The sequence below is a fragment of the Streptomyces sp. NPDC002838 genome, assembly GCF_040295365.1.
Lineage (GTDB): Bacteria > Actinomycetota > Actinomycetes > Streptomycetales > Streptomycetaceae > Streptomyces.
This window is the reverse complement of sequence record NZ_JBEOVF010000010.1, coordinates 1-52273: the sequence shown is the minus strand read 5'-3', so window position 1 is coordinate 52273 and position 52273 is coordinate 1. Positions and strand designations below refer to the sequence as shown.

General features: G+C 70.7%; 72 protein-coding genes, 1 pseudogene and 1 riboswitch (1 of these 74 cut by a window edge). Of the genes and pseudogenes, 33 read left to right on the top strand and 40 right to left on the bottom strand.

Annotated features, from left to right (window positions below; translation table 11 throughout):
- Positions 1-199, bottom strand: the 5' end (the start) of a protein-coding gene (locus tag ABT063_RS15740; RefSeq protein ID WP_351057890.1) for a sensor histidine kinase. The gene continues 971 nt to the left of window position 1, outside the view; 199 of the gene's 1170 nt are visible here — the first part of the coding sequence; it begins with the start codon at positions 197-199; the stop codon falls past the left edge of the window.
- Positions 200-308: 109 nt separating this feature from the next.
- Here ABT063_RS15740 and ABT063_RS15735 point away from each other — a divergent pair, with 109 nt between their 5' ends.
- The 3 genes from ABT063_RS15735 (at position 309) to ABT063_RS15725 (ending at position 2447) form a co-directional block, all read left to right on the top strand.
- The gene (locus ABT063_RS15735; protein ID WP_351057889.1) at positions 309-1247 is read left to right on the top strand and encodes an ABC transporter ATP-binding protein; all 939 of its coding nucleotides are present in this window, start codon (positions 309-311) and stop codon (positions 1245-1247) included.
- Positions 1244-1969: an ABC transporter permease gene (locus ABT063_RS15730; protein WP_351057888.1), complete on the top strand. Its 726-nt coding sequence runs from the start codon at positions 1244-1246 to the stop codon at positions 1967-1969. Before ABT063_RS15735 ends, ABT063_RS15730 begins: the two co-directional genes overlap by 4 nt.
- A gap of 64 nt (positions 1970-2033) precedes the next feature.
- Positions 2034-2447, top strand: a complete 414-nt coding sequence (locus ABT063_RS15725; protein WP_351057887.1) for a hypothetical protein — start codon at positions 2034-2036, stop codon at positions 2445-2447.
- Positions 2448-2451: 4 nt separating this feature from the next.
- Here the strand turns inward: ABT063_RS15725 and mug are convergent, their stop codons facing one another.
- The 3 genes from mug to ABT063_RS15710 form a co-directional block, all read right to left on the bottom strand.
- On the bottom strand, positions 2452-2997 hold the full coding sequence (mug, locus tag ABT063_RS15720) for a G/U mismatch-specific DNA glycosylase (RefSeq protein WP_351058057.1): 546 nt from the start codon (positions 2995-2997) through the stop codon (positions 2452-2454).
- Positions 2994-4436, bottom strand: a complete 1443-nt coding sequence (gene purB, locus ABT063_RS15715; RefSeq protein ID WP_351057886.1) for an adenylosuccinate lyase — start codon at positions 4434-4436, stop codon at positions 2994-2996. The genes mug and purB overlap by 4 nt, the downstream gene beginning before the upstream one ends.
- Positions 4437-4569: 133 nt before the next feature.
- Entirely contained in the window at positions 4570-4782 is a 213-nt protein-coding gene (locus ABT063_RS15710) for a hypothetical protein (RefSeq protein ID WP_351057885.1), read from the bottom strand.
- Between the two features lie 214 nt (positions 4783-4996).
- Here ABT063_RS15710 and ABT063_RS15705 point away from each other — a divergent pair, with 214 nt between their 5' ends.
- From ABT063_RS15705 to ABT063_RS15645, 13 genes are all read left to right on the top strand, one after another.
- Positions 4997-5398, top strand: a complete 402-nt coding sequence (locus ABT063_RS15705; protein WP_351057884.1) for a hypothetical protein — start codon at positions 4997-4999, stop codon at positions 5396-5398.
- Positions 5398-6174: a DUF6907 domain-containing protein gene (locus ABT063_RS15700; RefSeq protein WP_351057883.1), complete on the top strand. Its 777-nt coding sequence runs from the start codon at positions 5398-5400 to the stop codon at positions 6172-6174. The genes ABT063_RS15705 and ABT063_RS15700 overlap by 1 nt, the downstream gene beginning before the upstream one ends.
- Positions 6171-6800: a hypothetical protein gene (locus ABT063_RS15695; RefSeq protein ID WP_351057881.1), complete on the top strand. Its 630-nt coding sequence runs from the start codon at positions 6171-6173 to the stop codon at positions 6798-6800. The genes ABT063_RS15700 and ABT063_RS15695 overlap by 4 nt, the downstream gene beginning before the upstream one ends.
- Positions 6797-7165: a DUF6907 domain-containing protein gene (locus ABT063_RS15690; protein ID WP_351057880.1), complete on the top strand. Its 369-nt coding sequence runs from the start codon at positions 6797-6799 to the stop codon at positions 7163-7165. Before ABT063_RS15695 ends, ABT063_RS15690 begins: the two co-directional genes overlap by 4 nt.
- Positions 7162-7359: a hypothetical protein gene (locus ABT063_RS15685; RefSeq protein WP_351057879.1), complete on the top strand. Its 198-nt coding sequence runs from the start codon at positions 7162-7164 to the stop codon at positions 7357-7359. The genes ABT063_RS15690 and ABT063_RS15685 overlap by 4 nt, the downstream gene beginning before the upstream one ends.
- Positions 7356-7622: a hypothetical protein gene (locus ABT063_RS15680; RefSeq protein ID WP_351057878.1), complete on the top strand. Its 267-nt coding sequence runs from the start codon at positions 7356-7358 to the stop codon at positions 7620-7622. Before ABT063_RS15685 ends, ABT063_RS15680 begins: the two co-directional genes overlap by 4 nt.
- On the top strand, positions 7619-8764 hold the full coding sequence (locus ABT063_RS15675; protein ID WP_351057876.1) for a hypothetical protein: 1146 nt from the start codon (positions 7619-7621) through the stop codon (positions 8762-8764). The genes ABT063_RS15680 and ABT063_RS15675 overlap by 4 nt, the downstream gene beginning before the upstream one ends.
- Complete coding sequence (locus ABT063_RS15670; protein ID WP_351057874.1) at positions 8764-8937, top strand: hypothetical protein; 174 nt, start codon at positions 8764-8766, stop codon at positions 8935-8937. Before ABT063_RS15675 ends, ABT063_RS15670 begins: the two co-directional genes overlap by 1 nt.
- On the top strand, positions 8934-9341 hold the full coding sequence (locus ABT063_RS15665; RefSeq protein WP_351057873.1) for a hypothetical protein: 408 nt from the start codon (positions 8934-8936) through the stop codon (positions 9339-9341). Before ABT063_RS15670 ends, ABT063_RS15665 begins: the two co-directional genes overlap by 4 nt.
- A gap of 98 nt (positions 9342-9439) precedes the next feature.
- Positions 9440-9628 carry a DUF6257 family protein gene (locus ABT063_RS15660; RefSeq protein WP_351057872.1) on the top strand — a complete coding sequence of 63 codons (189 nt, stop codon included), beginning with the start codon at positions 9440-9442 and terminating at the stop codon, positions 9626-9628.
- An 85-nt stretch (positions 9629-9713) separates the two neighbouring features.
- Positions 9714-11804: a cell division protein FtsK gene (locus ABT063_RS15655; RefSeq protein WP_351057870.1), complete on the top strand. Its 2091-nt coding sequence runs from the start codon at positions 9714-9716 to the stop codon at positions 11802-11804.
- A gap of 465 nt (positions 11805-12269) precedes the next feature.
- Positions 12270-12605, top strand: coding sequence for a hypothetical protein (locus tag ABT063_RS15650; RefSeq protein ID WP_351057869.1), 336 nt, complete (start codon positions 12270-12272; stop codon positions 12603-12605).
- 55 nt (positions 12606-12660) lie between these two features.
- Positions 12661-13020: a hypothetical protein gene (locus ABT063_RS15645; protein WP_351057868.1), complete on the top strand. Its 360-nt coding sequence runs from the start codon at positions 12661-12663 to the stop codon at positions 13018-13020.
- Between the two features lie 30 nt (positions 13021-13050).
- On the opposite strand, the gene ABT063_RS15640 is transcribed toward ABT063_RS15645, so the two are convergent.
- The 4 genes from ABT063_RS15640 to ABT063_RS15625 all read right to left on the bottom strand — a co-directional run bounded on the left by ABT063_RS15640 (position 13051) and on the right by ABT063_RS15625 (position 15521).
- Positions 13051-13266, bottom strand: a complete 216-nt coding sequence (locus tag ABT063_RS15640; protein ID WP_351057867.1) for a hypothetical protein — start codon at positions 13264-13266, stop codon at positions 13051-13053.
- Between the two features lie 31 nt (positions 13267-13297).
- Positions 13298-13582 (bottom strand): hypothetical protein, encoded by a 285-nt coding sequence (locus ABT063_RS15635; protein ID WP_351057865.1) that lies wholly within the window; start codon positions 13580-13582, stop codon positions 13298-13300.
- Between the two features lie 179 nt (positions 13583-13761).
- Positions 13762-14310: a GNAT family N-acetyltransferase gene (locus tag ABT063_RS15630; RefSeq protein WP_351057864.1), complete on the bottom strand. Its 549-nt coding sequence runs from the start codon at positions 14308-14310 to the stop codon at positions 13762-13764.
- Entirely contained in the window at positions 14310-15521 is a 1212-nt protein-coding gene (locus ABT063_RS15625) for an NsdA family TPR-like regulatory protein (protein ID WP_502990818.1), read from the bottom strand. Before ABT063_RS15625 ends, ABT063_RS15630 begins: the two co-directional genes overlap by 1 nt.
- Positions 15522-15756: 235 nt before the next feature.
- Here ABT063_RS15625 and ABT063_RS15620 point away from each other — a divergent pair, with 235 nt between their 5' ends.
- The 4 genes from ABT063_RS15620 to ABT063_RS15605 are packed head-to-tail and all read left to right on the top strand — an operon-like array spanning position 15757 to position 16908.
- Positions 15757-16131: a DUF6415 family natural product biosynthesis protein gene (locus ABT063_RS15620; RefSeq protein ID WP_351058056.1), complete on the top strand. Its 375-nt coding sequence runs from the start codon at positions 15757-15759 to the stop codon at positions 16129-16131.
- The gene (locus ABT063_RS15615; protein ID WP_351057862.1) at positions 16128-16352 is read left to right on the top strand and encodes a hypothetical protein; all 225 of its coding nucleotides are present in this window, start codon (positions 16128-16130) and stop codon (positions 16350-16352) included. The genes ABT063_RS15620 and ABT063_RS15615 overlap by 4 nt, the downstream gene beginning before the upstream one ends.
- 8 nt (positions 16353-16360) lie before the next feature.
- Positions 16361-16735, top strand: coding sequence for a hypothetical protein (locus tag ABT063_RS15610; RefSeq protein WP_351057861.1), 375 nt, complete (start codon positions 16361-16363; stop codon positions 16733-16735).
- Between the two features lie 5 nt (positions 16736-16740).
- Positions 16741-16908, top strand: a complete 168-nt coding sequence (locus ABT063_RS15605; RefSeq protein WP_351057859.1) for a hypothetical protein — start codon at positions 16741-16743, stop codon at positions 16906-16908.
- Between the two features lie 191 nt (positions 16909-17099).
- Here ABT063_RS15605 and ABT063_RS15600 read toward each other — a convergent pair whose 3' ends face one another.
- From ABT063_RS15600 to ABT063_RS15545, 12 genes are all read right to left on the bottom strand, one after another.
- The gene (locus tag ABT063_RS15600; RefSeq protein ID WP_351057858.1) at positions 17100-17873 is read right to left on the bottom strand and encodes an NUDIX domain-containing protein; all 774 of its coding nucleotides are present in this window, start codon (positions 17871-17873) and stop codon (positions 17100-17102) included.
- 364 nt (positions 17874-18237) lie between these two features.
- Positions 18238-18825, bottom strand: a complete 588-nt coding sequence (locus tag ABT063_RS15595) for a hypothetical protein (RefSeq protein WP_351057857.1) — start codon at positions 18823-18825, stop codon at positions 18238-18240.
- A gap of 1103 nt (positions 18826-19928) precedes the next feature.
- Positions 19929-20129 (bottom strand): hypothetical protein, encoded by a 201-nt coding sequence (locus ABT063_RS15590; protein WP_351057855.1) that lies wholly within the window; start codon positions 20127-20129, stop codon positions 19929-19931.
- Positions 20126-20350, bottom strand: coding sequence for a hypothetical protein (locus tag ABT063_RS15585; RefSeq protein ID WP_351057854.1), 225 nt, complete (start codon positions 20348-20350; stop codon positions 20126-20128). Before ABT063_RS15585 ends, ABT063_RS15590 begins: the two co-directional genes overlap by 4 nt.
- On the bottom strand, positions 20347-20886 hold the full coding sequence (locus ABT063_RS15580) for a hypothetical protein (RefSeq protein WP_351057853.1): 540 nt from the start codon (positions 20884-20886) through the stop codon (positions 20347-20349). Before ABT063_RS15580 ends, ABT063_RS15585 begins: the two co-directional genes overlap by 4 nt.
- Positions 20887-20910: 24 nt before the next feature.
- Complete coding sequence (locus ABT063_RS15575) at positions 20911-21138, bottom strand: hypothetical protein (RefSeq protein WP_351057852.1); 228 nt, start codon at positions 21136-21138, stop codon at positions 20911-20913.
- A gap of 237 nt (positions 21139-21375) precedes the next feature.
- Positions 21376-22428, bottom strand: coding sequence for an AAA family ATPase (locus ABT063_RS15570; protein WP_351057851.1), 1053 nt, complete (start codon positions 22426-22428; stop codon positions 21376-21378).
- Positions 22429-22631: 203 nt separating this feature from the next.
- Positions 22632-23063 carry a DUF2742 domain-containing protein gene (locus ABT063_RS15565; RefSeq protein ID WP_351057850.1) on the bottom strand — a complete coding sequence of 144 codons (432 nt, stop codon included), beginning with the start codon at positions 23061-23063 and terminating at the stop codon, positions 22632-22634.
- Positions 23060-23206, bottom strand: coding sequence for a hypothetical protein (locus ABT063_RS15560; RefSeq protein ID WP_351057849.1), 147 nt, complete (start codon positions 23204-23206; stop codon positions 23060-23062). Before ABT063_RS15560 ends, ABT063_RS15565 begins: the two co-directional genes overlap by 4 nt.
- Positions 23203-23460 (bottom strand): hypothetical protein, encoded by a 258-nt coding sequence (locus ABT063_RS15555; protein ID WP_351057848.1) that lies wholly within the window; start codon positions 23458-23460, stop codon positions 23203-23205. Before ABT063_RS15555 ends, ABT063_RS15560 begins: the two co-directional genes overlap by 4 nt.
- A gap of 62 nt (positions 23461-23522) precedes the next feature.
- A complete protein-coding gene (locus tag ABT063_RS15550) occupies positions 23523-23738 on the bottom strand; it encodes a helix-turn-helix transcriptional regulator (protein WP_351057847.1) in 216 nt (71 codons plus the stop codon).
- Positions 23738-23965 carry a helix-turn-helix domain-containing protein gene (locus ABT063_RS15545; RefSeq protein WP_351057845.1) on the bottom strand — a complete coding sequence of 76 codons (228 nt, stop codon included), beginning with the start codon at positions 23963-23965 and terminating at the stop codon, positions 23738-23740. Before ABT063_RS15545 ends, ABT063_RS15550 begins: the two co-directional genes overlap by 1 nt.
- A 108-nt stretch (positions 23966-24073) precedes the next feature.
- Between ABT063_RS15545 and ABT063_RS15540 the strand changes: the two genes are divergently transcribed.
- Together ABT063_RS15540 and ABT063_RS15535 are read left to right on the top strand one after the other, a co-directional pair.
- Positions 24074-24730 (top strand): hypothetical protein, encoded by a 657-nt coding sequence (locus tag ABT063_RS15540; RefSeq protein WP_351057844.1) that lies wholly within the window; start codon positions 24074-24076, stop codon positions 24728-24730.
- A gap of 14 nt (positions 24731-24744) precedes the next feature.
- Positions 24745-25932: a site-specific integrase gene (locus ABT063_RS15535; protein WP_351057843.1), complete on the top strand. Its 1188-nt coding sequence runs from the start codon at positions 24745-24747 to the stop codon at positions 25930-25932.
- Between the two features lie 136 nt (positions 25933-26068).
- Here ABT063_RS15535 and ABT063_RS15530 read toward each other — a convergent pair whose 3' ends face one another.
- From ABT063_RS15530 to ABT063_RS15495, 8 genes are all read right to left on the bottom strand, one after another.
- Complete coding sequence (locus ABT063_RS15530) at positions 26069-26425, bottom strand: DUF4326 domain-containing protein (RefSeq protein ID WP_351057842.1); 357 nt, start codon at positions 26423-26425, stop codon at positions 26069-26071.
- A complete protein-coding gene (locus ABT063_RS15525; RefSeq protein ID WP_351057841.1) occupies positions 26422-27213 on the bottom strand; it encodes an SGNH/GDSL hydrolase family protein in 792 nt (263 codons plus the stop codon). Before ABT063_RS15525 ends, ABT063_RS15530 begins: the two co-directional genes overlap by 4 nt.
- 67 nt (positions 27214-27280) lie before the next feature.
- Positions 27281-28294, bottom strand: a complete 1014-nt coding sequence (locus tag ABT063_RS15520; RefSeq protein WP_351057839.1) for a hemolysin family protein — start codon at positions 28292-28294, stop codon at positions 27281-27283.
- Positions 28291-29625, bottom strand: a complete 1335-nt coding sequence (locus tag ABT063_RS15515) for a hemolysin family protein (protein WP_351057838.1) — start codon at positions 29623-29625, stop codon at positions 28291-28293. The genes ABT063_RS15520 and ABT063_RS15515 overlap by 4 nt, the downstream gene beginning before the upstream one ends.
- A 155-nt stretch (positions 29626-29780) precedes the next feature.
- Positions 29781-30206 carry a GNAT family N-acetyltransferase gene (locus ABT063_RS15510; protein WP_351057837.1) on the bottom strand — a complete coding sequence of 142 codons (426 nt, stop codon included), beginning with the start codon at positions 30204-30206 and terminating at the stop codon, positions 29781-29783.
- Between the two features lie 56 nt (positions 30207-30262).
- The gene (locus tag ABT063_RS15505; RefSeq protein WP_351057835.1) at positions 30263-31153 is read right to left on the bottom strand and encodes an LLM class F420-dependent oxidoreductase; all 891 of its coding nucleotides are present in this window, start codon (positions 31151-31153) and stop codon (positions 30263-30265) included.
- 46 nt (positions 31154-31199) lie between these two features.
- On the bottom strand, positions 31200-33764 hold the full coding sequence (locus ABT063_RS15500) for an ABC transporter permease (protein WP_351057833.1): 2565 nt from the start codon (positions 33762-33764) through the stop codon (positions 31200-31202).
- A 4-nt stretch (positions 33765-33768) separates the two neighbouring features.
- Entirely contained in the window at positions 33769-34614 is an 846-nt protein-coding gene (locus ABT063_RS15495) for an ABC transporter ATP-binding protein (RefSeq protein WP_351057832.1), read from the bottom strand.
- A gap of 196 nt (positions 34615-34810) precedes the next feature.
- On the opposite strand from ABT063_RS15495, the gene ABT063_RS15490 reads away from it, so the two are divergent.
- Positions 34811-35029, top strand: coding sequence for a toxin-antitoxin system HicB family antitoxin (locus ABT063_RS15490; RefSeq protein ID WP_351057831.1), 219 nt, complete (start codon positions 34811-34813; stop codon positions 35027-35029).
- Positions 35030-35033: 4 nt separating this feature from the next.
- Positions 35034-35408 carry a fic family toxin-antitoxin system, toxin component gene (locus ABT063_RS15485; RefSeq protein ID WP_351057830.1) on the top strand — a complete coding sequence of 125 codons (375 nt, stop codon included), beginning with the start codon at positions 35034-35036 and terminating at the stop codon, positions 35406-35408.
- Positions 35409-35425: 17 nt separating this feature from the next.
- Here ABT063_RS15485 and ABT063_RS15480 read toward each other — a convergent pair whose 3' ends face one another.
- From ABT063_RS15480 to bioB, 4 genes are all read right to left on the bottom strand, one after another.
- Positions 35426-36115: a class I SAM-dependent methyltransferase gene (locus tag ABT063_RS15480; protein ID WP_351057829.1), complete on the bottom strand. Its 690-nt coding sequence runs from the start codon at positions 36113-36115 to the stop codon at positions 35426-35428.
- A gap of 135 nt (positions 36116-36250) precedes the next feature.
- Entirely contained in the window at positions 36251-36967 is a 717-nt protein-coding gene (gene bioD / locus ABT063_RS15475) for a dethiobiotin synthase (protein WP_351057827.1), read from the bottom strand.
- Position 36968: 1 nt separating this feature from the next.
- The gene (locus ABT063_RS15470) at positions 36969-38267 is read right to left on the bottom strand and encodes an adenosylmethionine--8-amino-7-oxononanoate transaminase (protein ID WP_351057825.1); all 1299 of its coding nucleotides are present in this window, start codon (positions 38265-38267) and stop codon (positions 36969-36971) included.
- Positions 38260-39387, bottom strand: coding sequence for a biotin synthase BioB (bioB, locus tag ABT063_RS15465; protein ID WP_351057824.1), 1128 nt, complete (start codon positions 39385-39387; stop codon positions 38260-38262). The genes ABT063_RS15470 and bioB overlap by 8 nt, the downstream gene beginning before the upstream one ends.
- Before the next feature lie 193 nt (positions 39388-39580).
- Between bioB and ABT063_RS15460 the strand changes: the two genes are divergently transcribed.
- Positions 39581-40708 carry an 8-amino-7-oxononanoate synthase gene (locus ABT063_RS15460; RefSeq protein WP_351057823.1) on the top strand — a complete coding sequence of 376 codons (1128 nt, stop codon included), beginning with the start codon at positions 39581-39583 and terminating at the stop codon, positions 40706-40708.
- A 41-nt stretch (positions 40709-40749) separates the two neighbouring features.
- Here ABT063_RS15460 and ABT063_RS15455 read toward each other — a convergent pair whose 3' ends face one another.
- Both ABT063_RS15455 and ABT063_RS15450 read right to left on the bottom strand, forming a co-directional pair.
- The gene (locus ABT063_RS15455) at positions 40750-40980 is read right to left on the bottom strand and encodes a DUF397 domain-containing protein (RefSeq protein WP_351057822.1); all 231 of its coding nucleotides are present in this window, start codon (positions 40978-40980) and stop codon (positions 40750-40752) included.
- Between the two features lie 13 nt (positions 40981-40993).
- Positions 40994-41854, bottom strand: coding sequence for a helix-turn-helix domain-containing protein (locus ABT063_RS15450; RefSeq protein ID WP_351057821.1), 861 nt, complete (start codon positions 41852-41854; stop codon positions 40994-40996).
- 281 nt (positions 41855-42135) lie between these two features.
- Between ABT063_RS15450 and ABT063_RS15445 the strand changes: the two genes are divergently transcribed.
- On the top strand, positions 42136-42594 hold the full coding sequence (locus tag ABT063_RS15445; protein ID WP_351057820.1) for an ATP-binding protein: 459 nt from the start codon (positions 42136-42138) through the stop codon (positions 42592-42594).
- Between the two features lie 3 nt (positions 42595-42597).
- On the opposite strand, the gene ABT063_RS15440 is transcribed toward ABT063_RS15445, so the two are convergent.
- On the bottom strand, positions 42598-43512 hold the full coding sequence (locus tag ABT063_RS15440) for a LysR family transcriptional regulator (RefSeq protein ID WP_351057819.1): 915 nt from the start codon (positions 43510-43512) through the stop codon (positions 42598-42600).
- 104 nt (positions 43513-43616) lie between these two features.
- Here ABT063_RS15440 and ABT063_RS15435 point away from each other — a divergent pair, with 104 nt between their 5' ends.
- Positions 43617-44237, top strand: coding sequence for a LysE family translocator (locus tag ABT063_RS15435; protein ID WP_351057818.1), 621 nt, complete (start codon positions 43617-43619; stop codon positions 44235-44237).
- Here ABT063_RS15435 and ABT063_RS15430 read toward each other — a convergent pair.
- The 4 genes from ABT063_RS15430 to ABT063_RS15415 all read right to left on the bottom strand — a co-directional run bounded on the left by ABT063_RS15430 (position 44173) and on the right by ABT063_RS15415 (position 46849).
- Positions 44173-44778 carry a DUF6328 family protein gene (locus ABT063_RS15430; RefSeq protein WP_351057817.1) on the bottom strand — a complete coding sequence of 202 codons (606 nt, stop codon included), beginning with the start codon at positions 44776-44778 and terminating at the stop codon, positions 44173-44175. The genes ABT063_RS15435 and ABT063_RS15430 overlap by 65 nt on opposite strands.
- A gap of 91 nt (positions 44779-44869) precedes the next feature.
- Positions 44870-45343: a C40 family peptidase gene (locus ABT063_RS15425; RefSeq protein ID WP_351057816.1), complete on the bottom strand. Its 474-nt coding sequence runs from the start codon at positions 45341-45343 to the stop codon at positions 44870-44872.
- Positions 45344-45346: 3 nt separating this feature from the next.
- Positions 45347-45481, bottom strand: a riboswitch (cyclic di-AMP (ydaO/yuaA leader).
- Between the two features lie 416 nt (positions 45482-45897).
- Positions 45898-46206 (bottom strand): hypothetical protein, encoded by a 309-nt coding sequence (locus tag ABT063_RS15420; protein WP_351057814.1) that lies wholly within the window; start codon positions 46204-46206, stop codon positions 45898-45900.
- 7 nt (positions 46207-46213) lie between these two features.
- On the bottom strand, positions 46214-46849 hold the full coding sequence (locus ABT063_RS15415; protein WP_351057813.1) for an ATP-dependent Clp protease proteolytic subunit: 636 nt from the start codon (positions 46847-46849) through the stop codon (positions 46214-46216).
- 64 nt (positions 46850-46913) lie between these two features.
- Between ABT063_RS15415 and ABT063_RS15410 the strand changes: the two genes are divergently transcribed.
- Positions 46914-47192 (top strand): type II toxin-antitoxin system Phd/YefM family antitoxin, encoded by a 279-nt coding sequence (locus tag ABT063_RS15410; RefSeq protein ID WP_095751919.1) that lies wholly within the window; start codon positions 46914-46916, stop codon positions 47190-47192.
- A gap of 66 nt (positions 47193-47258) precedes the next feature.
- Here the strand turns inward: ABT063_RS15410 and ABT063_RS15405 are convergent.
- Positions 47259-48272, bottom strand: a pseudogene (locus tag ABT063_RS15405) (ABC transporter permease).
- A 121-nt stretch (positions 48273-48393) separates the two neighbouring features.
- Between ABT063_RS15405 and ABT063_RS15400 the strand changes: the two are divergent.
- From ABT063_RS15400 to ABT063_RS15380, 5 genes are all read left to right on the top strand, one after another.
- Positions 48394-49023 carry a TetR/AcrR family transcriptional regulator gene (locus ABT063_RS15400; protein WP_351057812.1) on the top strand — a complete coding sequence of 210 codons (630 nt, stop codon included), beginning with the start codon at positions 48394-48396 and terminating at the stop codon, positions 49021-49023.
- A gap of 131 nt (positions 49024-49154) precedes the next feature.
- The gene (locus tag ABT063_RS15395) at positions 49155-49457 is read left to right on the top strand and encodes an urease subunit gamma (protein ID WP_037890687.1); all 303 of its coding nucleotides are present in this window, start codon (positions 49155-49157) and stop codon (positions 49455-49457) included.
- 9 nt (positions 49458-49466) lie between these two features.
- Complete coding sequence (locus tag ABT063_RS15390) at positions 49467-49778, top strand: urease subunit beta (RefSeq protein WP_190050893.1); 312 nt, start codon at positions 49467-49469, stop codon at positions 49776-49778.
- The gene (locus ABT063_RS15385) at positions 49771-51492 is read left to right on the top strand and encodes an urease subunit alpha (protein ID WP_351057811.1); all 1722 of its coding nucleotides are present in this window, start codon (positions 49771-49773) and stop codon (positions 51490-51492) included. The genes ABT063_RS15390 and ABT063_RS15385 overlap by 8 nt, the downstream gene beginning before the upstream one ends.
- A gap of 30 nt (positions 51493-51522) precedes the next feature.
- Positions 51523-52197 (top strand): urease accessory protein UreF, encoded by a 675-nt coding sequence (locus ABT063_RS15380; RefSeq protein WP_351057809.1) that lies wholly within the window; start codon positions 51523-51525, stop codon positions 52195-52197.
- Positions 52198-52273: the final 76 nt, after the last annotated feature.

Genomic DNA, 52273 nt, shown 5'->3' with positions numbered 1-52273 from the left:
ACAGCCTGGCCTGTAACCCTTCGACCGTCCGCATCGCGGGCACGAGTCCCGCGAACGCGAGCAGCACGACAGCCGTGGACCATGCCCACAACGGGTCGAAGATGTACCACCACATGGCCGGCCACACGACGGCCATGAAGAGGTGCAGCCATCGTGTGTACGTCACCGCCCGACCGAACGGGCGCAACAAGCGGACCATTCCGTCATCGTGCCAGCCACCACTGACAACAGACCTCCCCCGCACGGGGGAGACGATCTCCACCACCGGGGGAGGCCCAAGGCCCCCACCGGCCGCGAGGCTTGCCGGCATGACCAGCATCGACGTCCAAGCCCTCACCAAGGAGTACGGCACCCGGCGAGCCGTGGACCACCTCACCTTCCGCGTCCTCCCCGGCCGCGTCACCGGCTTCCTGGGCCCCAACGGCGCAGGAAAATCCACCACCATGCGGCTCGTGCTCGGCCTCGACCTGCCGACCTCGGGCTCCGCCACGATCGGCGGCCGTGCCTACGCCACGCTCCGCGAACCCCTGCGGCAGGTCGGCGCCCTGCTCGACGCGCAGGCGGCCCACGGCTCCCGCACCGGCCGCGACCACCTGCGCACCCTGGCGGTGAGCAACCGCATCCCGGTCAACCGGGTCGACGAGGTGCTGGAGGAGACGGGGCTCGCGTCGGTCGCGCGCCGTCGGGTGAAGACGTACTCCCTGGGCATGCGCCAGCGCCTCGGCGTCGCCGCCGCCCTGCTCGGCGACCCCGAGGTGGTCATGCTGGACGAGCCCTCGAACGGGCTCGACCCCGAAGGCATCATCTGGATCCGCGAGTTGTTGCGCCGGCTCGCGGGGGAGGGGCGTACGGTCCTGGTCTCCAGCCACCTCATGAACGAGACCGCGTCCTTCGCCGACCACCTCGTGGTCCTCGGCAAGGGGCGCCTGCTGGCGGACACGCCGATGCGGGAGTTCATCCACGCGCGTGTGCAGCCGAGCGTACGGATCCGTACGACGGACCCCACCGCGCTCAAGAGCGTCCTGGCCCGGCACGGCCACGACGCCGAGGAGCACGCCGACGGGTACTGGACCGTGCGCCGCGCGCGCGTGGAGGACATCGGCCGTCTCGCGTCCGCCGCGGGCGTGCCGATCCTCGAACCGGCCGCCCAGGAAGCCACGTTGGAGCAGGCGTACCTCGATCTGACCGCCTCGGAGACCGAGTTCACCGCCCAGCCGTCCATGACGCCCGCAGGAGGCCTGACATGACGTTCGCACCCGTGCTCCACTCCGAGTGGCTGAAGATCCGCACGCTGCGCTCGCTGTGCGGGGCGCTGTTCGCGCTGTTCGCCGCGACCACGGCGTTCTCCGCCATCGCGGGCGTCTCCGAGACGTCCGACCCCGAGTTCGACCCGCTGTACATGGCACTGTCCGGTGCCGTTCCGGGCCAGATCGCCGCCGTCTCCTTCGGCGCCATGGCCGTGTCGTCGGAGTTCCACGGGGGTGGACTCCGGCTGTCACTCGCCGCTGTGCCGCAGCGCGGACGGTGGTTCGCGGCCAAGCTGGCGGCCATCGCCGTACCCGCCCTGGTCGTCGGCCTGGTGACCTCTTTGGCCGCCCTTTTCGTTGCCCGGGCGGGACTCGGTGAGGCGGCGAGCGGGCTCAGCGCGGGCGAGCAGGCGCGCGGTGTCGTGGGCTGCGGGATCTACCTCACCCTGATGGCGTTGCTCGCGGCCGGCCTCGCGGCACTGCTGCGCAGCGGTGTGGCCACGCTGTCCATCCTGATCCCGTTTCTCCTGGTCGTCTCGTTCGTGGTCGGGGACGTGGCCGGCGGTGTCACCGACTTCCTGCCCGACAGGGCGGGCCAGGTGGTTCTGTACGAGACGCACGACGGCACGCTCGGGCCGTGGGCGGGGCTCGCGGTGACAGCGCTGTGGACGGCGGCGGCCCTCGCGGCGGGGGCGTGGAGCGTGCGTCGCCGGGACGCCTGAGCGTGATGCCGGGGGCCGGCTGACACCGCGCCAATTGTCAGTGCGGGCGGGTTTACTGGATCTCATGAACATCGCGCGGCACATCGCCCTCATCGACGAGCTGTGCTTCCGGCCTTTCTCCACGGAGCACGGCCCGTCCCACGTCGCCGAGTTAGAGGGCAGCCACGGGGTGCGGGGCGGTGACCCCGCGGAGCGTGCGGCGACGGTGAACCAGTACGAGAAGTACCGGGACGCCATCTACGAACGCCTGGCACCACGCTGGGGGCACACGGACCCCTGGAACCTGCAGCCCGTCCTCCTGCGTACCGAGCGAGAGGAGATACCCGAGCCGTGGGCCTCGCTCAGCGCACGCGCGCGCATGGCCTACCTGTGGGAGGCGGAGGGAACCGGCCGCTGGGTCGCCGTGGCCGTCGCCGACAGGGACGAGACGGACGAAGTCCAACTCCTGGCCGTCGTCACGCAGACGGACCCGGTGTGACCCGTCAGGCCTCCGCCGCCACCCGCAACCGCGCGAACTCCTCCGCCATCGTCTGAGCCGTCCAGTGGGCGTTGAGCCCGCTCGGATTGGGCAGCACCCACACGGGCGTGTCCCCGATCGTCCGCTCCTGCGGCCCTACTCGGGCCTTGCGGTCGTCGAAGGCGGCCCGGTAGGCGGTGACGCCCACCACGGCCAGCCAGCGCGGCCGCAGCCGCGCCACCTTCACGGCGAGCAGCCGCCCGCCCTCCCGGTACTCCTCCGCGCTCAGCTCGTCGGCCCGCGCGCTGGCCCGTGCCACGACGTTGGTGATACCGAGCCCGTACGAGAGCAACTCCTGCTGCTCCGACGGCTTCATCAGCCTCGGCGTGAACCCGGACAGATGCAGCACGGGCCAGAACCGGTTGCCGGGACGGGCGAAGTGATGGCCCGTCGCGGCCGTCATCAAACCGGGGTTGATACCGCAGAACAGCACGCGGAGGCCGTCCGCCACCACGTCCGGCACGAGACGGTCGCGGGCGGCCTCCAACTCCTGCGGGGTGAAGCGGGTCAGAGGATCGCTCCGGGGGTGTAGCCCGCGGCCTCGGGGTGCTGCTTCACGATCTCCTCGATGCGGCCGATGACCGAGGCGACCTGGTCGGCGGCGGCACCCGTGAAGGACAGCTTGTCGGCCATCAGCGCGTCCAGCTGGGCGCGGTCCAGCGGGATGCGCTCGTCGCCGGCCAGCTTGTCGAGGAGTTCGTTGCGCTCGGCGCCCTGCTCGCGCATCGCGAGCGCGGAGGCGACGGCGTTCTCCTTGATCGCCTCGTGCGCCAGCTCACGCCCGACGCCCGCGCGGACCGCGCCCATCAGCACCTTGGTGGTGGCGAGGAACGGCAGGTACCGGTCCAGCTCCCGGGCGACGACCGCCGGGAACGCGCCGAACTCGTCGAGCACCGTCAGGAACGTCTCCAGCAGTCCGTCCAGGGCGAAGAACGCATCGGGAAGTGCCACCCGGCGCACCACCGAGCAGGACACGTCGCCCTCGTTCCACTGGTCACCGGCCAGCTCGCCGGTCATCGACGCGTAGCCGCGCAGGATGACCATCAGACCGTTGACCCGCTCGCAGGAGCGGGTGTTCATCTTGTGCGGCATCGCGGAGGAGCCGACCTGGCCCGGCTTGAAGCCCTCGGTCACCAGCTCGTGGCCCGCCATCAGCCGGATCGTCTTCGCCAGCGACGACGGTGCCGCCGCCAGCTGCACCAGCGCGGTCACGACCTCGTAGTCCAGCGAGCGCGGGTAGACCTGGCCGACAGAGGTGAACGCCTGGGAGAACCCCAGGTGCCGCGCGATCCGGCCCTCCAGGTCGGCCAGCTTGCCGGCGTCCCCGCCGAGCAGGTCCAGCATGTCCTGCGCGGTGCCGACCGGGCCCTTGATGCCGCGCAGCGGGTAGCGGTCGAGGAGCTGCTCGACCCTTCCGTACGCCACGAGCAACTCGTCGGCCGCGGTCGCGAAGCGCTTGCCGAGGGTGGTGGCCTGGGCGGCGACGTTGTGGGAGCGGCCGGCCATGACCAGCTCGCCGTACTCACCCGCGAGCTTCCCGAGCCGCGCCAGCACGGCCACCGTACGGTCGCGCGTCAGCTCCAGCGAGAGCCGGATCTGCAGCTGCTCGACGTTCTCCGTCAGGTCGCGGGACGTCATGCCCTTGTGCACGTGCTCGTGCCCGGCGAGGTCGTTGAACTCCTCGATCCGCGCCTTCACGTCGTGCCGCGTGACCTTCTCGCGCTCGGCGATGGAGACCAGGTCGACCTGGTCGAGGACACGCTCGTAGTCGGAGATCGCCGCGTCCGGCACCTCGATCCCGAGGTCCTTCTGGGCCCGCAGCACGGCGAGCCAGAGCTGCCGCTCCAGCTTCACCTTCTGCTCGGGCGACCAGAGCGTGGCGAGCTCGGCGGAGGCGTAGCGTCCGGCGAGGACGTTCGGGATGCGGGGCTTGGCGGGAGCGGAAGTCACGTGTACGGAGTTTACCCGGCGTCCATGGGGGGTCCGCACCGTCCATGGAATCCAGAGAGCGCAGGTCAGATGTGTTCCGACCTGCGCTCTTCGATGGGTCTGTGAGATGCGTGTGAGACGGCCACCAGACCCGTCAGGACTCGGCGGCCTCCTCGGCCTCGCCGGCCAGCACGATCCGACGGACCTGCTGGCGGGTGTAGCCGGTGGCTTCACAGATGTCCTTCTGCGCCACGCCGTCCGTGTCGGCCTGCCTGATCGCAACCGCGAGTTCCTGCCGCAGGATCTCGGCTCGCTGCTCGGCATCCCTGAAGCGCTGCGCCATCTGAGCCAGTGATCGCTTATCCATGGCACATAGTGTTCCATCCAGAGTCATGGAACCTGATGTTACGCAGATTGGTCACATTGTCTAGCGTCAGAGCGCTTGACGATGGAACACGATGTTCCCTATAGTGGAGGTGTTGGCAGGGAAACCAGCCGACAACGTAAGCGGCCCTCGGGCGGTGTTGGAGCACCGACCAAGGGCCTGACGGAATCCACCTGACTCAACCAGGAGACCCGCTATGGCTCATGCTGCCACCCGCCGCGAGCACCGCACCAATCGCCGTGCCCTTCGTGCCACCCTCCGCCGCCGCGCCGCCGGCACCCGCCTCACCGCCAGCTGCCACCGCCGCCCCCGCTCCCTCGCCACCGTGGCCGTCGCCGCCGGCGTCGCCAAGGACACCGCGACCGGCATCGCCAACGGCCTCCGCACGGTCGCCAAGCGGATCGGCCTCACCCCCGCCGCCACCGCCACGACCCGCCGCACCGTCGCCGGAGGCCGCGCCCGCCGCACCCGCGCCGTGGCCCGCTGGACCCTCGCACAGGTCGCCCGCCTGGTCGCCGCGTACAAGCCGCGCAAGCCGGAGTACAAGGCCGCCGCCGCCCGCATCGCCGCCTTCACCCTGGCGGGGGTGACGGTCTGATGAGCACCGCCACCAACCCGTTCGGCCTCATGGCCACGCCCGCGCTGGACCTGGCCCCGACCGGCCACCTGCCGTACGTCGTCGACCAAGCCCGCCCCCACCCCGACACCAAGACGGTCACCGTCCTGATCGGCCGCGCCGAGCTCGACGATGGCAAGGGCCTGTGCGCCATCTGGTGGCCCGTCACTGGAGTCGAGTACGACGTCGAGGCCGCGTACGACCCGGCCCGGATCTCCCTCGCGGACGCCGAGACCCGGCTCCGGGCACAGCTCGCCGAGCGCGGCATGCAGGTGACCGAGTTCCGTAACGAGGACGCCCCGCTCACCGCCGCACAGCGCGGCCCCGCGTGGATCGCCCAGTACGGGTGCAACCCGCAGTGCCAGCTCGACCACGCCGGCCCCGACGGCGAACCTGGCTGGCACTCCACCGCCCCGATCGAAACGCAGATGCGGGACATCGACTCCGACCCCGACCCGGACGGCCCCGAACTGCCGTTCCTCGGCGCGCAGGTCTACGTCAGCGGCTACCGGCCGCAGGCGTACGGCCGCACCACGAAGGTGTGGGTCCACAACGGGCCGCGCACGGGCGAGCTGACCCCGGCCAAGGCCCGGCAGGTCGCGCGTGAGATGCGCGAGTTCGCCGCCCGCCTGGACGTGCTCTGCGACCAGGCCGAGGAGATCGCCGTGGGCGACTTCGAGGGCGACCCCGAGGTGTACCGCCTGGACCGCGAGCACGAGGACGCCCGGATCCGCGCCATCACCAAGGGGCGCGCGTGAGCGCCCGTAAGCCTGAGCAGGCGCCCACCCTCGCGGTGGGCGCCCTGCCCGGGCCCGTACGCGACCTGCTCACCGCGATCCGCGACGCCCTCGACGTCCCCCTCGCCGACCGGCCGGCCGACGACGCCGTACGTGCGGACCTGCTCACCCGCCGCGCGAACGACACCCGCGTCATCCTCGAACTCCTCCTGCGGCACGGCGACATCGACCACCACACGGGCCGCCTGAGGGAGTGGACGGCCGAACACCCGGCCACCTACCCCACGTGGCAGGCCCGCATCGAGCAGGCCGCGGCCGAGGAGCAGCAGCTGCTCGCCGAGCCGGCCGTCGTACGCTGCCCGGCCGCGCACCCCGACGACCCGGACCCGTGCAGCGGGGCTGCGTCCGTCACGGTGACGGACGCAACGGGCGCCGGCGCGGACGGCTGCGAACACCACGGCGCCCGCCTCCTCGCCTCCCTCGACGGAGGCCGCGTCTACGCCCTGCCCAACGCCCCCGAAGGCGCCGCCATCCGCACCTTCAAAGCCGCGCACACCACCCGTCCCTTCGCCTGGATCGACGCCCCGCGCACCCGCCCCGAGCAGCTCAGCCACGCCGAGAACCACCGTGGGGGTGAAGGCCAGTGAGCACCGAGCCCCGCACCGTCACCCTGCCCACCATCGACCACGGCGACGTCACCCTTCCCGAACCGGCCTGGTGTGCCGGACACCCCGACCCGCGCCCCCAGTACCGGACCGACCTCGCCCACTACGGACCCGAGCACCGGCTCACCTTCAACGGCGCGCCCCTGTACAGGCTGATGCTCGTGCAGTCCCCGCTCGCCGAGCGGATGAGCCGCGACCTGTGCGCGTACGTCGAGGAATCCGGCTACACCGGCTCCCTGGACCCGGCCGGCCTGTACGACCTCGCCGCCGCCCTCGATGCCGCAGCCGACCAGATGCGCGCCTTCGCCGACCAGCTGGCCGTAGTACTCGCGGGGGGTGCCGAGTGAAGCGCGGCCCCGTCCGCCGGCCGACCGAGCACGCCGCCATCCGTGCGGCCGCTCGGTCGGCCCGGCCGCTCCCGTCTGTTCCTGCCCTCATGGCCGCGCTGCTCGACGCGAACGAGCGCCGTGACCGCGAGGGAACCACCCTGGCCGCGCACCGCGTCGTGCGCGCCGCCGCCCCGAAGGAGTTGGGCGAATGAACCTGAAGAAGATCCGCGCGCAACGGGCGGAAGACCGCCGCCACCGCCAGCTGATGCACGCCGCGCAGCACGTCATCAGCCGCCGCGCCCTCGACAGCGACATCGCGCAGGCCACGCCCGCCGAGGTTGTCGCCCTCGCCTTCGGCCGCCACGCCCTACGCATCGAGGACACCGAAGCCCTCGACTACCTCAACGCCGTCCTCGCCGAACGCGGCTACCCGCTGCTCACCGCGAACGCGACCGCCTCGGAGACGAGCGAATGAGCACGATCACCCGCAGAGAACTGTCCACCGGACAAGCCATCGTCCTCGGCGTCGCCGCTATCGCGATGCTCGCCGTCGGAGGCTTCGGCGCATGGGGCACCTACACCAACGTCACCGCCGAATTCCACCGCGCGGCCACCGCCGCCGGAGTCGTCGCCGCAGGAGAGGGCCTCACCCTCATCCTCGCCCTCACCATGCTCGGGCTCACGATGCTCGGACAACCAGCCCCGCCCGCCGTCCGCGCCGGACTGTGGCTCGCCCCCGTGTCCGCGTGCTTCACCGGCCTGGCGATCGCCGACGGGCTGACGGAGTCCGCGGTGTACGCCGTGACCCCGCTCGCCATGAGTGGCGCCGCCGAGGGCCTCGGCCTGATCGGCCGCCGGGTCGTCATCTTCCGCACCGGCCGGGACGCCGAGGCTGACCGCCGCAACGCCGCCACCGTGCAGCAGCTCGCGTATCAGCAGGCCCTCGCCGCCGGGCACCCCGACGAGGACGTGCAGCACGATGCGACGCGCAAGGCGTGGAAGCTGGCCGGCCGTGTCGGGGTCGGTGACCCACAGTTGGCGGAGGGCCTGGTCGAGGCTTCCCGTAGGCGGCTGCGGGACGGTGCTGATGCGGCCCTCGTCGGCATGTACGGCGGCACGGTCCCAGTTGCTGCGGACAGGCTGTCCGCAGCAAAGCCGCCCCGGGCGGCCTCCGCCACGGAGGTGCTGCGCGCCCGCTTCGCCGACATGGACCCGGCCGACGCGATCCGCCTCGCAGCTGATGCGCGACCTGATGCGCCCCCCGCCGAACTCGCGCAACTACTCGGCACGTACGGGGTTCCCGTCGACCCCGTCGCGGTCGCCCTCGTCCTCGGCCAGCAGCCCCCGGAGTACACCGTCGAGCGACCTGATGCGGCTGTTGCGCCCCAGCTCAACGCCCTGCCCGCGCTGAACTTGCAGGGCGCCGTCGAGGAAGCCGCAACAGCCCTGGGCGAGGACGCATCGGCCCGCGAGATCGCTGACCATCTGGAGCGGACCCGCCGCCTGGTCGTCCCCGAAAACCACATCCGCACGGCACTGTCGCGGGCCGCGAAGAAGACCGAACCGGAGCCCGACGCAACGCCCCGCAACACCGACATGGAAGGCGGATTCCTGTGATGCGCTGGATCCTGCTGGGGGTCGCCCTCGGCTTGCTGCTGCTCTTCCCGGGCCTGCTCTCCGTGGTCGCCGCGGTGGTCGCCGCGCTGCTGTCAAAGCCGGTCGTCGTCGCGTTCGGCCTCGGCCTCCTGGTCCGCGCCCGCGCACCCCGACTGCGGAGGTGGACGCGATGAGCAACCTCGACCCGTCCAACCTGCCGGAGGCGTACCGCCAGTACGTCGAGCAGGCCGCACACCACCGCCCCCCGAACGTGCTGTACGACGAGCAGGGCAGGCCCGTGCATTTCACTATCGGGCAGCCGCCGCCCCCGGTCGTCGTCCAGGCGCCCGTGCAGCAGGGGCTGTCACCGGAGATGCAGCGGCTGATCATCGTCACGTTCCTGATCCTCGCCGTGGTCGTCGTCTGCACCGCCGCCGTGTGTGCGGTCGTGGTGCTGGTCGGCGGAACGTTGATGGGGATCATCGGCGCCGTCTCGGCGAACCTCCCGATGGTCGGCCTGTCCCTGGTGGGCGTGATCCTCGCCGCCGGGTGGGCCGCTGCCCGTATCCGCCCGGTCGTCCAGCGCAAGGGCCGCTGACCTGCCCTTCCGTCCCCCGCCAGTTGTAGCCGTCTGAGCAACAACTGCGGGGGTGCGGTGGGGCCGGACAGCCCGGCCCACAACCCGAGGGAGAACCCGTGGCCGCCGACGACCTCAAGTTCAGCGACTTCACCACCGTCGAGAAGGCCCGCCTCGCTGTCCTGACCGCCCGCGCCGCGAAGCGCGGCCTCGCCGACGACGGCACCGGCAACGTCGACATCAGCGACCTGACCCGGCGTATCGAGCGCATCGAGAAGGCTGCCCTGCGCCGCAAGCAGAAGAAGTAGCTACACCCCGGGGCGGCCGTCTCCCGGCCAGGACACCGGCCGCCCCGGGCCTCCATACCCCAGCAAGAGGCAGGAAGCCCCCAGCATGACCGAGATCGCCGAACACCCGCTACACGCCCCACCCACCACTGAGCCGACCGAGGCCCTGGCTGCCGACACCGCGCCGTCCGCACCGGTCCCCGTCGACAACCCCAAGCTGCCCGACCCCGGGGTCACCACCGAGAAGCGCCGCCCGATCATCGCCCCGTGGCTGCGCTCCCGCCGCGACCTGCTCGCCACCGTCGAACGCGCCGCAGGCCACGCCTGGTACGCCACCGCCTACCACGGACTCCGTGCCCCCTGGTACGCCACCCAGCTCACCCTCATGGCCCCGCGCGGCACCGCCCGCCTCGTCGCCTCCACCAACCGGTGGGTGTGGGACCGCGAGGCCGCACCCCTGCGGGACCACGCCGTACGGACCGAGGACGTCGAGGAGTACATGCGCCTCGCTCGGCTGCGCGGCGGACGCGTCCGTCTGCGCGGCTTCGTGACCGTCGTAGCCTGCGTGTTCGGCCTCGGTTTCGCCCTGTGGCTGTACGTCATGGCCCCCGCCTTCCTGTGCGTCTTCGCGGCCGGCGGGATCCTGACCCTCGGCTACTTCGGCCAGCAGCCCGACGCCCCCGTCATCGGTCCGGCCGTCATGCGGACCGAGCTGCAAAAGCTCACCGGCACGATCGTGCTACGCGCCCTCGAATCAATCGGCAACCCGCGCATCACCGCCGCCATCAAGAAGGGCGGCGACATGAACGGCATGCGCTTCACCAGCGAGATCACCCGCGACGGGCCCGGCTACCGCGCCGACCTCGACCTCCCCTACGGCGTCGTGCCGGAGGACGTGATGGAAGAGCGCCAGGCCCTCGCCTCCGGCCTGCGCCGCAAACTCGGCTGCGTGTGGCCCTCTGGCGACCCCGAAGAGCACGAGGGACGGCTGATCCTGTGGGTGGGCGACAAGCCCATGAACGAGACGACGAAGCCGCCGTGGCCGCTGCTGAAGGACGGCCAAGTCGACCTGTTCAAACCGGTCGTGTTCGGCAACGACCAGCGCATGCGGGACATCGTCGTCACCCTGATGTTCGCCTCGGTCGTCATCGGCTCCATCCCCCGCATGGGCAAGACGTTCCTCCTGCGGCTGCTGCTGCTCATCGCCGCGCTGGACCCGCGCGCCGCGCTGTACGCGTTCGACTTCAAGGGCACCGGAGACCTCGGCCCCCTCGAACCGGTCTGCCACCGCTACCGCTCCGGCGAGGACGACGAGGATCTCCTGTACGTCCTGCACGCCATGCGGGAGCTGAAGGAGGAACTACGCCGCCGCGCCAAGGTGATTCGCAACCTGCCCAAGTCCCGCTGCCCCGAGTCGAAGGTGACCCCGGCCCTGGCCAGCGACAAGAGCCTCGGCCTGCACCCGATCGTGGTCGGGTTCGATGAGTGCCAAGTCCCGTTCGAGCACGAGAAGTACGGTGCCGAGCTGGAGTCCATCTGCACGGACGTCGCCAAGCGTGGCCCGGCCCTCGGCATCGTCGGCATGTTCGCCACCCAGCGGCCCGACGCCAAGAGCCTGCCGCCCGGCATCAGCGCCAACGCCGTCCTGCGCTTCTGCCTGAAGGTCATGGGCCACACCGCGAACGACATGGTCCTCGGCACCGGCGCCCACAAGGCCGGCATCCGCGCGACGATGTTCTCCCGCTCGGACCGTGGCATCTGCTGGATGTCCGGCGAGGGCGACGACCCGCAGATCGTGGCATCCGCGTTCGTCGACGGGCCCGGCGCCGAGGGCGTCGTCGCCCGCGCCCGGCAGCTGCGCGAGGAGTACGGGAACATCACCGGCCACGCCCTCGGCCAGGGCCCGTCTGCCTCGCGTGGGATGGACGTCCTTGGCGACGTGCTGAAGGTGTTCCGCCCGGATGAGGAGCAGTTGTGGTGCGAGCGGATCGCCGCCCGCCTCGTCGAGTCCTGGCCGGACGTCTACGGCGAGTGGACCACTGCGACGGTCGCCCCGAACCTCAAGCCGTGGGGCGTGGCGACGGCCGACGTGTGGGCGACCGGGGACGACGGCAAGGGCACCACGAAGCGCGGCATCAAGCGGGCCGACGTGGCCGCCGCTGTCACTCGCCGTGACGCGGACCGGGCCGCGGCCTGACGCTTGTACGGCTGCTTGGCCTAGCACCCGGCCCTGCTAGGCCTAGCACCTCCGCTAGCACCAAAACATGCCCCTGACCTGTTACCTAGCGTCTAGCGGCAGGGGCCCCGGGAAACGGGAAACACCCACCTCAGAGAGGAAACCGTCCCTCATGCTTGCTGCTTGTGCCCTGCTGCTCCTGGCGGCCGGATGTTACGCAGTGTTGTGCGCGGTGAAGCCGTTCGCTCCGTGCCGGAGGTGCGCGGGCGCGGGTGAGATCGAGCGGTTCCGGAAGGTACGGACGTGCCCGCGCTGCCGTGGCCGGAAGCTCCGGCTGCGCGTCGGCCGGCGCGCACACAACGCGTGGCGGCGGACCCACGAGGCAGGCACCCGCGCCACAGCTCCGAGGCCTCCGCGGTGACAATCTCGGCCGCACTATCAGCGAACGGCCAACCCCTGGTGGCCGCGCGGGCCATGCTGGGCACCATGTCCGTACACGGGGATCCTTCGCCGAACGCTCACCTGACGTACTCGCCACGGCCGCGCATGTTCCGCGAGCCCTGGCAGCGCTATGCGTGGGCAGTCGTGCCGCTCATCAGCATGTCCGTCTTCGCCTTCCTGCCGTTCGTGGTCGCGTGGCGGCGCGGGGTCGTACCTGCTTGGGCTGCGGCGGTGTACTTCGTGGGGAGTGCGATCGTGTTCGGCTTCGCCGTGGTGCAGCCGAACGTCAACGCCCTGTTTGCCGTGGCCGTGTGGGCACTCATGATCACGGCGGTCATCCATGTCCTGCGGCTCGACCCGAGGAAGCGGCAGGCAAAGTAGAACTGCGTTGCGGTCAGCTCGTGCCAGCAGCGCCGACTGAACGGGGACATGAGCCATGCGCACACGCCAGCCTTCCAACGGGGCGAGCCTGCTCGTCGCCCTGTGGTGGCTGTTCCTCGCCGCCGTGGCCGCCGTGATGTTCCTCGGCGGCATCAACTTCCTGGTCAGCCTCGACGACGAGCCGCGCCCCACGCCGACCGTCACGGTCACTGAGATCTGGCCCGAGCAGCCCGAGGTGCCCACCGGCATCCCGGATGTGGCTGTCGACGACGGTCTGACCGAGATGCCCACGCCCGCCGTCTGTACGGATGCGGACGCCCGCGGTGTGATCCCCCGGGATCGGTGGACGCCGTGCGGCCAGGTCCTCGGGTACTTCGACGATTGGGCAACGCCGCCGCCACCGGCCGTGCCGTGACGGTGCCCACACCCCGCACCCTGTGGCCGCTCAGTGCTCCCATACGTCCGGGCCGCCGCCCCGCCACTCGATCAGACCGGACTCCTCGACGTACGTCTCGTCGGCGCCCTCGACCCCGGCCCGGCGCAGGAACTCGGCGATGTCCCACAGCGCGTACGCCCGGCCGAGTAGCTCCCCGTCGACGCGCACCCGCCGGCCGCCATCCTCGTCGGGCGGGTACACGACCACGGGCATCACGGAAGCCACGCCGCCAGCCTCCCCCAAGATGACCCGCCGGTCAGCCGGCCTTCTGCTTCTCGCGGAGTTCGTGGACGTTGGCGGCGGTCAGAGTCCCGTCCTGTTGCTCGTAGTGGGAGAGGGCGAGGCCGAGGCCGAAGAAGGTGGGTGCCCATTCGCCGATGAAGATGCCCCAGCGGTCGGCGCGGGCGAGGTCTGCTTGGGAGCTGGGCTCGGCTTTCAGGCTGGTGGCCCAGGTGATAACGGTGAGGCCGATGGAGGTGAAGGCGGCCAGGTAGGCGTGTTCGCTGCGGATGCCCATTTCGTGCATTCTCTTGATGATCATTGCGGCTCCGTTCGAAGTGGGGAGTTTCCCGGACGAAGTACCCGAAACCGGTCAGGCTAACCAGCGCTGCGCATGCACTCCCCAGCACGCCCCCGGCGTGCCATGCGAGTGCCACCCCCTACGCAAACTCGCAGGTCACAGCCAGCACACCGCATCCCCTATGCGGTTGGGGCTGTTGCTCAGCGCAGGTTCAACACCATGGCGTCGTAGAACGGCGCCTCGTCCCACGGATGGGACTGCCCGACCCGCCGATACCCCCACGCCGCGTAGGCCGACTGTGCCGGCGCCGCCTCCGGCTCCGGCCGCATCGTAAGCGTCACCCGTTCGACTGCCAGGCCACCGAGGAGCCGCGCGTGCAGCTCGGCCGCGATGCCCCGCCGCCGCCACGGCTTGCGCACCGCCAGCTCGATGATGACGTACGTGCGCTCACCGGTCTCGCGAGTGAAGTCCTCGGGCAGCGGCTCCAGCAGGTTGTTCCACCAGCCCGTATCTGCCGGGAGCCGGTATCCGAAGGTGAATCCGACGACCTCGCCACCCTCGCGGGCGAGGACCAGACGGAACCCGGGACGCTGCGCCTGGACTTGGTAGCGGTCGATGAAGTCGGCCACGTCCCGCGGCCCTTCGCAGTACGGCGGGTCGACGTACACCTCCTCATAGGCGGGAAGGAATGCGTCGAGCTGGGCCGCTGCCTCAGGCCCTTCGTACCGCTCGCACGTCACCTCGGCCATCAATCGTGTCCCTTCTGGTGGGTGTACTCGGTCAGTTCATCGGCCGCCTGGCGGGCGCTGACGGCGTCCACACCTGCGAGCAGTTCGCGGACCTCGGCCAGGCGCCGCGTGACTCGCGCGGACTCCACCTCTTCCAGGTGCTCGAGACTGCCGACTGCCTCGGCCGCGCCCTCGTCGACCTCCCCGGCCTGCACGAGACCCCGAGCCAGAGTGAGCCGGTACAGGGCCCGGTTCCGTCCGTAGGTGCGGTCCTGGTGGGCCAGAGCAGCACGCACAAACGGCACCGCTGCCTTGTGGTGCCCCGCTTCGGTGTAGAGCAGACCCTGTGCGTAGTCCAGCTCCGCGTGCCCGTGGAACGCTGCCCACTCGGGTGTCGGCCGCCCCCGGTCGGAACGATCCACCATGCGCATGGAGTCGGCGAGCCGTTTACGGGCGCCGCTGTGGTCCCGCATAAGGGTCAGAGCGCGGGCCTCGCGGGCAGCGATCAACGATAGAAGGACCGGCGAGCCGAGGCTGACTGCCCGCTGATGCGCAGCGCGGGCGAGGTCGTACCCGTCGCGCGGGCGGCCTTCGTAGCTGGCCTGCATGCTCAGGGAGGCGAGCACCAGTACTTCGAGGCCGTCGTCACGCAGCATGGTGGCAGTGGTCAGTGCCTCGCCCCAGTAGCGGCGAGCGGCGTCTTGGTCGTCCGCGTCGTAGTACAGCCATGCGCAGTGCTCGGCGGTCTCCCCGGCGAGCAACTGGAGTTGACGGCCGATGGTGTCCGGGTATCTGCCGGTGTTGACAACCCTGCGCACCCGCCGCAGGTGTCGCACCGCAAGGGAGCGGACATCTCCCCCGCCGTACGCGTCGTCGAGGGTGTAGAGGGAACGCAGGCCATCACGGAGCTCCACGATGTGTGCGGTACCCACAGCGTCGGAGGCTCCCAGGGCGAGGCCAGCGGCGGCGCCAAAGGAGTCGGCGACAAAGGCGCGGCGATCCACGGACGGTCCTTCTGTGTGGCTCGGTGGCACCTCCACAATGGCACTCGGCTCGGGGCCGCGGAAACCGAGGTCCAGCGGGCTCATGCCGAACATCGCGTGCAGCACTCGCCAGGCGCGGGGGCGGGGGCGCGGCGGATGCGGTTTGCGCCAGCGCCGGAACTGCCGGTCGGTTACCGCGACGTGCTCACCCACCAGGCCGGCGGTTGCCTCAAACGCGCGTAGGAACACTGCTGGTCTGTCCCACCCGCGCGCTGCGCACTCGCGCGCGAACGGCGTCTGTTCGTCGTCCACTTCCTACCCCCAGTGTGACCGCTGCAACTGACCGTAGCCGTTGCGTCGGCCATGGAAAGTCCGCCTGCCGATGAAAAGTCCGCCGTAAGGTCCGCCGCCATGTCCGGCGCCCACCTTGCGGCGGCAGTTGTCTGGGGGTGTCGGAAGCGATGAGAGATCCGGGGTGAACGTCATGCAGAAGACGGGCAGCGACGCGGGAGTCCTGCCGTTGGACGTCGTCGCCATGCGAGCCACCGCGCACCTCGTGCTCGGCCCGGACGACGCACCGGACGCCCTGCCGCCCGCAGGTGAGGAACTGGACACGCTGACCGGCACCCTGCGCGGACACCTTGAGCTGATCGCCCCCGAAGTCGAACGCGCGGCCAAGAGACTCCACAAAGACAGCATCCCCCGCTACTGCGCCCTCGCCTGCGTCGGCGAAGCACGCGGCAAACTCCAAGCCAAACCGAACCCCAGCCCGCACGGCCCGGTCGCCTACGCCCGCAGACTCGCCCGCGTCCTCAACGCCCTATGCGACCACCACGAGAACCTCAGGGAGGGGCGATGACCAGGCCAGAGAAGCTGACCACACAGCACACAAGCAGCACACAGACCACGACCACGACCACGACCACCGCTCACGGCTACTGCTGCTGGCACAACGGGGACGCCGAGGACGTCCGGCTGATCGATGTCCTCGAGACGGTCTCCCGAGGGGGCGCCCCGGCGCTGTTCGCCTGCCCGCCGTGCCGTGACCGGTACCGCCTGGTGCCCCTCGCCGACCGATGAGGCCCGCCATGGACCCCGCCGAGCGGGGCACGACCATGCTCGCCCTGCCGCACACGCCCACCCTGACCGAGGATCAGCGGGAGGGCGGCGCCTGCCCCTGGTGCGGGACACCGCTCACACCAGCGACGAGCATCGACCTCGGCGTGCGGCCCGGCCTCTACGGCATGACGATCCACCCGCACGGCTGCCGCGCCTGTGTGAATGCGGAGGCCCGACGGGTGTACGCGCACCACTGCCGCGCCTGCTCGCGCTGCCATAACAGCGAGTACTGCGACACCCACCAGGTGCTGCGGCGCCTGGCCCTAGAAACACGGCAAGCGGCCTCCGTTTGCCCTTACCCCCAGCGGCCCCGGCGTCCGCAACCCCGAACCCCGAAGGAGTAGAACCGATGGCTGACAAACAGCAGGACCGACAGTGGAGCGACGACCTCCGGGCCGGTCGGGCAGCCGGGTACTGCTGGGTGCGTAACCCGCACAGGAGGGGACGCTGCACGTGGCCGCCAGACCACCAGGGCCGCGACCACAAGGACCACTACGCCAAGACCACCTGGAAGTAGACCCCGTCACCGGCGTGGCACGCCGATCGCACCGGTGACGATCCCCTGCGGCCGGCCTGCGACCTGATCGCGCCGGTAGCGGGAAAGCGGCCGTCTCCGCCCCCCGTCGGAGGCGGCCGCCGCATGTACGCCCGCCCGTCCTCTGCGCCCCCGTCCCTCTGGGACGAGAGGGCGGGCGGGTGCGCCGTAGCTCAGTAGCGGGCAAGCAAGTCCACCAGCCGCGGCCACGCCTCAGCGAGCCCCAGGTGCAGCCGCAGCGCCCACAACTCGGCCTCCGTGCACCACCGGTACGCCACCCCCTCCCCATCTCCCCCGACCGGCATGAACGACTCGGGCACATCCGCCACGACCGTGTAGTACTTCCAGCCGCCATGGTCGTCCACCACGATCACGCGAGGCTTCAACTCCGGGAGCGGCCCCATCTCCTCCACCGCCTCCCGCAACGCCCCGCTGTACGGGTGCTCTTCCCAGTGCAGCGCGCCCCCAGGCAGCCCCCAACTGCCGCCATGCTGCGTGCCAGGCGCCCGCAGCTGCACCAGATACCGCCGCTTGTCGCGCAGCAGCATGCCGGCCGCGTTGAACTGGCCGAAGTGAGTGTGCCCGCGCTCGCAGGCCACTTGGCGGGGCTTCTCGCGCCGCAGCAGACTCGCCATGCGATTCGTCACCGCCGATGTCTGCCCGAACCGGTCAGCGAGATCCTTCATCGGCAGGTGGCGGGGCAACTCCACCATCGGGGTAACGACCCGAGTGATCGTCGCCGACCGAGCACGCCACCCCTCGCCCGCCGGAGCGTCCGGATCGAGTGAGATCTCGCCATCCGGCTGCACCTCGTAGACCGCGCCGTCGGGGTACGCCGCAGCGAAAGCAGCAGCGAAGTCCCAGTACGGGGAGAAGAAGACGAGGTCATCACGCAGAAGCCACGGATGCGTCGCCGCGGTGATCTGCTTCGGGTAGAAGTCCCTCATGGGCCGCGGCGAGCCTGTCACCCGGGAAGGAAGGATCTTGTCACCGGGCTGTAGGCCGGGCGCGCCTCCGTGAAAGAAGGGTCCCCTGGGGATTCCGTATTGCAGCTGGTACATGGTGGCGAACATCGGGGTCAGCCCGCCCTCCTGAGACGAGGGGCGGGCCTCCATACCCGTACTCACTGCCCACCCGACGCGCCTAGACCGGCCAGCAGCACCTCCAGAAGCGGACTCGCGGGCTCCCCCACGGTCGCCGCGAACTCCTCACGAGCACCATCGAGACGATGCGACAGCCGCCACAGCGCCATCCCCACCCCGTCATCCGACGGGCCGCCGTACCCGCCAATGTCCTCGGCGTACGGCGCGCTCACCGCTCGACCGCCCGCGCCAGCAGCTCATCCCGGGCCGTCTTCTCCGCCAGCCCACCCACCTGCTGCCACCGCATCTGCGCGAGCGGATGCCGCGGATCCCGCTCCGCCACCGCCGCCTGCATCACCGCACCCAGCAGCGCCCCCGAATCAGCTGGCCGCCACACCTCGCCACCAAGATGGACAACCCCGCCCGCCGTGCCGCCGAGGTCGTGGCCGTCGTCCGCCGACAGACCCCGCCCCTTCAACTCCGCCGCCACCGCACGCACCGCCACGTCGTACGCGGCCACCTTCACCAACACCTCGGCCGCCGCCCGCTGCGCGGCCACAACCGCCGCCACAGCCTCATCACGGGCCGTCTCCAGCCGCTTCGTGACCGCCTTGCGCTCCTTCTCCGGGAACCCGCCCTCAGCCGCCTGCCGCGCCCGTCCTGCGGCCTGCTCCGCCGCGTACCGGGTCCGGAGCTGACGGAGCCGATCCCGGGCCGTGTGCGCGCCGGCACGAGCGATACGGAGCTCGGTCACCGCGGTCTCACTGCCGGCGCTCGCGTGGAAGTCCTCGGCCTGGTCGAGCTTCAGCTCAGCCACCTCGACAGCGGCCTCAGCATCATCAATCTCTTGTGGAGTAACCACAACACATCTCCCTGTCCGATGATCGCTATTCACGTCACGTCAGACCGAATAGCTACGATCATTCTAGCGCTTTCACCTGCATAAATGGGCTAGAATGCAAGGGCGTTCGATGGTGTGGTCACGGCAAAAGGCCCGGCTCCTGGTCTCCCAGGGCCGGGCCTCCACCATTGTGGGAACTCGACAACCGTTACCCCAAGCGCTGGGCAACCGGTCACCCGTCCCGCTCCCCCTCCTCCAGCGCCCGAGCAATACCCCGCGCCAGCAACTGACGCCGCCGACGCGCGGACGCACCCACAGGAATCGACACCACAACCCGGCCACCCAACGGATTGATCCGCCCCGACGCCTCCACCACAGCCGCCAACACCGCCTCCCCATCGAAAGGCTCCTGCGCCACCAACACCGACAGCCGCTCCACCTCAGCCGCATACGCGGGATCCCGCCTCCACGTCCCCACCGTGCCCCGGGACACACCCACCTCCCGAGCCACAGAAGCCAGCGACCGGCCAAACGCAAGCGGCAACAACGCATCAACCCGCGCACGACGATTCGTCGGACTCATCGCTCAATCCCCTTCCGATGAAGCGGCCCACCAGGACCATCCAGTTCCTCAATCCACGGCCGGCCACGAGGACAAGCCCGCGTCCCACGCTGCGGCGGAAGCCGCTTCGCCCGACGACCGTGACGCTCAGGCAGCAACCAATCCATCAGCCAGTGATAGCGACGCCACGCAGTCGTAGGACTCATCCCCAACACACCAGCCGCCTCACGAAACGTCCGCCTCTCACCGAGAACCAACTCGACGACCGCAAGCCCCTGCTCAACCTTCACCCCAAGATCAAGACGAAGGCGTGGATAAGGCCCCCCACGCCGAGGCCGCCAACCCACCGGAGAAGGTGAAACAGCAGAAGCCTTGAGACGCAACGACGCCGGACGCGATGCGGGCGGATCGGTCATGTCGGTCCCCTCTGGGATGCTGGCGGGGTGGCCGGCCCGATTCCCGCGGGCCGGCCGTTGTCGTAAGTCCGAGGTCTTACGAGCGTCGTACGACCGAGGTCTTACGAGCCGGTCTTACGAGCCGGGTCGTCGTCCTCGGCGTCCTGGCCGTCGTCGTCGAGGTCGTCCTGGTCGTGGTCCTCGGAGAAAAGCGGCAAATTTGCCGAGTTCTCGTGCGGTCGTACGCCGAACGGTCCGGTCTCGCCCGGGTGTCGGGCACCGACCGCCGAGGCGCCGCGTACGCGGTGCAGGGCGCGGATCACGGGGACTCCTCGGGCTTGTCGGCCTGCTGCTCGGCGTCGGGCTCACTGACCGACTGGGTGTCGGCCTGTCGACGCAACTTCTGCGCGTGCCGTCGGGCGAGACCGTGCTTTCGGGCTTCGGTGAGGGACTCCCGCCGCTCCCGCGCGGCCTGTACCTTCACGCGGGCCGCGGCTATGCGGGCATGCACTGCCTGCTCGACAGCGGAGGTGGACTCGGTCACGGGGACACCGGCCCGTGGATCTCGACGGCCGTCTCCTCGCCGGACAGTCCCCCGCACCCCGCCAGCGTGACGAAGTCCGGGCTGAACGGGTCGTCGCAGTTCCTGCCGCAGGACAAGCACACGCCCCCGGCGTCCTTCGCCGGCGGTACGAGCCGGATGTCGCCGTCGCTGAGGTCGAGGGGCTGCATGTACTGCTCGCCGAGGATGTTCGCAATGGGACGGATCCGCCCGTCGCTGTAGACGGCCCATGCGATGACGAACGCGACGGAGGGGAGGGCCTCGGGGACTGGCTGCCAGATGACCCGCCATCCGTTTCCCGGCAGCGCAGCGACGATGCGCGGGCTCTCCCTGACGCTGTGGAAGTCGGGCAGGTCCTCGGCCCGGACGCGCCGGCCGCGGTTGTCGATGGTGAGGGGGTTGCCGAGGTCGTCCCATCCGACGATGGGGCTGTGTCGGGAGGGTTTGCCTGCGAGGAAGTCGGCTTGTGTCCAGTAGTGGGCGTGGAAGCCGGTGGGTGATGGTTCGGGGACGAGCATGATCTCTCCGTGGGTTGCTTCGGCTCAGGGGCGGAAGGTGTCGGGGACGACCGCGCGTACCGCGTCGGGCAACGCGGACAGGACACCGGTGAGGACGGGGCAGCCGTCGTCGTGGTGAACGACGAGGTGGACGATGCCGGCCTCGTCGGTGCGGGTGCTGGTCTCGCTCTGGCAGTGGCCGCATTGGTAGGCGGCGGCGAGGGCTGAGGGATCGAGGTCACCGAACAGGTAATCGGTGCGTTCGGGTTCCATCGGGTCTCCCTACGTAAAGGGGAATAGATGACATACATGGCAAACATGGGATTGACCTGCTGTTTTGTAGTGACAAACATGGGTGACACGCGCTGACAGACATGGCAGAGATGGAGCGCCATGTGTGTCACCATCCGTGCCATGTCTGTCACCTGACACTCATGGGATCGCCGCAGGTCAGGCCCATGTCTGCCATCTGTGCCATGTGTGCCATGGGGATAGAGAGGCGGGCGCGCATCACTCGTCTCCGTCCTCGGCGAGCGCCCCCGGCAGGCTCCACTCAGAGCGTCGGTTCTTCCCGAATCCGGAGTGACGCATGGTCACGCCGAGCTTCCGGCGCGCGCGCTGGAGACTCGACTCGCTGATGCCGTCCTTGCGGGCCGCCGTCTTGACGTCCGCCGCCAGGTCGACGCCGCCTTGATCAGTGAGGTAGCCGCGCAGCCACTCGACGGTCTCGTTGGTCTCGCCGCGGTTGGCGTCCGGCGCGGACTCGTCGCGCATGACGTCGCGAACCGAGGTGTTCGTCTCCGGGCCGAGGACGAACCGCGAGACGTACGACGGGCCTTCCTCGGTGTCGATGGTCACCGGCTGGATAGTGAACTCGTGCGAGGGCAGACCGAGGCGGCCGAGGTTGTTCTTCTCCAGGCTCATGACGAATCGGTCGTCCGCCCCGTTGTCCCCCTCCTCTTTGGCGAAGGCGATCAGGGAGCGGAGCAGCTGACCGAACGCACCCGAGCCAGCCACGCGGTTGACCGGGTCAGCGGAGCCCGACTTCGTGAAGTGGGCGAGGCCGAGGATTGTGAAGTGGTGCCGGTCCGCAGCGGCAACGAGGGGTTCCAATGCGGCGCGGACCTCGGCGGCCTTGTAGTCGTTGACGCCCTTGTCGATGTACGACAGCAGCGGGTCCATCACGAGCAGGGCGACGCTGTACCGCTCGGCTTCCTTGGCCAGCAGCGACGTGTCGATGGGCAGCGTCAGCCGGGCGTATGGGTGGTCGATGTCCCGCACCGCGACATGGAAGACGAGGTCCATGTCCGCGCCTGCGGCGACGAGCCTCGGGGCGATCGTGTACGTCCAGGAGTCTTCGGCTGCGGCGTAGATGACGCCCCGAGGCTTCCCGTACAGCTCGCCGGGTAGATCTCCGCGAGTGATCCTCGCGGTCATCCACACCGCGAACTGAGACTTCCCGAGTCCTGGCGGCCCGGCCGCGATGGCGAGCGAGTACAGCGGGATACGGCCGTGCGAGGTGGGTGGGGCGCCCTCCGGAGTGGTGTCCCACAGCCACCGCACGGGCCGAATCTTGATCCCGGAAGCGGGCCGGAGAATGAGACCGCGCGGCTCAGGCGTCGGCGCTTCATCGTCCGACGGTGGCTCCGTTGGCCACTGTCCATCGTCCGCAAACGGCCCCAGGACGGGGCCGTGTGGCCCCGCCGCCGCGCCGTGCGAGAGCGGGTCTCGTACGTGCAGCGGCGGCGGAGATACGTCGTACATGGTCACTCGTTCCCCTGGTACGTGAGGTACTCGCCGGGCTGGCCGGGAATTTGGACCGGCGGCCATCCGGGCGTAGCGGTGAGCGTGTGGGCCGGGCGCGTCCGCATGGTGCCCTTGCGAGCGGCGCGGACCTCGGCGGCTGTCTGGAGGACGTTGAGGGCCTGCGTGTGGGCGTCGGCGTAGATCCGCTGGACGTGCATGCGGTGCAACTCGGCGGCCTCCAAGGTGGCGACGTACACGCGCGGGTCGTCGGCAGGGAGCCGAAGCCACGGCGGGCTGCCGTACTCGGGCCAGTCGTTCACGTGGAGCGCTTCGGCCTGTGCGCAGGCGCGGAGGTGGGCGACGTCGCCGGCCATGGCGTCCGGCGGGACACTGTGCAGGCGCACCCGCCCGGCTGTGTCGGCCAGGCGAGTGCGAGCGGTACGGGCGGTCACGCGGACCTCACCGTGAGCCGGACCGCGCGGAGCTCGGCGCGCAGCACGGTGCGGGACGGGGTCGTCGGGTCGTATCGCGTGGTCTTACGGGATGCGCGCCGTACCCCAGCGCTACGCGAGCGGTAGCCGTGGCGCTTCCTCATGCCGCGCTCCTTGCCAGGTGCGCGGCGAGCAGCAGCGCCCCATGTCCGTCGTCACGACCGAGGGCGGCGACGAGCCGGGAACGCAGCACCGGCGCGGGCGCGGTCGCCGTCGGCGTGGATTTCGTACGGCCGACCGCTGCGACCTCCGTGGGCTGCGCAGGAAGTACGGCATCATGGGGGACATACGTCCTCCTTCTTGGTTCGAGAAGACGTGGCCCCGGATCTGCTTGGCGGTTGAGCCGGGGCTTCGTCATGGGTGGGCGTTCAGGCCCGGTCGCTGGTGGTGATGACACCGACGGCCGGGCCGTTCTGCGCCTCAGGCGGCTTCAAGAACGGCCACCAGAGAGGCAGTGATGACGACGTGGCGTGTGCCGAACGAGAGGGTCCGGACAGGCGCTTCGCCGCGCTTGATCAGCTCGTACAGATGCGACCGGCTACAGCCGAGAGCGAGAGCAGCGCGCGGAACGTTGACCGTCGCAGGCCACTTCTTCACCTCGGCGAGCGTCGGCGGCTCGGTCTTCTTCGTGGGCATTAGACGGCCCCCGCGGTGATCTCAAGGACCTTGGCCAGCCGCAGCGCCGCTGCTCCACGAGGCGTGGTGATGCCCCGCTCCCAGCGATAGACGGTCAAGGGGGTGACGCCGACGGCGTCGGCAATCTCTTGGAGCTGGAGTCGGCGGCTCTCGCGCTGCTCGCGTGCCTTGCCGCTGGCGACAAGCGCACGAACTTCGCTGACCCGCCGCAGGTCTTCGGGGCTCATGCCTCCATCATAAAGGCTTCCCGTCACATTGCGAAAGTCGATCCAACACCTTTCGAGAGACGATCCTTTACATTGCAATCCGGCTCCCCGGCGGGCACGATGTACCGCATGACCAGCCCGCTCCAGCACCGCATTGAGATCTCTGACCCTCAGCTGATCGCGGGCGCCCCGGAGGGCGTCCGCGAGGTCTTCGTGGACCTTGTACCCGCGAGTCACCCGCATGTCCTTGTGCGGCTCCAGTACGTCGTACGGGACGGCCGAAAAGTGGAGGGGCCCTACGGCATCCGCGTGCAACAAGCGCCCGATGCGCCCGTGGGGGAGTGGAAGCCAGTGGGCGCCACGCTCGTGCGAGACCTGCCCTTCGTGAAGCTTGAGCGCGTTGCCCGAATGGTCCTCACCTTTGGCCAGCGAACTCCGGAAGGGGCACCGCTGAACCTGAGCGCCGGCGTGTTCGAGGCGCCGCCGCCCGTCGAGAAGATCCCGGAGCGCGCCGAGAAGATGGTCCGCTCGCACCATCCGGACGTGGACCCGGACAGCGGACCTGGTGCGCAGCGGAGGTGGAACCGCCTCACCCGACTCGCCGAGGTGCAGCTGGAGTACAACGCTGCCGCCGCCGCAGGGGAGAAGGCGCCTGCGACTGTCGTCGCGGAGAAGCGCGGCGTGTCGCCCGCCACGGTGAACACGTGGTTGCACCACGCGAAGAAGGAGGGGCTGGACGCTCAGCTTGCCCCGGATTTCTCTGTCGTCGCCGTTGTGCCTGAATAGGAGAAGAGGGGGGCATGGCCGAGATCAAGAAGGTCACACTGCAGAACGGCAAGACCCGGTACCGGACCGTGGTGGACGCCGGCCGTGACGAGAACGGCAAGCGAATCCAGCTCACCATCACCCGCGACACCAAGACCGAGGTGAAGAACGAGCGCAACCGCATCGAGCACCAGCGGTCTGCGGGCACGCTCATCCTGCCCAGCAAGATCACGGTGGGGGAGTGGCTTGACCAGTGGCTGGAGTACAAGCGGCGCGACGTCGAGGCGACGACGATCCGCACGTACAGGCTCGCCCTCGTGCACGTCTACGACCGCATCGGGCACGTCCGTCTCCAGGAGCTCACAGAGGACCAGGTGCAGGACTGCATCGACGACATCGTCGCCAACGGGCGCCGCGCGGGAGGCACGCTGGGGACTCGCCTCGCCGTGTCGACCGCCGAGGGTGTTCTCACCCGCCTCCGGGAGGCGCTAAAGCGTGCGGTCGTCCGCAAGTTGATCCCTGAAAGCCCCGCGCAGTTCGTGCGGGTCAGCCTCGCCGACAAGAAGACCGACAAGCGGGAACGCCCCAGGGTCAAGCCGTGGACCGCAGCCGAGGTGCAGCGCTTCATTGCGGGCATCGAGCGTGACCGCCTGTACGCCCCGCTGTTGCTCAGCCTCATGGGCCTACGGCCGGCCGAGGTCGTCGGCTTCCGCTGGACGGACGTTGACCTGAAGCTGGCCACGCTGGAGACGGCCAACACCCGCACGATGATCGGCAACGTAACGGTGCTGGAGAAGGACACCAAGACCGAGGCGGGCGAACGCGTCTTGCCGCTTCCCGGCCCGGTACTGGAGGCCCTGAAGAAGTTCCGCGCCGTCCAGGCCCGGGAGAAGCTCGCGGCAGGCGAGGGCTACACCGACTCCGGATACGTCGTCGTCGACCAGCTCGGGATCCCGAGGAACACACGGCACTTGCGCGAGCACGCCTATCGGCTCATGCGCGAGCTGGAGATGCGCCGCGTACGTCTGTACGACGCGCGGCACTCCTGCCTGTCGTACCTCGCGGTGAACGGCGTCCCTGACGTCGTCCTCGCCGCGTGGGCCGGCCACACGAACGCGAGCTTCACCAAGCGGAAGTACGTCACGGTCGACGTCGAGGACATGAGGGCCGCGGCGACCGCTTGGGACAGCTTCCACGGGGGAGATCGAAAAGCCCCTGTGTGAGATTTTGTGAGAAACGATCTCCCCGGAGATCTCTCACATGGCCGCTGATCAGCGGATATCTGCAACGACGTAGAACAGTGTACGGATTCTACTGGCGCTTTGTGCAGGCCAGCGCCGCGGGTGCGTTCGTCGGAAGCTACAAGACGGACGGGGGGAGCGTCTCCGCGAGCTCCGCCAGCACCTCCGCATGGCACAGCTCGGGCGCACACCAGCAGGCCAGCGCCTTCCCGCGCAACGAAGGCACCAGGTCCAGCAGCTCCGGCCGCTCCAGCAGATACGCCCGGTACTTGGCCATGACCTCCGCCCGCGTCCCGTCGCGCCTCTTCGTCGGGGTGTCGTAGGCGAACGGGTTGTACAGCGGGTGTCGGGGCAGGTCCCAGCCGCCCATCGTCCAGCGGCGGCCGACGTAGACGAGGTCCTCGGGGGCGTGCTCCAGCCGGGGGCCGTACTCGTGGAGTCGGCCCCTGACGTTGACCACCCGCGTCGCCGTCATGACGGGTACACCGTCGGTCCTTCGTACGGCAGCAGTTCCGGCCGCTTGGGCGGCAGACCGTCGCCCGACGAGCGGCCCGTCAGCCGTCGGCCGATCCAGGGCAGCAGGTGCTGCCGGGCGAACCGGGCGTCCGCGACCCGGCGGGCGACCCACCCGGGCGGCGGTGTGAGGGGCAGCGGCGTGCGCCACTCGGTGTCCTCGGGCTCGTAGCCGAGGCCCTGCCACACCGCCTCCGCGACCCGCCGGTGGCCCTCGGCCGTCAGATGCAGCCGGTCCACGTCCCACAGCCGGGGGTCGCCGAGCGAGGGCGCCCCGTACAGGTCCACCACCACCGCGCCGTGCCGTGCGGCCAGCCCGTCGACGCAGGCGAACAGCTCCTCCATGCGCGGGCGGAAGCGCTCCAGGACCGGACCCAGGCGTCCCGGGCTGTGCATCAGCACCAGCTGCTTGCAGGACGGGGCGAGCCGCTCGACCGCCTCCGTCAGCAGCCCGCGCACCCGCCCCATGTCGCACTTGGGGCGGAGCGTGTCGTTGAGCCCACCCACCAGCGTGATCACATCGGCCTGCAGGGCCGCCGCCACCTCGACCTGCTCGGCGACGATCTGCCCGATCAGTTTGCCGCGCACCGCGAGGTTCGCGTACCGGAAGCCGGGGGACTGGGCCGCCATCCGCCCGGCGAGCAGGTCGGCCCAGCCCCGGTAGGTGCCGTCCGGGAGCAGGTCCGACATGCCCTCGGTGAAGGAGTCGCCGACGGCGACCAGGCTGGCGTAAGAGGGATTCGTCTGCATGGCGACAGAGATGGTAACCCGGCTCCATACCCGTCGGTCGGTCGGCCCGGAGGTCTCCCTCGAAGGCTCATGCCCGCTGCCCGAACAGCTCCCGCAGCACGTCCTCCATGGTCACCAGACCCGTGAGCCGCCCGTCCGCGCCCAGCACGGCCGCCAGATGCGTACGGCTGCCGCGCATCGCCGTCAGCACGTCGTCCAGCGGTGTGCTCTCCCGCACCCGGGCGATCGACCGCATGTCCTTCAGCAGGAACGGCAGGTCCCGCGGGATCTTGTCCAGCGCGTCCTTGACGTGCAGATAGCCGATGATGCGGCGCCCCTCGTCCACCACGGGGAAGCGGGAGTAGCCGGACTCCGCCGACAGCGCCTCCAGCCGCTCGGGCGTGACGCCCAGGTACACGTACGCCACCCGGTCCAGCTGAAGCACCACGTCCCGCACGGGCCGGCGCCCCAGCTCCAGCGCGTCGTGCAGCCGTTCACGCGCCCGCTCGTCGATCAGGCCCGCCTCGCCGGAGTCCCGCACGATCCGGGCCAGCTCGGCGTCCGAGAAGGTGGCCGCGACCTCGTTCCTGGTCTCGACCCTCAGCAGCTTCAGCAGGGTGTTCGCGAAGGCGTTGATCGTGAAGATCACCGGGCGCAGCGCCCGGGACAGGGCGACCAGCGGCGGGCCGAGCAGCAGCGCACTGCGCACCGGCTCCGCGAGCGCGATGTTCTTCGGCACCATCTCGCCGAGCAGCATGTGCAGATACGTCGCGAGCGTCAGCGCGATCACGAAGGACACCGCGTGGCCCGCGCCCTCCGGCACGCCCATCGCGTGGAACACCGGCTCCAGCAGATGCTCGATGGCCGGTTCCGCGACAATGCCCAGCACCAGCGTGCACAGCGTGATGCCGAGCTGCGCGGCCGCCATCAGCGCGGAGACATGCTGCAGACCCCACAGCACGCTCTTCGCGCGCCGGTCGCCCTCGTCGGCGTGCGGCTCGATCTGGCTGCGGCGCACGGAGATCAGCGCGAACTCGGCGCCCACGAAGAAGGCGTTGGCGACGAGGGTCGCCAGGCCGATCAGCAACTGGATCGTGGTCATCGCTCCGCCTCGTTCTTCATCTCGTCGGCGAGCGGCGCGTGCAGCAGCAGGCGTGCGGCCCTGTGGCCCGACGCGTCCACCACGTCCAGCCGCCAGCCCGCGACTTCGATCCGGTCCCCGACGGCGGGTATGCGGCCGAGTTCCGTCGCGACCAGGCCGGCCAGTGTCTCGTACGGTCCCTCGGGAGCCCTGAGGCCGACGCGTGCGAGCTGGTCGGTGCGGGCGGAGCCGTCCGCCGAATACAGGGCGCGGCCGTCGTCGTCGCTGCCCGCCGGGGCCAGGTCGGGTATCTCGTGCGGGTCGTGCTCGTCGCGCACCTCGCCGACGACCTCCTCGACGATGTCCTCCAGCGTGGCCACGCCCGCCGTGCCGCCGTACTCGTCGATGACGACGGCCATGGTGCGTTTGCCGGACAGCCGGTCGAGCAGCCGGTCGACGGTGAGCGACTCCGGGACCAGCAGTGGTTCGCGCATCAGTTCGGCGACGGAGACGCGGGGCCGACGCTCGGCGGGTACCGCCAGGACGTCCTTGATGTGCGCGGTGCCCACGACCGAGTCGAGGTTGCCGCGGTAGACCGGGAACCGGGACAGGCCCGTAGCCCGGGTCGCGTTCGCCACGTCCTCGCAGGTCGCCTGGGCGTCCAGGGCGATGACCTGCACGCGCGGTGTCATCACGTTCTCCGCGGTCAGATCGGCGAGGTTCAGTGTTCGTACGAACAGCTCGGCGGTGTCCGCCTCCAGGGCGCCCTCCCGGGCGGAGTGCCGGGCGAGTGCCGCCAGCTCCTGCGGCCCGCGCGCGGAGGCCAGCTCCTCGGCGGGTTCCAGACCGAAGCGGCGCACCGCGTGGTTGGCGGTGTTGTTGAGGTGGGTGATGAAGGGACGGAAGGCGGCGCTGAACCAGCGCTGCGCGTTGCCCACGGTCTTGGCGACGGCCAGGGGCGAGGAGATCGCCCAGTTCTTGGGCACCAGCTCACCGACGACCATCAGGAAGACCGTCGACAGGGCCGTACCCAGCACCAGCGCGAGGGAGCTCGCCGTCGAACGCGAGGCACCGAGCGACTCCAGCGGGTCGGCGATCAGCGCGGCGATCGAGGGCTCGGCGAGCATGCCGACCACCAGGTTGGTGACCGTGATGCCGAGCTGTGCCCCGGAGAGCTGGAAGGTCAGGCTGCGTACGGCCTTGAGGGCCCCGGCCGCGCCCCGCTCGCCGCGCTCCACGGCCCGCTCCAGCTCGCCGCGCTCGACGGTGGTCAGGGAGAACTCCGCCGCGACGAAGGCGCCACAGACGAGCGAGAGGAGGATGGCCACCAGCAACAACAGCACTTCGGTCATCGGTTCACCCCCTCCCAGGATCGGACAGGGCAGACAGACGCGCGATGTCGGGTACTGGGAGGCTCGCCCATGGGCGGACGCTCACACCTTTCATGGAGGACCGAGTGGCCCTCCAATGGTAAAGGATCAGCAAAAGAGTGTGATCGGCGGATGACCTAGTCGGTCAAGGGCTTCACCCAGCGCCGCCAGTGCTCCTCGGGCGCGTACCCCGCGGCACGCCACGCGTGGTGCGCGGTCTCGTTGCGCCGCAGCACCATCGCGTCCCCGCGGCGCCCGCCGAGCCGTACGAACCGCTCCTCGGCGGCCGCGAGCAGCGCCGAACCGATGCCCTGGCGGCGGTGGTCCGGGTGCACCGCGAGCCGGTACAGATGACAGCGCCAGCCGTCGAAGCCCGCGATCACCGTGCCGACCAGGGTGCCGTCCAGCTCCGCCAGGATCAGGGCCTCGGGGTCGCGGGCGACCAGCCGCTCCACGCCGTCCCGGTCGTCACTGATGCTGGTCCCCTCCGCGCCCACCTTCCAGAAGGCCAGCACGGTGTCGAGGTCGTCGGGTGTGGCGGCCCGTATCCGCAGGTCAGTCATACGGCGATCCCATCACGCCCACCGGACCGGGAGGCGGAATTCCAGCATCCGGACGCTCACCGGCCGCGCAACTCGGCGACGACCGGCGCGAACGCCTCCATGTACGGCTCCAGGACGGTCAGATACGAGAACCCGTACCGCTCGCGCTGCGCCAGCGCCTTCGCGGTGATCTGCTCCAGGGTGCCGGCCAGTACGAGGGGCAGCTCCAGGGCCTGTTCCACGGTCAGTTCCGGCACCCACTCCACGAGGGGCCGGACGGCCGCCTCGGGGTCGTCGGTGATCGCCACCAGCTGGATCAGGAGGTTCAGCTCGGCCGGCTCCGCGCGCCCCTTCGCCAGGTCCTGGTACCTGGCCACGCGCTCGTCGAGCTCCTCGGGTGTGATCGGCAGCAGCTTGCCCGCCGTGTCCCCCGGCACCGGGCGGGCGCCGGTGAAAGCCGCGATGTCGGCGTGCTCGGCGGTGAGCCGCAGCATGCGGTCACCGTTGCCGCCGACCATCAGCGGGACCCTGGGCTTCTGCACCGGCTGCGGTTGGTGCTCCGGGGAGCCGAGCAGCCGCCGTACATCCTCGATCGTTCGCCGAAGATGGTCCACCCGCTCACCAGGCGACCCGTACGGCAGCCCGGCCGTCTCGTGCTCCGCCTGTACGTACCCGGTGCCCAGGCCCAGCTCCAGCCGCCCGCCGGTCAGCGCGTCCGTCGTGGCGACCTCGCGGGCCAGCAGCGCCGGGTTCCAGAAACCGGCGTTGAGCACGAACGTAGCCAACCGCGGACGTTCGGTGGCCTCCGCCGCAGCGACCAGCGCGGGGAACGGCGCGACCATGCCGAGATGGTCGGGAACCAGGATCACGTCGTAGCCGAGTTCCTCGGCGCGCCGGCATTTGGCGCGCCACTCCTCGGCCGGGGCAGGGACGATCATGCTGGCACCGAAGCGGAACGGACGCGACATGAACTCTCCTCAGCTGCAAGCGACTTGAGTACCCGCCGCGATTCCATCACTCGTGCGCGATGGCCGCCAGCACATTCATGCGGGATGCACGCAACGCGGGCAGCAGTGCCGCCACGATGCCCACCACCGCCGAGCCGACGACCACCGCGACCATCGTGCCCCAGGGGATCGCGAGCGCGTCCATGCCCTGCAGCGCGAGCACCTGCTGGGTGCACACCCCCCACACCAGCCCCAGTGCGAGGCCCAGCACCGCGCCGAACACCGCGATCACCACCGACTCCAGCCGGATCATCCGGCGCAACTGACGCCGGGCGAGCCCGATGGCCCGCAGCAGCCCGATCTCCCTGGTCCGCTCCACGACCGACAGAGCGAGGGTGTTGACCACGCCGAGCACCGCGATGACGATCGCCAGCCCGAGCAGCGCGTACACCAGGTAGAGCAGGACGGCGATCTGGTCGTGGACCAGCTCCTTGTAGTCGGCGAGGTCGCGCACCTGCACCTGCGGATACGGGTCGAGCGTCCGCTCCAGGTTCGCGCGCAGGTCGTCGGCGCTCGTGCCGGAGGCGGCGTTCACGTACACCGCGGAGTCCTGCCCGCCCGGTGCGAACTTCTCCAGCGTGTCCAGGCCGAAGTACAGCCCGCCCTGCATCCCGAAGCTCTCCGACTCCTGGTCGGCGAGGGCACCCACGGTCAGTTCGGTGGTGCGTCCGCCCTGGAACTCGACGGGGATCCTGCTGCCGACCCGCACGTCGTGGTCCCGCGCGAAGTCCTTGCTCATGGCGAGGCCGCCGTCCGCGAGCGCCGCCGCGGTGTTCCCTTCCGCGTACGTGATGTTGGCGACCTCGTCGAGCTGCGGGTCGTATCCCGCGGCGGTCGTCTCGACGCGGTCGCCGTCCGGCAGTCGTACGGCGACCGGGGTGAACCGCGCCCGTACCACGAGCCCCACGCCCTCCGTGTCCCGCACCTGGTCGGTGACCTCCTGCGGGAAGGGCTGGAAGTTGCCGTTCTGCACCACGAAGTCGGCGCCCAGCGTCTTGTCGATCTGCTGGTCGAAGGACTCGGTCATCGAGGCGCTCGCCACCGACATCCCGCCGACCAGGGCCAGGCCCACCATCAGCGCGGCCGCGGTGGCACCGGTACGGCGGGGATTGCGCAGGGCGTTGCGCTGGCTCATCCGGCCGATCGGCCCGAACAACGCCGGGAAGGCCCCGCCGAGCACCCGGATCACCGGTCGCACCAGCAGCGGGCCCGCGATCACGGTGGCGAGAAGTGTCAGGAGGATGCCGAGGACCAGCAGGGACGCCGCCGAGCCGGTCTCCGTCGCGACGACGCATCCGACGAGCGCGGCCGCGCCCGCCGCACCGATGACGGCGCCCACGATCGCGCGGACCTTCAGCGGCCGCCCGATCCCGGCGATCTCGGCGTCCGCGAGAGCCGCCATCGGGGAGACGCCCGCCGCGCGCCGGGCCGGGAGGTAGGCGGCGACGAAGGTGACACCGACGCCGACGACGTACGCCGCCACGGGCGTGCCCCAGCCGATGACCATCTCGGAGGACTTGATGTTCATGCCCAGCGCGTTCATGAGCGAGATGAGCCCGGCGGCCAGCCCGATGCCCGTGGCCAGGCCCACCGTGGAGCCGACCAGGCCGAGCAGCGTCGCCTCCGTGAGGACCGAGCGGCGGACCTGGCGGCGGTCGGCGCCCAGGGCGCGCAGCAGGCCCAGCTCGCGGGTGCGCTGGGCGATCAGCATCGAGAAGGTGTTGACGATCAGGAAGACGCCCACGAGTACGGCGATGCCGGCGAAGCCGAGCATGACGTACTTGATGACGTCGAGGAACCCGCCCAGCTGCTCGACGTCCGACTCGGCCTGCTCCTCGGCCGTCCGGTACTCGTACGTGCCCGCGCCGAGCGTGGCGGCCACGCGCTGCTTCAGCTGCGCGTCGCTCACGCCCTCCTCGGCGTCGACCGAGATGCTGGTGGCCGCCCGCGCGTCGCCCAGCAGCTTCGTCTGCGCGGTCTGCGGATCGAGGAAGAGCAGCGCGGCGCCGGGGTTGGTCGTGGTGAAGGTGGCGATGCCGACGACCTCCACCTTGAACGAGCCCGGCGGCGCGATGACCGTGAGGGTGTCGCCGATGCGTACGTCGCTGCGGTCCGCGGTCTCCGCGTCGAGCATCGCCTCGGCGGGCCCGCGCGGGGCGTGGCCGGAGGTGAGCTCGACGGGACTGCGCTCGTCGGGATTCCAGTCGGTGCCGATCGTGGGGGCGCCGGTGGTCGGGCCGACGGACTCGTTCTCGTCGTCGACGACGGTGATGTTCTCGATCTCGGTGTCCGCGCGCGCGGCGGCCACTCCGTCGACCCGGGCCGCCCGGTCCGCGAGCGCGGCCGGCACGGTGGCCGTCATGCCGGACGGCACCGCCTCGTCGAGGTTCTCCCTCGGGCTGACGGTGACGTCGGGCGCGGTCGAGGCGAAGAGCCGGTCGAAGGTCCGGCTGAGCGTGTCGGAGAAGATCAGGCTGCCCGAGACGAAAGCCACGGACAGCACGACGGCCAGCGCGGAGAGCAGCAGCCGTCCCTTGTGGGCGAGGAAACTCCTCAGCGTCGCCTTCAGCACGGCGTCAGTCCTTGTCGCGCGGGGAGTCGTCGGCGGGGATCGCACCGGGCGCGGGACCGTCGCCGCCGAACGGCGCGCGAGTCACGTCGAACTGCTTCATGCGTTCGAGGACCGCCTCCGCCGTGGGCCGCTCCATCTGGTCGACGATCCGCCCGTCCGCGAGGAAGAGCACCAGGTCGGAGTGGGCGGCGGCGCCCGGGTCGTGGGTCACCATGACGACGGTCTGCCCGAGCTGGTCGACGGCTTCGCGCAGGAACCCGAGGACCTCCAGGCCCGCCCGCGAGTCAAGGTTGCCGGTCGGCTCGTCCGCGAAGATCAGCTCGGGCCGGGAGGCGAGCGCCCGGGCGCAGGCGACCCGCTGCTGCTGGCCGCCCGAGAGCTGCGAGGGCCGGTGCTTCAGCCGGTCCCGCAGCCCGAGCGTGTCGATGACCTGGTCCAGCCACTTCTCGTCGGGCTTCTGGCCCGCGATGTCCATGGGCAGGGTGATGTTCTCGGCCGCGTTCAGGGTCGGGATCAGGTTGAACGACTGGAACATGAACCCGATCCGGTCCCGGCGCAGCCGGGTCAGCTCGCGATCCTTCAGTCCCGTGATCTCGGTGTCGCCGAGCCACACCTGTCCGGCCGAGACGGTGTCGAGCCCCGCCAGACAGTGCATCATCGTGGACTTGCCGGAACCCGACGGCCCCATCACGGCCGTGAACCGGCCGCGCGCGATGTCCACGTCCACCGAGTCCAGGGCCAGTACCGTCGTCTCGCCCGAGCCGTACGCCTTGGTCAGGCCGCGGGCGCGGGCCGCGATCCCGTCGGCCGACGCCTGGCCCGGCACGTACTGAGCAGCAGGGGTGGACAAGGTTGCCTCCTCGCTCCTGGACGTACGACTTCTCTGTCCCGGCCGAGGGTAATGTGATCCGTCCCACACCCGGTATCCCCCTTGGGTCCCGGGGTGTCTCCGTCCCAGGTCGGGCCCCTGATATCCGTGTAAGGGGCACGCTCTATCCTCGGGGGCCCTCTTGCCGATGCTAGCGCCCTGGCGCTAGCTTCTAGGTATGGCGAAGACCCAGTTGAACGTACGCGTGGACGAGGACACGGCCCGAGCCGCCCGCGAACGCGCCCTGGCCCGCGGAATGAGCGTCAACCGCTACATCGAGGAACTGGTCAGACAGGACACCGGCGAGGTCGGCCACACCTTCGTGGAGGCTGCCGCCGACTTCATGAAGCAGTACGAGAAGGTGTTCGCCGACGAGATCGGCGAAGGTCGCCACTGATCCGTTGAGCAACCTCAGAATCGACCTTGCCTGGCTCCTGATGCTCGCCGAACAGAGGACCCCGGGAGACCCCCAGGTCACCGACTGGGGCGCCCTCGTCGCCGCCGTCGCGCGCCACCAGGCCGAGATATTCGACGCGCCCGTCTACGACAGCCCCCACGCGCGTGCCGCCGCGCTCCTCCAACTCCTCATCCACGTCCCCGCGTTGGAGCGCTCCAACGCCTTGTTCGCATCGGCCGTCGCGTACGCCTACCTGGTCGCCAGCGGACTCAAGGTCGCGACCTCCCCCGAGCAAGTCCGTGACCTCGCCCGACTGGTCAAGAGCGGCGAGGCCTCGGTGCACGACATCGCGCGGGAACTGCGCCAGTGGAGCCTGTGATCAGCCGGAGTCCGTGATCAGCGCTCCTCGAGCGCGGGCCGCCACGCGGTGCCCAGCACGCAGTACGACGTGGGCAGCGTCGGCCCCTTCTCCGGCATCAGCATCCGCCGGTAGGGGCCGAGTTCGAACCCGGCCTCCCGCAGTGCGGCGACCGGGTCCCGGGCCAGATGGCAGCCGCCGTTCAGCGGCGGCCACACCGTGCGGTCCAGGGCGCGCTGGGTGAAGGTCATCACCCGGCCGCCGCCCCTGCCGTGCTCGAAGAACCGCACCTCGCCGCCGGGCCGCAGTACCCGCCGTACCTCCCCGAGGGCGCGCGGCACGTCCCGCACACTGCACAGCACCAGCGAGATCACCGCCGCGTCGAAGGCCTCGCTCTTGACCGGCAGCGCTTCCGCGGCACCCGGCACCACGTCGACCGGCACCCCTGAGCGCAGGGCGGACTCGACGGCCAACTGCCGCAGCGTGCGCTCCGGTTCGATCGCCACGATCTCCGAGACCGTGCGGGGATAGTGCGCGAAGTTCAGACCGTTGCCCGCGCCGATCTCGATCACCCGCCCGGACAGCCCGGTGAGCAGCCGCTCGCGGACGCCGGCCATACCCATCCTGGTCTCGGCGTTCACGCTGATCCGGGCGTAGTACCGGGCGAACAGCGGGTGGTGGACGGGATCCCGTGCCACCTTGCCGGAGCCGGTGGACCGTAGCGGCATGGCAACCTCCCTCGCAGGACGGGCGCTACCGCGATTGTCCCCCCGGACGGGCCCGTCGCACCCCCGCCGTGCGCCGGTTGCCTGTGGCGTTGGACCCAGGGCGCTTCTGATGGATCTCCGCGGCGTCGAGCCCTGTCAGGGAGACTCCCGCCTCCGGAACGCCTCCGCGTCCCACGTCCCGTCCAGCCGCGGCGCCAGCCACCCCGGTGCCGCCGCACGGAAGCCGGCGGGAGCCAGCGCCCCCGCCCCGGCGGGCAGGGCGCCGAGCAGCGGGGCCCCGGACACGTCCGGCAGGTCCGCCAGATTGCAACGCGAGGCCAGGTCCGGTGCCTTGGGCCAGCTGCCGATCACGACACCGGCCAGGTCGAGCCCGCGCGAGCGGAGTTCGCGTGCCGTCAGCTCCGTCGTGTTCAGCGTGCCCAGGCCCGCCGACGCCACCACCAGCACCGGTGCCGTCAGCAGCCCGGCCACGTCCGCCAGCGTCCCGCCCGCCGCGTCGAACCGGACGAGCAGTCCACCCGCCCCCTCGACCAGCACCAGGTCATGGTCGGTGGACAGCTTCGCGGCGGCCTCGGCGACGTCCGGCGGACGCACCGGCGCCCGCCCGGCCCGGCGCGCGGCCGTCGCCGGCGCCAACGGCTCGGGGTAGCGGGCGAGTTCGGCCGCCGTCACGGCACCCGCGAGCCGCGCGACCTCGTCGGCGTCCCCGGGCTCGTCGGGCCGTACGCCCGTCTGCGCGGCCTTGAGCACGGCCACCGACCGTCCGGCCGCGAGCGCGGAAGCGGCGACGGCGGCCGTCGTGACCGTCTTGCCGACCTCCGTGCCCGTGCCCGTGATCACGAGTACCGGCATCTCATCCCTCCCGCGCCGCCGCGCACACCGCACGCGCGATTCGTGCCACGTCCGCGTCGCCCGTGACATACGGCGGCATCGTGTAGACGAGGTCGCGGAACGGCCGCAGCCACACGCCCTCGCGCACGGCGGCCTCCGTGGCCGCCTTCATGTCCACGGCGTGTTCCAACTGGACGACACCGATGGCCCCGAGGACCCGTACGTCCCTGACCCCAGGCACCTCGAGCGCGGGAGCCAGCCCCTCCCGCAACCCCGCCTCGATCCGCTTGACCTCCGAGAGCCAGTCCTGGCCCAGCAGCAGTTCGATCGAGGCGCAGGCGACGGAGGCCGCCAGCGGGTTGCCCATGAACGTGGGGCCGTGGGCGAGCACCGGGACCTCGCCCCGTGAGATACCGTCGGCCACCTCCGACGTGCACAGCGTGGCCGCCATCGTCAGATAGCCGCCGGTCAGCGCCTTGCCGACGCACATCACGTCCGGAGTCACCGCCGCGTGCTCCGCCGCGAACAGCGCACCCGTGCGCCCGAACGCGGTCGCGATCTCGTCGAACACCAGCAGCACGTCGTGCGCGTCGCACGCCTCGCGCAGCACCCGCAGATACGCGGGGGAGTGGAAGCGCATCCCGCCCGCGCCCTGCACCACGGGCTCGACGATCACCGCGGCCAATTCGTCGGCGTGTCGTGCGACGAGCGTGCGCAGATGGTCGGCGTACGACTCCTCGTACTCCACCGGCGGCGGGTCCGCGAACACCTGGCGCGGCAGCACCCCGGTCCACAGCTCGTGCATCCCGCCCTCGGGGTCGCACACCGACATCGGCTGCCAGGTGTCCCCGTGGTAGCCGCCACGCCAGGTCAACAGGCGTTGTTTCGAAGACCGGCCCAACGAACGCCAGTACTGCAGGCACATCTTGGCCGCGACCTCGACCGACACCGAACCGGAGTCGGCGAGGAAGACATGCTCCAGGCCGTCGGGCGACATGTCGACAAGGAGCTTCGCGAGCCGTACGGCGGGCTCGTGCGTGAGCCCGCCGAACATCACATGGCTCATCCGTCCGAGCTGCTCGCGCGCGGCCTCGTTCAGCACCGGGTGGTTGTAGCCGTGGATGGCCGACCACCAGGACGACATGCCGTCGATCAACTCGCCCGAGCCGTCGGCCATCTTCAGCCGCACCCCGCTCGCCGACTCCACGACGAGCGGTTCGACGCGGCCGGGCATGGGTCCGTACGGATGCCAGACGTGCCGCCGGTCGAGCTCCAGCAGCTCGGGCACGCTCAGGTCAGGCAGGTCGGGCAGCTCAGGCATTGGGCGCGAGGTCCGTTCCGGCGCCCCGGCGGCGTACGGCGACCAGGTCCGTGCGGGGCTCGCCGACCGACGGGGCGGCGGAACCGCAGACACCCTCGGAGCCGCAGCCCGCCGAGACCCGGTGCTCGGGCAGCGTCACCTGATCGGTGCCCTCCACCTCGAACCCGGCGTCCGCGATCATCTCCAGGTCGGCCTTGCCCGCCTGTCCCTCGCTGGTCAAGTAGTCGCCCAGGAAGATGGAGTTGGCCAGGTGCAGGGCGAGGGGCTGCATCGAGCGCAGATGGACCTCGCGGCCACCCGCGATGCGCACCTCCGCGTCCGGGCACACGAACCGCACCATCGCCAGGATCCGCAGACAACGCTGCGGGGTGAGGTTCCACTCCTTGGCCAGCGGCGTGCCCTCGAACGGGATCAGGAAGTTGACCGGCACCGAGTCGGGGTCCAGCTCGCGCAGCGAGAACACCACGTCGACCAGGTCCTCGTCCGACTCGCCCATGCCCGCGATCAGCCCCGAGCAGGCGGACAGACCCGCCGCGTGCGCCTTCTGCACGGTCTCCACACGGTCGGCGTACGTGTGCGTGGTCGTGATGTCCGCGTACGTCCCCTCGGACGTGTTGAGGTTGTGGTTGTACGCGTCCGCGCCCGCCTCGCGCAGCCGCTCGGCCTGGCCGTCGGAGAGCAGACCGAGGCAGGCGCACACCTCGACGCCCTCGTTCTGCTCCTTGATCGTCTTGATGGTGTCCGAGACCCGGTCCACGTCCCGGTCGGTCGGACCGCGCCCGCTGGCCACCAGACAGACCCGCTTGGCACCTCCCGCCAACCCGGCCGCCGCGGTCTTCGAGGCCTCGTCCGGCTTGAGCCAGGTGTACTTGAGGATGCCGGCCTGGGAGCCGAGCCGCTGGGAGCAGTAGGAGCAGTCCTCCGGGCACAGGCCCGACTTGAGGTTGACGAGGTAGTTGAGTTTCACCCGTCGGCCGAACCAGTGCCGGCGCACCTTGCCGGCCGCGGCCACCACATCGAGCAGGTCGTCGTCGGAAGTGGCGAGGACGGCCAGCGCCTCCTCGCGGCTCGGCGACTCGCGCCGAAGCCCCTTGTCCACCAGCGTGTTCAGCAGGTCCATGGGAGCCGATCCTGTCCTACGGAGCCGCCCCGGGCCAAGGAGAGTTCGCACAACACAGACGCTTCGACGTGTGGGTATTGCCACATCCTGGGTGCCTGGTCGTCCCGCTAGTGTCTGTGCACTGCCTACAAAAGCGCCCGCTCCGCGGGCTGCACCAGGCTCTGTGCCGCCCACCACCATCCCCGGAGGACCCATGGCGTTCGGCTGGATCGACGAGCAGGCGCGGCTGCGCCGCCGGGCCGGACTCGTACGGATGCTGCGCCCCCGCCCTGCCGACACGCCGCTGCTGGACCTCGCGAGCAACGACTACCTGGGCCTGGCCCGCCACCCGGAGGTCACCGAGGGCGCGGCGCGGGCCGCGCGAACCTGGGGCGGCGGCTCGACCGGGTCACGGCTCGTCACCGGCACCACCGAGCTCCACACCGAGCTGGAGAGCGAGCTGGCCGACTTCTGCGGCTTCGAGGCGGCGCTGGTGTTCTCCTCCGGATACGCGGCCAACCTCGCCGCCGTCACCGCGCTGGCGCCGCACGGCTCGCTGATCGTCTCCGACGCCGGCAACCACGCCTCGCTGATCGACGGCTGCCGCCTGGCGCGGGGCACCACACAGGTCGTCGGACACGCCGACCCGGACGCCGTACGCAAGGCACTCCAGACGCACGAGGGTCCCGCCGTCGTCGTGTCCGACACGGTCTTCTCGGTCGACGGCGACGCGGCCCCGCTGGCCGCGCTCGCCGAGGCCGGCCGGGAGCACGGCGCGGGCCTGGTGGTCGACGACGCCCACGGCCTCGGCGTCCTCGGCGAAGGCGGCCGCGGAGCCCCGCACGCGGCGGGGCTCGCGGGCGCCGACGACGTCGTCGTCACGGTCACGCTGTCCAAGTCGCTCGGCAGCCAGGGCGGAGCCGTCCTCGGTCCCGCCCGGGTGATCGACCACCTGGTCAACGCGGCCCGGACGTTCATCTTCGACACGGGCCTCGCCCCCGCGGCGGCGGGCGCGGCCCTGGCGGCCCTGCGGCTGCTGCGCCGCGAGCCGGAGCGGGCGGCGCGAGCGCGCGCGGTGGCGAGCGAACTCCACGCACGCCTGACGGCCGCGGGTCTGGAGGCGGTACGTCCGGACGCCGCGGTCGTCTCCGTGCGCGCGCCGTCCCCGGAGGGGGCCGTGCGGTGGGCGGCCGACTGCCGTGCGGCCGGGCTGGCCGTGGGCTGCTTCCGTCCTCCTTCCGTCCCCGACGGCATCTCACGGCTCAGGCTGACCGCCCGCGCGGACCTCTCCGAGGGGCAGATCGAACGCGCTGTACTGGTGATCGGCGAGGCGCGACCATGAGTCGGCGTGACACGGCCGAGCGCCGCACGAGAGGGAACCGGTCAGATGTGGTGCACCGCGGCCGTGAAGCCCGCCCAGCTCTCCGGGGAGAAGAGCAGCGCGGGTCCGGCCGGGTCCTTCGAGTCGCGCACGGCGAGCAGGCCGGTCCACGGACCGCGGTCCAACGGGGCCGTCTCGACGCAGTTGTTCGCTCCGGTGCTGTAGCTGCTGCGCAGCCACCGCACACCGTGCAGATCGGTACTGGAGGGTACGTGCCGAGGCAGTGCAGACATGGGGGGTGCCTCCTTACGCGCCGTCACCTATCCCGGCGATGTAGTCCAACGAATCCTCGGGCGAAAGGGCGTGGAACCGAAGGGTGTTGAAGGCCTCGGTGTAGGCCTGGAGGTCTTCTTTCCGTTCCAGGTAGAGGCTACTCGTCAAGTGGTCGAGAACAACCACATCCAGATCAGATGTGCTCGAAAATGAGAAAATAACGAAAGGCCCGGTGACGCCGATGTGCGCCCCTGCCGTGAACGGCAGTACCTGCAACCGCACTTGGGGCAGGAGGGCCGCCTCCACCAGGCGCTCCAACTGCCGCGCCATGACTCCGGGCCCGCCCACGTCCCGGCGCAGCACGGCCTCGTCCAGGACCGCGCTCAGCTCCAGCGGCGGGTGCGACCTCAGCACGTCCTGCCTGGCCAGCCGCACCTCGACCAGCGCGTCCAGCCGCTCGTCGTCCAGCCCGTCCACCGCGGCCTTCGTCACCGCCCGGGCGTACTCGGGCGTCTGCAGCAGCCCCGGCACCACCGAGGTCTCCAGCGTGCGCATCGCGCTGGCCTGGGACTCCAGGCTGATGAAGTCCCGGTAGGTCGGCGGCAGTACCCCGCGGTAGGCGTGCCACCAGTGGTGCCGGCCGCCGCTCTCGTCGGATCCCGCCAACGCCAACAGCAACTCGCGTAGTTGGGCGTCCCGCACTCCGTAGGCGTCGAGGAGTAACCGCACATCGGCCGGTTTCACCCCGCTCGCGCCGGTCTCGATCCGGCTGACCTTCGACTGGTGCCAGCCCACCAGCCGGGCGGCCTCACCACTGGTGAGCCCCGCCCCGGTGCGCAACGCACGCAGTTCGCCGCCCAGTTTCCGGCGGCGCACCGCGGGACCGTGCTGCATGGGCCACTCCTTAACTCCCACCGGGACTCCAGGACTGCGGGGCTTTGAGACACGCATGACTCCGAGACTCGGACTCCGAGACGCCGAACGAGCGCACAAATACGCTCTGCCGTCGCAGAGTTCACCGCTTCGAGCGACAGATATATGCATATCTTGGTGGATCGCCACCCGTGACCGCCGCGGTAATGGCAGTCTGGCGACGAAGCACCAGTCCGGGACCGTACTCGAACCTTCCGCCTTCGTGTCGGACTGCGGTCCCGTGGGAAAGGGACGACGTCGCCATGGCAGACCATCTGGAAGCATCCGTCACTCTGCCGAGCGAACCCGCCTCGGTTTCCGCGGCTCGTACCTACGTGGTCACCACCCTGGCGGAGTGGGGACTGCCGGCGGACACGGACGCGGCCGAGACCATCCGCCTCATCGTCTCCGAACTCGCCACCAACGCCGTACAGCACACCTTCGGGCAGTCACCGACCTTCACGGTGGACCTCCAGCTCGACCGTGACGAACACCTGCGCATCGGTGTCACCGACAGCCACCCGCGGTTCCCCAAGCGGCTGCCCGCCGCCGTCCAGCAGGACAACGGCCGGGGCCTGGTGATCATCCGCTGGCTGACCGCGGAGTACGGCGGCAAGCTGAGAATCCGGCCCACCCGCGAGGGCGGCAAGACCGTCTCCATCGAACTGCTGTGGACCGTACCGGCCGCGCCGGTGCCTGGGGCAGGACAGCAGGACCCGTAGAACTCACGTGTGCCTGGCTCGGCCGAACGTGCCCCGCAACAAGGCCCGGAACGCGTCCGCGGCGGGTGCCTTCTCGTCGGTCCGGTACACGACCGAGATCGTACGGCGCAACTCTCCCGCCTCCAGCAGCCGCATCCCCACCGGAGTGGCCGCCGTCCGCGCCACCATCTCCGGAACCACCCCGACCCCAAGGCCCGCACTGGCCAGCGCGCACACCAGCACGTACCCCGGAGTCGCCACCAGCACCGACGGCGTGGCCCCGGCCCGTGCCAGCACCGCCTCCACCTCCCGCCGCCCCGGATGGTCCGGCGCCATGCTGATCAGCGGCTGCCCCGCGAGCTCGGCCAGCGGGAGCCGCGAGGTGCCGCTGGTGAGGGCGTGCCCCGGCGCGGACACCAGGACCAGCTCCTCGACGAGGATCGGATCCGCGCCGACGGAGGAGGGGAGCGGGACCGGGACCCCCGGTTCATAGCGGTGCGTCATCGCCAGATCGATCTCGCCGGCGGCCACGGCGGCGACCCCGGCCGACGGTTCGTGGTCCGCGACGATCAGCTCCACGTCCGGATACGCCCGGCGGAACGCGCTGAGCACCGGCGGCAGCAGATGGATGCCGGCGGTCTGGAAGGTGCCGAGCCTGAGCGTGCCGCCGGACAGGCCCGCCAGCCGCGCCAGCTCGTGCCGCGCCCGCTCCAACTCGTCGAGCACTCGACGCGCCCGCGCCACCAGCACCTCGCCCGCGCCCGTCAGCCGCGCCCCGCGATGGTGCCGGACCAGCAGGGCGGTACCCGCCTCCCGCTCCAGCTTGGCCAGTTGCTGGGAGAGGGCGGGCGGGGTGTAGCCGAGACGCTCGGCTGCCCGGGTGATCGACCCGGCCTCGGCGACCGCCACGAGGGCGGCGAGCCGGGTGGGGTCGTACATGCGGGGTCCTTCCGGCTGAGGTGCTGAGCCTAAAGCAATGCTTAAGGCTAATCCAGCAGATCCGACATACCTGCTGAAGGCTCGTGGACGGCAGGCTGGGGCGCATGGACGGACAGCTCATCGCTTTCACCGGTCTCGCCGCTGGCCTGGTCGCCATGCCCGGCGCCGACTTCACCGTCGTTGTGCGCAACGCCCTGGTCTCCCGCCGGGCCGGCCTCGCCTGCGCGCTCGGCATCACGGCGGGACTGCTGGTGCACACCGCACTGGCGGTGGCCGGTCTCGCCGCGGTCCTGGCCGCCGTACCCGCGCTGTTCCGCGCGCTGCAACTGCTGGGCGGTGCCTATGTCCTGTACCTGGGCCTGCGGACCTTGCGGGCGCTGCGGCGGCCGAGCGCGGCCCTGGCCGACGAGGCGGCGTCCGGCGGGCGCCCGCTGCGGCAGGGCTTCCTCACCAACGCTCTGAATCCGAAGGCCTCGCTCACCTTTCTCAGTGTGCTGCCGCAGTTCGTGCCCGCGGGCAGCCCGGCCATGCCCCGGACCCTGCTGCTCGCGCTGATCGTCGTCGTCCTCGCCCTGCTCTGGTTTCACGCCGTGGCTCTGCTGGTCGACCGCCTCGGCCGGTGGCTGCGCGGGCCGCGGGCCGCGCGGGTGGTGGAGGGCGTCACCGGCGGCGCGCTGACAGTTCTCGGTGCGGTGCTGTTGCTCGAACCGGTGCTTGCGGCCTGACGGTCTCGTGTGCCGGCGGCCCGACCGTCTCGTGCCGCTCGTCGGCCGAGCGCTGTTCCTCGGCGGTGCCGGCCCGCTGTACCAGGCGCGGCAGCAGCCCCCACAGGCCGAGACACACCAGCAGGGTCGCCGCGCCCGCGGCCACCCCGCCGGCCCGGCTGGTGGTCACGTCCACCACGAGCAGCACCGACCCGGTGAACGCGAGTACCAGGACACCCAGACCGGCCGATGCCAGCCGCGAGGAGACCTGGACGATCCGGGGCTTGGCGCCCTTCTGGAAGAGCGAGCGGTGCAGGGCGGCGGGCGCGGTGAACAGCGCCGCCGCGAGGACCGCGAGCAGGAGCGTGGTCACGTAGGTGGTGCGCTGGACCGTGTCGAGGGACGGGAAGCGCGAGGTGAAGGCCAGGCTCAGCAGGAAGGCGAAGAGGATCTGGACCCCTGTTTGGGTGACGCGCAGTTCCTGGAGCAGCTCGCCGAAGTTGCGGTCGGCGCGCTCCAGCGGAGTCTCGTTGCGTGCGGTGCAGGGACGGTGGTCGGCCATGCCGGGACGGGTAACCACCTGAGCCCGTGTCACGCGCCCGGAGCCCCACAGGGGGCGACGGCGAGTCAGGCCGCCGCCCCCTGTGGGCGGCTCAGCGGACCCTGCCGTACCAGACGCTCTTGGTCCAGATCTTCTGCAGTCGCACCACGTCCCCGGTCTTCGGGGCGTGCCAGATCTTCCCCTTCCCGGCGTAGATGCCGACGTGGTACACGTTCGAGCCCGAGTGGAAGAACACCAGGTCCCCGGCCTTGCGGCTCTTGACGGAGATGTGGCGCGTCTTGTTGTACTGCTGGGCGGCCGTGCGGGGCAGCTTCTTGCCCGCCTTCTTGTACGAGTACAGCGTGAGCCCGGAGCAGTCGAAGCGGCGTGGTCCTGTGGCGCCGTACTTGTACGGGGAGCCCTTCTTGGAGGCCGCGACCTTGAGTGCCTTTGTCGCCGGCGTGGCGGCCTCGGCCTCGGAGGCGAAGCCAGGAGCCACGATCGAGCCGCCCACGGCGGCGATGGTGAGGGCCGAGGCCGTACCGGCCCGGACCATGAGCGACGGGACACGATTGAGCGCAGTCATGCGCAACCCTTCGTCAGCCGCCTGTGAAGGATGACCTGTCGGATTCGGGCTGGCGAAGTTGCCCGGCCGCTGACGCGGCTTCACCCCAAGGGCTGCTCGGCTCCGGCCATGGCGTGACCGTTCCGGCGACCCGTCGTGCTTGGGTCCTCCACTCCTGCCGATCCACTCCTGTCGACCGGTCATCCGGACGGCGGCAGGACTCGGCGTCCGCCCGGATCGCCCCGCCGCTGCGGCGGGGGCTTGTCGTCAGACACGGATCTTCACTCACGGATGTCCGAAAATCCCAACGGAACCGAGGGTTTGTGTTGTTACTCACCACTCACCCGTTCGGGTGGACACCCCCGTGTTCGAAGGGGTGTTGAGGGGCCCGAGGACGCCCGGACCAGCACCGGAACGTCTCACGGTGCCCCGGGACTACGTGCGTTGCGCAAGTCTGCCGGCCCCGAAAAAGGGCGCGCGACTACTCCAATAGGCCGTACGCCGTTTGGTCCGTTTCGACCCCGGCCCGGACGTCGTCTCGATCCGACGGTTCGTCCGGGCCGGGTGGGGGTGCGTCAACTGTCGGAGAGCGGTGGCACGGTGACGCGAGCCGTGCGGCGCTCGCCGTCCAGGACGCGCAGCGCCCGCGTGAGCGTGGGCGCGTGCAGTTCGGCCTCGCCGCGCTGGTGCATCAGCGCCAGCGCGTCGCGAAGTTCGGTCGCCTTGCCGACCAGTGCCTGCGCGGCCCGCAGCCCGCGGTAGGTGTCGCCGTGGTGCACGGGGTTGATGCGCCCGAGCAGGTCGACCACGTCGAGGTAACGGTCGATCAGCTCGCCCTCGGCGCGGGTGAGGGCGGGCAGCGGCGGCAGTTCGGGTGGGAGCACCGGCCGCTCACCTCCCGGTGGGCGGGGCGATGGTGGTCTTGCGGCTCGGGATGATCTGATCCGCGAGTCCGTACTCCAGCGCTTCCTGAGCGTTGAGGATCGTGTCCCGCTCGATGTCCGCGCTCACCTGCTCCTGGCTGCGGCCGGTGTGCCGTACGAGCATCTCCTCCAGGAGGGCTCGGATCCGTGTCAACTCGTCGGCCTGGATGGCCAGATCGCTGGCCTGCCCCTGCACCGGCTCGGCCAGCGCGGGCTGGTGGATGACCACGCGTGCACCCGGCAGCAGGTGCCGCTTGCCCGGTGTCCCCGCCGCCAGCAGCACAGCGGCGGACGAGCCGGCCTGGCCCAGACACGTCGTCTCCACGTCACACCCGACGTACTGCATCGTGTCGTAGATCGCCGACATCGCGCTGAACGAGCCGCCGGGAGAGTTGATGTACAGCGAGATGTCCCGGTCCGGGTCCTTGTGCTCGAGGTACATGAACTGGGCCATCAGGTCGTTCGCGGAGGTGTCGTCGATCTGCGTCCCGAGGAAGATGATCCGCTCCTCCAGCAGCTTCGAGTACGGATCCATCGACTTGGTCCCGTAACTCGTGCGCTCGGTGAACTCGGGCAGGACGTAGCGGGCGGACGGTCGGGTCATTGGGTACCCCTCCTTCGGCGTCTGTAAAAAATGTACAGGACGTACGTGACGTTATGATGGGGGTATGGCCTACGAGATTCCGGTGACGCAAGCCAGGGCTGAACTCGCCGACCTGATCAACCGGGTGGTGTACGGCGGTGAACGGGTCGTCGTGACACGGCACGGCAAACCCCTCGTCGCCCTGGTCTCCGCCGCAGACCTCGAACGGCTGGAAGAGCTTCAGGAGCCCGCCGAGGAGCAGGTGATCAGCGCGGTCTCCACCGTCCGCGAGGTCGCGTCCGCTCCTCGCGAACAGCAGCGCTTCGGTATCGCGGCGCACCACCGGGGGACTGGTCCCGCGTAGCCGAGAAGACCGCGCACCCCCGTCCGCTACAGCGGGGGCGCACGGTCGGACCGGTGCCGGGGGCGGTCAGCCCACCGGGCTCAGTTCCCGCTTGTCCACGGGCTCGGTGCTCGGCGTACGTGCCTTGAGCGCGTTCCCGAGCAGTACGGCGCCCAGGCCCAGCGCGGCCCACCAGGTCAGGGTCAGAGCGGGACCGGTCGCCGCCGCGCCGTCGAAGAACGACACCGAGCGCAGCAGGGTGGTGCCCGCGCCCGGCGGCAGCCACTGGCCGATCGCCCCGGCCGGCTCCGGCAGCATCTGCGGGGCCGTGACCGCTCCGGAGAACGGGTTGCCGAACAGCATCACCACACCCGCGCCGAGCCCGATCCCCGCCGGACCGAGCAGGGCGGCGAGTCCGGCCACCGCGCCGCTCACGGCCAGCGTCGCCAGGCCGAGCGCGCCGGCCTCCGCCCACCAGTCGCCCGTGAGGACCCCCAGCCAGCTGTGCGCGATCGCCGCCGCGGCCACGCCGACCAGGGCGGAGGCGGTGAGCAGCGCGGCCACCGCGCGCATGGCGCGCAGCCCGAGCAGGGCCACCGCCGAGCCCGCCGCGATGCCGGCCAGGGCGAGCGGCAGCACGCTCGCGTTCAGGGCCGAGCCGCGCGGGTCCTTCTCGGGGGCGGCCACCACGTCGACCGTCCTGACCTGAACGCCCTCGGCGGACGCCTGCTCCGTCACCGTCTGCCGCAGCGTCTGGGCGACGAACGGGCTCGCGGCGGAAGCGGTGAGCAGTTCGGGCCCCTGGGGCGTGACGACGACCGCTCCGTATACGGTCCGGTCCTCGATGGCGTCCCGGGCGGCGGCCTCGTCGGCGTACCGGTGGATCTCGAACGCGCCCTCGCGCTGCCGCAGCTGCTGCTCCACCTGAGCCGTGGCGGTGGCGGGGCCGGCCACGCCGAGCGGCAGGTCCCGGGGCGCGGTGCGCGCGGCTGGCTAGGCGAAGGCCCACAGGGCGAGGGCCGCGAGGAGGGGGACGAGGACGACGACCGCGATCGCGCGCCGGGCCGGGACTCTGGTGGAGGGGGCGGAAGCACTGGACATGGTGTTCCTCCGGGCGATTCTCGTAATTCAGAAAGAAGGATCGTTCGTTTTAGGTGTGCCACCACCGTGCGCCGCGCGGGCGTGGCTTGTCAAGAAGGAACGTTCGTTTTAGTCTGGGCGCATGGCACGCGTAACCCAGGCCCACCTCGACGCCCGCCGCCGGCAGATCCTCGACGCCGCCGCGCTCTGCTTCGCCCGCAACGGCTTCCACGCCACGTCCGTGCAGGACGTCCTGAAGGAGGCCGACCTGTCGGCCGGCGCGGTGTACCGCTACTTCAGCGGCAAGGAGGAGCTGATCGCCGCGATCGTCTCCGAGGTGCTGGGCGAGGTCCGCGCGGCCTTCGAGGAGGCGGCCGGGCAGAGCCCCCCGCCGCCGCCCGACCGCCTGGTGGCCTCTGTCCTGAGCCGGACCCTCGCCCTGCGGGAGGGCCTCACCCTCGACGGCACCCCCGCCTTCCCGCGCCTGGTCGTCCAGGTGTGGTCGGAGATCCCGCGCAACGAGGAGCTGGCCGCCGTCCTGAGGGAGGGGTACAACGCGGTGCGCGCGGCGTGGGGGCGGATCGTCGAGGGCTACCAGGATGCCGGGACGATGCGCTCGGACGTCCCGCCGGACCATGTGGCCCGCACGATGATCGCCGCCGTACTGGGCTTCATCGCTCAGCAGGCCCTTTTCGGGCCCGCCCCGGTGGAGGTCCTGCGGGACGGCCTGCGGGCGTTGATGAGCATGCCGGAGCTCGCGCCGGAGGCCTGAGGATCACAGCTCGGTTAACTTGCACGAAACTCGGTCCAACTAGCCTGCCCATCCACGCCACCAGGGACTTTGCCCCGTGGCTGCGGCAACCGGGCCCCGCACGGTCCGGAGCGAGGACTGTGAGGTGGGACGTGCAACTGACCCCGCACGAGCAAGAGAGGCTGCTCATCCACGTGGCGGCCGACGTGGCCGAGAAGCGCCGGGCCCGCGGGCTGAAGCTGAACCACCCCGAGGCGGTCGCGCTCATCACGTCGCACATCCTCGAGGGCGCGCGGGACGGCCGTACCGTCGCCGAGCTCATGTCCTCCGGACGCAAGCTGCTCACCCGGGACGACGTCATGGAAGGCGTCCCGGAGATGATCCACGACGTCCAGGTCGAGGCGACCTTCCCGGACGGCACCAAGCTCGTCACCGTCCACGACCCGATCGTCTGAGGGGCCTCGATGATTCCCGGAGAGATCCTGTTCGCCGACGGCCCGATTGCCTACAACGAAGGCCGCGAGGTCACCCGGCTCACCGTCCTCAACGCCGCCGACCGGCCCGTCCAGGTCGGCTCCCACTACCACTTCGCCGAGGCCAACCCCGGTCTGGAATTCGACCGCGCGGCCGCGCGCGGCAAGCGGCTGAACGTCGCCGCCGGCACCGCCGTGCGTTTCGAACCCGGGATCCCCGTCGACGTCGAACTCGTCCCGCTCACCGGCGCCCGCGTGGTCCCCGGCCTCCGCGGGGAGACCGGAGGTGCCCTCGATGCCTGAGATCTCGCGTGCCGCGTACGCCGACCTGTTCGGACCCACCACCGGCGACCGCATCCGGCTCGCCGACACCGATCTGCTGATCGAGATCGAGCAGGATCGTTCCGGCGGGCCCGGGCTCGCCGGGGACGAGGCCGTGTTCGGCGGCGGCAAGGTCATCCGGGAGTCCATGGGCCAGTCGCGAGCCACGCGCGCAGAGGGCACTCCGGACACGGTCATCACGGGTGCCGTCGTCGTCGACCACTGGGGGATCGTCAAGGCCGACGTCGGCATCCGCGACGGCCGGATCACCGGCATCGGCAAGGCGGGCAACCCCGACACGATGGACGGGGTGCACCCGGACCTGGTGATCGGGCCGGAGACGGAGGTCATCGCGGGCAACGGCCGCATCCTGACCGCCGGTGCCATCGACGCGCACGTCCACTTCATCTGCCCGCAGATCGCCGACGAGGCGCTGTCCGCCGGTGTCACGACCCTGGTCGGCGGCGGCACCGGTCCGGCCGAGGGATCGAAGGCGACCACCGTCACACCCGGCCCCTGGCACCTGGCGCGGATGCTGGAGGCGATGGAGCAGTACCCGCTCAACATCGGGTTCCTCGGCAAGGGCAACACCGTTTCGCACGAGGCGATGCTGTCCCAGATCCGCGGTGGCGCGCTCGGGCTGAAGCTGCACGAGGACTGGGGGTCGACGCCGGCCGTCATCGACGCCTCGCTGACCGTCGCCGACCGGACCGGCATCCAGGTCGCGATCCACACGGACACGTTGAACGAGGCGGGGTTCGTCGGGGACACGCTGGCCGCGATCGCGGGGCGGGGGATTCACGCGTACCACACCGAGGGTGCGGGTGGCGGGCACGCGCCCGACATCATGACCGTGGTCTCCGAGCCGCACGTGCTGCCGAGTTCGACGAACCCGACCCGGCCCTTCACCGTCAACACCGCCGAGGAACACCTCGACATGCTGATGGTGTGCCACCACCTGAATCCGGCGGTGCCGGAGGACCTGGCGTTCGCCGAGTCCCGGATCCGGCCCTCGACGATCGGGGCGGAGGACATCCTCCACGACCTGGGCGCCATCTCGATCATCTCGTCCGACGCGCAGGCGATGGGGCGGGTGGGCGAGGTCATCATGCGGACCTGGCAGACGGCCCATGTGATGAAGCGGCGGCGGGGTGCGCTGCCGGGCGACGGGCGCGCGGACAACCGTCGTGTACGTCGCTATGTCGCCAAGTACACGATCAACCCCGCCGTCGCGCAGGGCCTGGCCCACGAGGTCGGCTCGGTCGAGACCGGCAAGCTGGCGGACCTGGTGCTGTGGGAGCCCGCGTTCTTCGGGGTCAAGCCGCACCTCGTCGTCAAGGGCGGGCAGATCGCGTACGCGCAGATGGGCGACGCGAACGCGTCCATCCCGACACCGCAGCCGATCCTGCCGCGGCCGATGTACGGGGCGATCGGGCGGGCGCCCGCGTCCAACTCGGTCAACTTCGTGGCACCGCTCGCCGTCGAGGACGGGCTGCCGGAGCGGCTCTCGCTCGGGAAGCGGTTCGTGGCCATCGAGTCGACGCGCGGGGTCACCAAGGCGGACATGCGCGAGAACGACGCGCGGCCCCGGGTCCAGGTCGATCCCGACAGCTTCGCCGTGCACATCGACGGGGAGCTCGTCGAGGCGACGCCGGCCGCCGAACTGCCCATGGCCCAGCGTTACTTCCTTTTCTGACGGCGTGGGCTGAGAGGTTCCGGGGTTCCGATGTCACAAGCAGCGCTTCTCGTTCTGGCCGACGGCCGCTTTCCCGCCGGGGGGCACGCGCACTCCGGTGGGGCCGAGGCGGCCGTCAAGGCCGGGCGCGTCACGGGTGCGGCGAGCCTGGAGGACTTCTGCCGGGGGAGGCTGCACACGGCGGGGCGGGCCTCGGCCGCGCTGGCCGCGGCGGCGGCGCTCGGTGTGGACCCGGTGGCTCTGGACGCGGCCGCTGATGCGCGGACGCCGTCGCCGGCCCTGCGGGTCGCTGCGCGGAAGCTGGGGCGGCAGCTGATGCGGGCCGCGCGGGCGACCTGGCCGTCGGCGGAGCTTGATGCTCTGGCTCGGGAGTTTCCGAAGGGGGCGCATCAGCCGGTGGTGCTGGGGCTTGCGGCTCGGGCCGCGGGGCTGGGGGCCCTGGATGCCGCTTACTGTTCGGCGTACGAGAGCGTCAGCGGGCCCGCGAGTGCGACGGTGCGGTTGTTGAGTCTCGACCCCTTTGACGCCACCGGGGTGCTGGCTCGGCTGGCGCAGGAGGTGGACCGCGTTGCGGATCTGGCGGTGGAGGCGGCGCGGAGGAGTGTCGACGAGGGGGTCGACGCCTTGCCCGCGACTTCTGCGCCGCTGCTGGAGATCGGTGCGGAGGTGCATGCCGCGTGGCCTGTACGGCTGTTCGCGTCCTAGGAGTTTCGCCCCCGCCGCCCCTACCCGTCCCATCCCCAGGGGCTCCGCCCCTTCGACCCCGCCAGGGGGCTGCGCC

Coding starts and splice junctions, on each gene's coding strand:
- ABT063_RS15735 (WP_351057889.1), top strand. CDS start 309: ATGACCAGCATCGACGTCCAAGCCCTCACCAAGGAGTACGGCACCCGG.
- ABT063_RS15730 (WP_351057888.1), top strand. CDS start 1,244: ATGACGTTCGCACCCGTGCTCCACTCCGAGTGGCTGAAGATCCGCACG.
- ABT063_RS15725 (WP_351057887.1), top strand. CDS start 2,034: ATGAACATCGCGCGGCACATCGCCCTCATCGACGAGCTGTGCTTCCGG.
- ABT063_RS15710 (WP_351057885.1), bottom strand. CDS start 4,782: ATGGATAAGCGATCACTGGCTCAGATGGCGCAGCGCTTCAGGGATGCC.
- ABT063_RS15705 (WP_351057884.1), top strand. CDS start 4,997: ATGGCTCATGCTGCCACCCGCCGCGAGCACCGCACCAATCGCCGTGCC.
- ABT063_RS15700 (WP_351057883.1), top strand. CDS start 5,398: ATGAGCACCGCCACCAACCCGTTCGGCCTCATGGCCACGCCCGCGCTG.
- ABT063_RS15680 (WP_351057878.1), top strand. CDS start 7,356: ATGAACCTGAAGAAGATCCGCGCGCAACGGGCGGAAGACCGCCGCCAC.
- ABT063_RS15675 (WP_351057876.1), top strand. CDS start 7,619: ATGAGCACGATCACCCGCAGAGAACTGTCCACCGGACAAGCCATCGTC.
- ABT063_RS15670 (WP_351057874.1), top strand. CDS start 8,764: ATGCGCTGGATCCTGCTGGGGGTCGCCCTCGGCTTGCTGCTGCTCTTC.
- ABT063_RS15665 (WP_351057873.1), top strand. CDS start 8,934: ATGAGCAACCTCGACCCGTCCAACCTGCCGGAGGCGTACCGCCAGTAC.
- ABT063_RS15655 (WP_351057870.1), top strand. CDS start 9,714: ATGACCGAGATCGCCGAACACCCGCTACACGCCCCACCCACCACTGAG.
- ABT063_RS15650 (WP_351057869.1), top strand. CDS start 12,270: ATGTCCGTACACGGGGATCCTTCGCCGAACGCTCACCTGACGTACTCG.
- ABT063_RS15645 (WP_351057868.1), top strand. CDS start 12,661: ATGCGCACACGCCAGCCTTCCAACGGGGCGAGCCTGCTCGTCGCCCTG.
- ABT063_RS15635 (WP_351057865.1), bottom strand. CDS start 13,582: ATGATCATCAAGAGAATGCACGAAATGGGCATCCGCAGCGAACACGCC.
- ABT063_RS15630 (WP_351057864.1), bottom strand. CDS start 14,310: ATGGCCGAGGTGACGTGCGAGCGGTACGAAGGGCCTGAGGCAGCGGCC.
- ABT063_RS15620 (WP_351058056.1), top strand. CDS start 15,757: ATGCAGAAGACGGGCAGCGACGCGGGAGTCCTGCCGTTGGACGTCGTC.
- ABT063_RS15615 (WP_351057862.1), top strand. CDS start 16,128: ATGACCAGGCCAGAGAAGCTGACCACACAGCACACAAGCAGCACACAG.
- ABT063_RS15610 (WP_351057861.1), top strand. CDS start 16,361: ATGGACCCCGCCGAGCGGGGCACGACCATGCTCGCCCTGCCGCACACG.
- ABT063_RS15605 (WP_351057859.1), top strand. CDS start 16,741: ATGGCTGACAAACAGCAGGACCGACAGTGGAGCGACGACCTCCGGGCC.
- ABT063_RS15600 (WP_351057858.1), bottom strand. CDS start 17,873: ATGAGGGACTTCTACCCGAAGCAGATCACCGCGGCGACGCATCCGTGG.
- ABT063_RS15580 (WP_351057853.1), bottom strand. CDS start 20,886: ATGCTCGTCCCCGAACCATCACCCACCGGCTTCCACGCCCACTACTGG.
- ABT063_RS15575 (WP_351057852.1), bottom strand. CDS start 21,138: ATGGAACCCGAACGCACCGATTACCTGTTCGGTGACCTCGATCCCTCA.
- ABT063_RS15560 (WP_351057849.1), bottom strand. CDS start 23,206: ATGAGGAAGCGCCACGGCTACCGCTCGCGTAGCGCTGGGGTACGGCGC.
- ABT063_RS15555 (WP_351057848.1), bottom strand. CDS start 23,460: ATGACGAAGCCCCGGCTCAACCGCCAAGCAGATCCGGGGCCACGTCTT.
- ABT063_RS15550 (WP_351057847.1), bottom strand. CDS start 23,738: ATGCCCACGAAGAAGACCGAGCCGCCGACGCTCGCCGAGGTGAAGAAG.
- ABT063_RS15545 (WP_351057845.1), bottom strand. CDS start 23,965: ATGAGCCCCGAAGACCTGCGGCGGGTCAGCGAAGTTCGTGCGCTTGTC.
- ABT063_RS15540 (WP_351057844.1), top strand. CDS start 24,074: ATGACCAGCCCGCTCCAGCACCGCATTGAGATCTCTGACCCTCAGCTG.
- ABT063_RS15535 (WP_351057843.1), top strand. CDS start 24,745: ATGGCCGAGATCAAGAAGGTCACACTGCAGAACGGCAAGACCCGGTAC.
- ABT063_RS15530 (WP_351057842.1), bottom strand. CDS start 26,425: ATGACGGCGACGCGGGTGGTCAACGTCAGGGGCCGACTCCACGAGTAC.
- ABT063_RS15525 (WP_351057841.1), bottom strand. CDS start 27,213: ATGCAGACGAATCCCTCTTACGCCAGCCTGGTCGCCGTCGGCGACTCC.
- ABT063_RS15520 (WP_351057839.1), bottom strand. CDS start 28,294: ATGACCACGATCCAGTTGCTGATCGGCCTGGCGACCCTCGTCGCCAAC.
- ABT063_RS15515 (WP_351057838.1), bottom strand. CDS start 29,625: ATGACCGAAGTGCTGTTGTTGCTGGTGGCCATCCTCCTCTCGCTCGTC.
- ABT063_RS15510 (WP_351057837.1), bottom strand. CDS start 30,206: ATGACTGACCTGCGGATACGGGCCGCCACACCCGACGACCTCGACACC.
- ABT063_RS15505 (WP_351057835.1), bottom strand. CDS start 31,153: ATGTCGCGTCCGTTCCGCTTCGGTGCCAGCATGATCGTCCCTGCCCCG.
- ABT063_RS15490 (WP_351057831.1), top strand. CDS start 34,811: ATGGCGAAGACCCAGTTGAACGTACGCGTGGACGAGGACACGGCCCGA.
- ABT063_RS15480 (WP_351057829.1), bottom strand. CDS start 36,115: ATGCCGCTACGGTCCACCGGCTCCGGCAAGGTGGCACGGGATCCCGTC.
- bioD (WP_351057827.1), bottom strand. CDS start 36,967: ATGCCGGTACTCGTGATCACGGGCACGGGCACGGAGGTCGGCAAGACG.
- ABT063_RS15470 (WP_351057825.1), bottom strand. CDS start 38,267: ATGCCTGAGCTGCCCGACCTGCCTGACCTGAGCGTGCCCGAGCTGCTG.
- bioB (WP_351057824.1), bottom strand. CDS start 39,387: ATGGACCTGCTGAACACGCTGGTGGACAAGGGGCTTCGGCGCGAGTCG.
- ABT063_RS15460 (WP_351057823.1), top strand. CDS start 39,581: ATGGCGTTCGGCTGGATCGACGAGCAGGCGCGGCTGCGCCGCCGGGCC.
- ABT063_RS15455 (WP_351057822.1), bottom strand. CDS start 40,980: ATGTCTGCACTGCCTCGGCACGTACCCTCCAGTACCGATCTGCACGGT.
- ABT063_RS15450 (WP_351057821.1), bottom strand. CDS start 41,854: ATGCAGCACGGTCCCGCGGTGCGCCGCCGGAAACTGGGCGGCGAACTG.
- ABT063_RS15445 (WP_351057820.1), top strand. CDS start 42,136: ATGGCAGACCATCTGGAAGCATCCGTCACTCTGCCGAGCGAACCCGCC.
- ABT063_RS15440 (WP_351057819.1), bottom strand. CDS start 43,512: ATGTACGACCCCACCCGGCTCGCCGCCCTCGTGGCGGTCGCCGAGGCC.
- ABT063_RS15435 (WP_351057818.1), top strand. CDS start 43,617: ATGGACGGACAGCTCATCGCTTTCACCGGTCTCGCCGCTGGCCTGGTC.
- ABT063_RS15430 (WP_351057817.1), bottom strand. CDS start 44,778: ATGGCCGACCACCGTCCCTGCACCGCACGCAACGAGACTCCGCTGGAG.
- ABT063_RS15425 (WP_351057816.1), bottom strand. CDS start 45,343: ATGACTGCGCTCAATCGTGTCCCGTCGCTCATGGTCCGGGCCGGTACG.
- ABT063_RS15415 (WP_351057813.1), bottom strand. CDS start 46,849: ATGACCCGACCGTCCGCCCGCTACGTCCTGCCCGAGTTCACCGAGCGC.
- ABT063_RS15410 (WP_095751919.1), top strand. CDS start 46,914: ATGGCCTACGAGATTCCGGTGACGCAAGCCAGGGCTGAACTCGCCGAC.
- ABT063_RS15400 (WP_351057812.1), top strand. CDS start 48,394: ATGGCACGCGTAACCCAGGCCCACCTCGACGCCCGCCGCCGGCAGATC.
- ABT063_RS15390 (WP_190050893.1), top strand. CDS start 49,467: ATGATTCCCGGAGAGATCCTGTTCGCCGACGGCCCGATTGCCTACAAC.
- ABT063_RS15385 (WP_351057811.1), top strand. CDS start 49,771: ATGCCTGAGATCTCGCGTGCCGCGTACGCCGACCTGTTCGGACCCACC.
- ABT063_RS15380 (WP_351057809.1), top strand. CDS start 51,523: ATGTCACAAGCAGCGCTTCTCGTTCTGGCCGACGGCCGCTTTCCCGCC.